Source organism: Marinitoga sp. 1138 (assembly GCF_013363265.1).
Taxonomy (GTDB): domain Bacteria; phylum Thermotogota; class Thermotogae; order Petrotogales; family Petrotogaceae; genus Marinitoga; species Marinitoga piezophila.
In genome coordinates this window covers 57672-106112 of record NZ_LBFA01000020.1, presented here as the reverse complement: position 1 = coordinate 106112, position 48441 = coordinate 57672, and the positions used below count along the sequence as shown (strand labels likewise).

General features: G+C 30.1%; 51 protein-coding genes, 1 other RNA gene and 1 pseudogene (1 of these 53 cut by a window edge). 26 read left to right on the top strand and 27 right to left on the bottom strand.

Annotated features, from left to right (window positions below; all coding sequences use genetic code 11):
* A pseudogene (locus XO11_RS07860) lies at window positions 1–307 on the top strand (hypothetical protein); the annotation flags it as partial.
* A gap of 42 nt (window positions 308–349) precedes the next feature.
* Here XO11_RS07860 and XO11_RS07855 read toward each other — a convergent pair.
* Entirely contained in the window at window positions 350–1876 is a 1527-nt protein-coding gene (locus tag XO11_RS07855) for an AAA-like domain-containing protein (RefSeq protein WP_175418458.1), read from the bottom strand.
* A 178-nt stretch (window positions 1877–2054) separates the two neighbouring features.
* Between XO11_RS07855 and XO11_RS07850 the strand changes: the two genes are divergently transcribed.
* Both XO11_RS07850 and XO11_RS07845 read left to right on the top strand, forming a co-directional pair.
* Window positions 2055–2792 (top strand): hypothetical protein, encoded by a 738-nt coding sequence (locus XO11_RS07850; protein WP_014297073.1) that lies wholly within the window; start codon window positions 2055–2057, stop codon window positions 2790–2792.
* A gap of 36 nt (window positions 2793–2828) precedes the next feature.
* On the top strand, window positions 2829–3440 hold the full coding sequence (locus XO11_RS07845; protein ID WP_175418457.1) for a hypothetical protein: 612 nt from the start codon (window positions 2829–2831) through the stop codon (window positions 3438–3440).
* 41 nt (window positions 3441–3481) lie between these two features.
* Here the strand turns inward: XO11_RS07845 and ssrA are convergent.
* The 4 genes from ssrA to XO11_RS07825 form a co-directional block, all read right to left on the bottom strand.
* Window positions 3482–3842, bottom strand: a transfer-messenger RNA (tmRNA) gene (gene ssrA / locus XO11_RS07840).
* A gap of 31 nt (window positions 3843–3873) precedes the next feature.
* Window positions 3874–4911, bottom strand: a complete 1038-nt coding sequence (gene mtnA, locus XO11_RS07835; RefSeq protein ID WP_014297071.1) for an S-methyl-5-thioribose-1-phosphate isomerase — start codon at window positions 4909–4911, stop codon at window positions 3874–3876.
* On the bottom strand, window positions 4908–5729 hold the full coding sequence (locus XO11_RS07830) for an Mrp/NBP35 family ATP-binding protein (protein ID WP_075780672.1): 822 nt from the start codon (window positions 5727–5729) through the stop codon (window positions 4908–4910). The genes mtnA and XO11_RS07830 overlap by 4 nt, the downstream gene beginning before the upstream one ends.
* Window position 5730: 1 nt before the next feature.
* Window positions 5731–6147, bottom strand: a complete 417-nt coding sequence (locus tag XO11_RS07825) for an OsmC family protein (RefSeq protein ID WP_014297069.1) — start codon at window positions 6145–6147, stop codon at window positions 5731–5733.
* A gap of 187 nt (window positions 6148–6334) precedes the next feature.
* On the opposite strand from XO11_RS07825, the gene XO11_RS07820 reads away from it, so the two are divergent.
* Window positions 6335–7381, top strand: a complete 1047-nt coding sequence (locus tag XO11_RS07820; protein ID WP_075780671.1) for a hypothetical protein — start codon at window positions 6335–6337, stop codon at window positions 7379–7381.
* On the opposite strand, the gene XO11_RS07815 is transcribed toward XO11_RS07820, so the two are convergent.
* Complete coding sequence (locus tag XO11_RS07815) at window positions 7365–8378, bottom strand: polysaccharide pyruvyl transferase family protein (RefSeq protein WP_014297067.1); 1014 nt, start codon at window positions 8376–8378, stop codon at window positions 7365–7367. The genes XO11_RS07820 and XO11_RS07815 overlap by 17 nt on opposite strands.
* Window positions 8379–8440: 62 nt before the next feature.
* On the opposite strand from XO11_RS07815, the gene flgB reads away from it, so the two are divergent.
* The 4 genes from flgB (at window position 8441) to XO11_RS10745 (ending at window position 10100) form a co-directional block, all read left to right on the top strand.
* On the top strand, window positions 8441–8845 hold the full coding sequence (gene flgB / locus XO11_RS07810) for a flagellar basal body rod protein FlgB (RefSeq protein ID WP_014297066.1): 405 nt from the start codon (window positions 8441–8443) through the stop codon (window positions 8843–8845).
* 5 nt (window positions 8846–8850) lie between these two features.
* Entirely contained in the window at window positions 8851–9276 is a 426-nt protein-coding gene (gene flgC, locus XO11_RS07805) for a flagellar basal body rod protein FlgC (RefSeq protein ID WP_041639029.1), read from the top strand.
* Between the two features lie 16 nt (window positions 9277–9292).
* Entirely contained in the window at window positions 9293–9601 is a 309-nt protein-coding gene (gene fliE, locus XO11_RS07800; protein WP_014297064.1) for a flagellar hook-basal body complex protein FliE, read from the top strand.
* A 220-nt stretch (window positions 9602–9821) separates the two neighbouring features.
* The gene (locus tag XO11_RS10745; RefSeq protein ID WP_041639028.1) at window positions 9822–10100 is read left to right on the top strand and encodes a cupin domain-containing protein; all 279 of its coding nucleotides are present in this window, start codon (window positions 9822–9824) and stop codon (window positions 10098–10100) included.
* Window positions 10101–10132: 32 nt separating this feature from the next.
* On the opposite strand, the gene XO11_RS07790 is transcribed toward XO11_RS10745, so the two are convergent.
* Both XO11_RS07790 and tig read right to left on the bottom strand, forming a co-directional pair.
* Window positions 10133–12286, bottom strand: coding sequence for a Tex family protein (locus XO11_RS07790; RefSeq protein ID WP_175418456.1), 2154 nt, complete (start codon window positions 12284–12286; stop codon window positions 10133–10135).
* Window positions 12287–12367: 81 nt separating this feature from the next.
* Window positions 12368–13654: a trigger factor gene (gene tig, locus XO11_RS07785; RefSeq protein WP_014297061.1), complete on the bottom strand. Its 1287-nt coding sequence runs from the start codon at window positions 13652–13654 to the stop codon at window positions 12368–12370.
* A gap of 308 nt (window positions 13655–13962) precedes the next feature.
* On the opposite strand from tig, the gene XO11_RS07780 reads away from it, so the two are divergent.
* From XO11_RS07780 to purB, 3 genes are read left to right on the top strand one after another with little or no spacing between them, the layout of a single operon-like run.
* Window positions 13963–15549 carry a GGDEF domain-containing protein gene (locus tag XO11_RS07780; protein WP_014297060.1) on the top strand — a complete coding sequence of 529 codons (1587 nt, stop codon included), beginning with the start codon at window positions 13963–13965 and terminating at the stop codon, window positions 15547–15549.
* Window positions 15550–15595: 46 nt separating this feature from the next.
* On the top strand, window positions 15596–16255 hold the full coding sequence (locus XO11_RS07775; RefSeq protein ID WP_014297059.1) for an MBL fold metallo-hydrolase: 660 nt from the start codon (window positions 15596–15598) through the stop codon (window positions 16253–16255).
* A 3-nt stretch (window positions 16256–16258) separates the two neighbouring features.
* Window positions 16259–17551, top strand: a complete 1293-nt coding sequence (gene purB, locus XO11_RS07770) for an adenylosuccinate lyase (protein ID WP_014297058.1) — start codon at window positions 16259–16261, stop codon at window positions 17549–17551.
* A gap of 35 nt (window positions 17552–17586) precedes the next feature.
* On the opposite strand, the gene atpC is transcribed toward purB, so the two are convergent.
* Genes atpC through XO11_RS07715 form a run of 11 tightly spaced genes read right to left on the bottom strand, consistent with a single transcriptional unit; the run spans window position 17587 to window position 25132 of the window.
* Complete coding sequence (gene atpC / locus XO11_RS07765; RefSeq protein WP_014297057.1) at window positions 17587–17982, bottom strand: ATP synthase F1 subunit epsilon; 396 nt, start codon at window positions 17980–17982, stop codon at window positions 17587–17589.
* Between the two features lie 12 nt (window positions 17983–17994).
* Window positions 17995–19404, bottom strand: a complete 1410-nt coding sequence (gene atpD / locus XO11_RS07760; protein WP_014297056.1) for a F0F1 ATP synthase subunit beta — start codon at window positions 19402–19404, stop codon at window positions 17995–17997.
* A gap of 24 nt (window positions 19405–19428) precedes the next feature.
* Complete coding sequence (gene atpG / locus XO11_RS07755; RefSeq protein WP_014297055.1) at window positions 19429–20265, bottom strand: ATP synthase F1 subunit gamma; 837 nt, start codon at window positions 20263–20265, stop codon at window positions 19429–19431.
* A gap of 14 nt (window positions 20266–20279) precedes the next feature.
* Window positions 20280–21797: a F0F1 ATP synthase subunit alpha gene (atpA, locus tag XO11_RS07750; RefSeq protein ID WP_014297054.1), complete on the bottom strand. Its 1518-nt coding sequence runs from the start codon at window positions 21795–21797 to the stop codon at window positions 20280–20282.
* Window positions 21798–21803: 6 nt separating this feature from the next.
* On the bottom strand, window positions 21804–22358 hold the full coding sequence (gene atpH / locus XO11_RS07745) for an ATP synthase F1 subunit delta (protein WP_014297053.1): 555 nt from the start codon (window positions 22356–22358) through the stop codon (window positions 21804–21806).
* Window positions 22355–22846 carry a F0F1 ATP synthase subunit B gene (gene atpF / locus XO11_RS07740; protein WP_014297052.1) on the bottom strand — a complete coding sequence of 164 codons (492 nt, stop codon included), beginning with the start codon at window positions 22844–22846 and terminating at the stop codon, window positions 22355–22357. Before atpF ends, atpH begins: the two co-directional genes overlap by 4 nt.
* A 44-nt stretch (window positions 22847–22890) precedes the next feature.
* The gene (locus XO11_RS07735) at window positions 22891–23187 is read right to left on the bottom strand and encodes a F0F1 ATP synthase subunit C (RefSeq protein WP_014297051.1); all 297 of its coding nucleotides are present in this window, start codon (window positions 23185–23187) and stop codon (window positions 22891–22893) included.
* Between the two features lie 42 nt (window positions 23188–23229).
* Window positions 23230–24054: a F0F1 ATP synthase subunit A gene (gene atpB / locus XO11_RS07730; protein WP_014297050.1), complete on the bottom strand. Its 825-nt coding sequence runs from the start codon at window positions 24052–24054 to the stop codon at window positions 23230–23232.
* A gap of 16 nt (window positions 24055–24070) precedes the next feature.
* Entirely contained in the window at window positions 24071–24430 is a 360-nt protein-coding gene (locus XO11_RS07725) for a hypothetical protein (RefSeq protein ID WP_148265164.1), read from the bottom strand.
* Complete coding sequence (locus XO11_RS07720; protein WP_014297048.1) at window positions 24366–24665, bottom strand: AtpZ/AtpI family protein; 300 nt, start codon at window positions 24663–24665, stop codon at window positions 24366–24368. The genes XO11_RS07725 and XO11_RS07720 overlap by 65 nt, the downstream gene beginning before the upstream one ends.
* Complete coding sequence (locus XO11_RS07715; RefSeq protein WP_014297047.1) at window positions 24662–25132, bottom strand: chemotaxis protein CheX; 471 nt, start codon at window positions 25130–25132, stop codon at window positions 24662–24664. Before XO11_RS07715 ends, XO11_RS07720 begins: the two co-directional genes overlap by 4 nt.
* A 209-nt stretch (window positions 25133–25341) precedes the next feature.
* On the opposite strand from XO11_RS07715, the gene XO11_RS07710 reads away from it, so the two are divergent.
* The 4 genes from XO11_RS07710 (at window position 25342) to XO11_RS07695 (ending at window position 29226) form a co-directional block, all read left to right on the top strand.
* A complete protein-coding gene (locus tag XO11_RS07710; protein ID WP_014297046.1) occupies window positions 25342–26364 on the top strand; it encodes a 6-phosphofructokinase in 1023 nt (340 codons plus the stop codon).
* Between the two features lie 31 nt (window positions 26365–26395).
* The gene (gene ribF / locus XO11_RS07705) at window positions 26396–27292 is read left to right on the top strand and encodes a riboflavin biosynthesis protein RibF (RefSeq protein WP_014297045.1); all 897 of its coding nucleotides are present in this window, start codon (window positions 26396–26398) and stop codon (window positions 27290–27292) included.
* A gap of 146 nt (window positions 27293–27438) precedes the next feature.
* Complete coding sequence (locus XO11_RS07700) at window positions 27439–28041, top strand: hypothetical protein (protein ID WP_014297044.1); 603 nt, start codon at window positions 27439–27441, stop codon at window positions 28039–28041.
* A gap of 21 nt (window positions 28042–28062) precedes the next feature.
* The gene (locus tag XO11_RS07695) at window positions 28063–29226 is read left to right on the top strand and encodes a S41 family peptidase (protein WP_175418455.1); all 1164 of its coding nucleotides are present in this window, start codon (window positions 28063–28065) and stop codon (window positions 29224–29226) included.
* Between the two features lie 11 nt (window positions 29227–29237).
* Here the strand turns inward: XO11_RS07695 and lepA are convergent, their stop codons facing one another.
* On the bottom strand, window positions 29238–31058 hold the full coding sequence (gene lepA, locus XO11_RS07690) for a translation elongation factor 4 (protein ID WP_014297042.1): 1821 nt from the start codon (window positions 31056–31058) through the stop codon (window positions 29238–29240).
* A 145-nt stretch (window positions 31059–31203) separates the two neighbouring features.
* Here lepA and XO11_RS07685 point away from each other — a divergent pair, with 145 nt between their 5' ends.
* From XO11_RS07685 to XO11_RS07645, 9 genes are read left to right on the top strand one after another with little or no spacing between them, the layout of a single operon-like run.
* Window positions 31204–32043 carry a hypothetical protein gene (locus XO11_RS07685; protein ID WP_014297041.1) on the top strand — a complete coding sequence of 280 codons (840 nt, stop codon included), beginning with the start codon at window positions 31204–31206 and terminating at the stop codon, window positions 32041–32043.
* Window positions 32033–33169: a radical SAM family heme chaperone HemW gene (gene hemW / locus XO11_RS07680; protein WP_171814213.1), complete on the top strand. Its 1137-nt coding sequence runs from the start codon at window positions 32033–32035 to the stop codon at window positions 33167–33169. Before XO11_RS07685 ends, hemW begins: the two co-directional genes overlap by 11 nt.
* Window positions 33166–33687, top strand: coding sequence for a dCMP deaminase family protein (locus XO11_RS07675; protein ID WP_175418454.1), 522 nt, complete (start codon window positions 33166–33168; stop codon window positions 33685–33687). The genes hemW and XO11_RS07675 overlap by 4 nt, the downstream gene beginning before the upstream one ends.
* A 14-nt stretch (window positions 33688–33701) precedes the next feature.
* Window positions 33702–34529, top strand: coding sequence for a 2-oxoacid:ferredoxin oxidoreductase subunit beta (locus XO11_RS07670; RefSeq protein WP_014297038.1), 828 nt, complete (start codon window positions 33702–33704; stop codon window positions 34527–34529).
* A complete protein-coding gene (locus tag XO11_RS07665) occupies window positions 34526–35122 on the top strand; it encodes a 2-oxoacid:acceptor oxidoreductase family protein (protein ID WP_014297037.1) in 597 nt (198 codons plus the stop codon). The genes XO11_RS07670 and XO11_RS07665 overlap by 4 nt, the downstream gene beginning before the upstream one ends.
* Entirely contained in the window at window positions 35122–35565 is a 444-nt protein-coding gene (locus tag XO11_RS07660) for a diacylglycerol kinase family protein (RefSeq protein WP_014297036.1), read from the top strand. The genes XO11_RS07665 and XO11_RS07660 overlap by 1 nt, the downstream gene beginning before the upstream one ends.
* On the top strand, window positions 35558–36604 hold the full coding sequence (locus XO11_RS07655) for a chemotaxis response regulator protein-glutamate methylesterase (RefSeq protein WP_014297035.1): 1047 nt from the start codon (window positions 35558–35560) through the stop codon (window positions 36602–36604). The genes XO11_RS07660 and XO11_RS07655 overlap by 8 nt, the downstream gene beginning before the upstream one ends.
* A complete protein-coding gene (locus XO11_RS07650) occupies window positions 36604–37428 on the top strand; it encodes a M23 family metallopeptidase (RefSeq protein ID WP_014297034.1) in 825 nt (274 codons plus the stop codon). Before XO11_RS07655 ends, XO11_RS07650 begins: the two co-directional genes overlap by 1 nt.
* 3 nt (window positions 37429–37431) lie before the next feature.
* Complete coding sequence (locus XO11_RS07645) at window positions 37432–38805, top strand: N-acetylmuramoyl-L-alanine amidase (protein ID WP_014297033.1); 1374 nt, start codon at window positions 37432–37434, stop codon at window positions 38803–38805.
* A 128-nt stretch (window positions 38806–38933) separates the two neighbouring features.
* Here XO11_RS07645 and pgl read toward each other — a convergent pair whose 3' ends face one another.
* Window positions 38934–39626, bottom strand: a complete 693-nt coding sequence (gene pgl / locus XO11_RS07640; RefSeq protein ID WP_175418453.1) for a 6-phosphogluconolactonase — start codon at window positions 39624–39626, stop codon at window positions 38934–38936.
* A 197-nt stretch (window positions 39627–39823) separates the two neighbouring features.
* Between pgl and XO11_RS07635 the strand changes: the two genes are divergently transcribed.
* Both XO11_RS07635 and XO11_RS07630 read left to right on the top strand, forming a co-directional pair.
* A complete protein-coding gene (locus XO11_RS07635; RefSeq protein ID WP_175418452.1) occupies window positions 39824–40393 on the top strand; it encodes a methionine synthase in 570 nt (189 codons plus the stop codon).
* A gap of 4 nt (window positions 40394–40397) precedes the next feature.
* The gene (locus tag XO11_RS07630) at window positions 40398–42746 is read left to right on the top strand and encodes a homocysteine S-methyltransferase family protein (RefSeq protein WP_175418451.1); all 2349 of its coding nucleotides are present in this window, start codon (window positions 40398–40400) and stop codon (window positions 42744–42746) included.
* A gap of 16 nt (window positions 42747–42762) precedes the next feature.
* Here the strand turns inward: XO11_RS07630 and XO11_RS07625 are convergent, their stop codons facing one another.
* The 6 genes from XO11_RS07625 to XO11_RS07600 all read right to left on the bottom strand — a co-directional run.
* Window positions 42763–44730 carry a peptidylprolyl isomerase gene (locus XO11_RS07625; protein WP_014297029.1) on the bottom strand — a complete coding sequence of 656 codons (1968 nt, stop codon included), beginning with the start codon at window positions 44728–44730 and terminating at the stop codon, window positions 42763–42765.
* 83 nt (window positions 44731–44813) lie between these two features.
* Window positions 44814–45788, bottom strand: coding sequence for a thiamine pyrophosphate-dependent enzyme (locus XO11_RS07620; RefSeq protein ID WP_014297028.1), 975 nt, complete (start codon window positions 45786–45788; stop codon window positions 44814–44816).
* A 15-nt stretch (window positions 45789–45803) separates the two neighbouring features.
* The gene (gene porA, locus XO11_RS07615; protein WP_014297027.1) at window positions 45804–46973 is read right to left on the bottom strand and encodes a 2-ketoisovalerate ferredoxin oxidoreductase subunit alpha; all 1170 of its coding nucleotides are present in this window, start codon (window positions 46971–46973) and stop codon (window positions 45804–45806) included.
* Between the two features lie 15 nt (window positions 46974–46988).
* The gene (locus tag XO11_RS07610; RefSeq protein WP_014297026.1) at window positions 46989–47297 is read right to left on the bottom strand and encodes a 4Fe-4S binding protein; all 309 of its coding nucleotides are present in this window, start codon (window positions 47295–47297) and stop codon (window positions 46989–46991) included.
* Complete coding sequence (locus XO11_RS07605; RefSeq protein WP_014297025.1) at window positions 47290–47865, bottom strand: 2-oxoacid:acceptor oxidoreductase family protein; 576 nt, start codon at window positions 47863–47865, stop codon at window positions 47290–47292. Before XO11_RS07605 ends, XO11_RS07610 begins: the two co-directional genes overlap by 8 nt.
* 24 nt (window positions 47866–47889) lie before the next feature.
* Window positions 47890–48441, bottom strand: partial view of a glycoside hydrolase family 57 protein gene (locus tag XO11_RS07600; RefSeq protein WP_014297024.1) — the 3' end only. Its footprint extends 1035 nt past the window's final position; the window shows 552 of its 1587 coding nt (coding positions 1036–1587); the start codon falls outside the window, past its right edge — the gene reads right to left on this strand; the stop codon is at window positions 47890–47892.

Below are 48441 nucleotides of genomic sequence, written 5' to 3'. Positions count from 1 at the left end.
TTCACCATTTTATTTAGCAAGAAAAAAACTCATCACTGAACTTTTTAAGAAACCAAAGAACTTTAAGGAGTTTGTTTTTAATTATTTTAAGCTCAGTGATGAGGAAATGAAAATCTTTGATGTGTTTTTAAGAAATTGCGTTCGATACGATATTAAATGGCCCATTACTCCTTATCCAAAAGGTAAGGTTCGTGATTTTGCTCTTAAATATGGTTTAGGCTATAAGCGTGTTGCTCTTGGTTATTACTCTTTTGAAGATGATGAAAGAGCTTTGATTGATGAGATTATTGAGAGGTTTTTAAAATAACCCTTCCAGAAATTCTGGAAGGATTATTTTTATTGAATTATCTTAATTCACTTTCGATGGACTTTCAAAGTTTGTTTTTATAAACCACACATTGATTTTTACTCCATCTATTTCTTCTATTTCATGTTTGAAATCTTCTATTGCTTCTGAATATATCACAAGCCAGCCTTCTTTTAAGCCACTTCTTTTTAAATATTCCACTAATTGCTTTTTCGATTTTTCATATTCATTTCCTGTTAGGTTTGTTTTTATTTCTATTAGATATTCCCTATTATTCAGATTTATTAATAAATCTATCCTTCCTCCTCCTACCTGTGTTTCTGGATATACCTTTCCTTCTGCTGCTTCTACATATAAGCTTAAGAATTGGTCTAAGTTATATTGATATACTCCTTCATAATAATTCCTTCCTTTGAACATTGTCGCTCCTCTTAATTTGATATATTCTGTATATCTTTCGAGTAATTTATTTAAATCAAGACTTCCGTCTTTTTTTATGTATGGCTTTATTGTATCATTTATTGTTGCCATATAGTTTTTTTCTCCGTTTATTTCCGGCATAAATCTTGTATATAATGCTTTGTAGTATAATGGTACTCTTACACAGCATTTACCTCCACAATTATCTATTACTCCGTGTTGATATAGAAAATTTATTCTTTTATCGTATATTGAAAATTTTACTTTTCCAGGCTCAAATAGTATTTTCATTATTAATTCCTTTTCTTTTTCTGCTTTATGCAATATATTGGCTATATTTTTATCAATATAGACATACATATAATCTTCAAGTGTCTTTTCAAAATGCTCCACTGTTATAATCTTTTCACCAGGAGCTTTTTTAGTAACTAAATCGTATGCAAGACCATTGGTTAGTCCAGGTTGCCCTGCTGCGTTATGCCATATTAATTCTTTTACTTTTTCATCGAATATTTGCCCTGTTTCTTTTTCATGTTGGCTTAATAAATCATATACCTGTTCTTTTGTAAAGTATGGTACTTCCATATGTTCTGCTATGTTAAATGGACTTGCATTGTCTTCCAATACTCCGCTTAAATAACTTACACTGATTAATATTACACTTCTGAGTTTATATCCATGTCTTGAATGATATATTTCTCTTATTACGTGTAGAAATTCATTCATTAATGTTTCGTTTAACCTTTCAAATTCATCTATCATTAAAATTACATCTTTTCCAAACTTTTTATTTATGTCCATTATATACTCATCTAATTCACTTATAGCTGATATTTTTTTTGGTTCAAAATCTATATCCATATTAAACTTAAAAAAATTCTTAACCTTTTTATTGAAGTTTTTTATAAACATCTCTTCTGTTTTTATTCTTCCAAAACTTTCAAATGATATAAATATTGGCAAATATTTCTCTTTTACTTTTTCTACAATATCCATCAACAATGTGGTTTTTCCACTCTGTCTTGGTGCAGATACTGTAAAATATCTCCAGTTTTCTATATGATCAAGCGCTTCTGCCATTATATCCGGTCTTTCAACATAATAACATGTTTTCTTATCAACTGGTCCTGACGTACAAAATGTTCTCATCGTTCCACCTCCGCTTCAATTATACCATATCAAAACAAAATGAGGCTTTCGGCTTATTTTGTTTGTATATAAATCTTTTTATATAATATGTTATGCTATAATTTACTTGAAGTTTATTCGACGAATATTTTTTATAAAAATTCTAAAATTAAATATTCTTCAGGAAGGGGAGAATAAAATGAAAAAAAAGTTTATTATCATTTTTATGATTTTAATATCTATCAACATTGTGGCTTTTTTTTCTAAAGTTCCATCTCCTTTTAGAGTTTCTTCATATAAAAAAAATACATATGTATTTATTCTCCTGGATAAATTTTCCTGGGAAAGCAATGATGATTATTATTTTCGATTTGGATTTTCAATTGAAGATTTTAATCTTCCAAATGAAAATGGCATCTATATAAAAAAAGACTTTCAAAATATATTTGAGTTACCTATTGACCTTTTAATAACACTGGGAGGTTATTTTGATTTTTCTGCTGATTTTGGTAATTTTATTGTAAGTTTAATGAGTTATAATGCATATACTTTTTTTCATCGCCATAATTCAAAATATATAAATATTAATATTGGAACAGAGCTTGAAAATACTATTTTTTCTCTTGGACTGGAAATAAGAAAAATTTATGATGTTAATTATAATACTTTAGAAATAATGAAAGAATATGAACCTATTTATACAGGTTATGGTACTTTTTCCTTTAAACTTAATTATGAAAATTATATTACTGTAGAATTTTCAAAACCTTTTTTTTATGAAGAAGATATACCGCTTTTTGATTTACATCCTATGATTTTTATTCATTTTAATAAAAAACTCTTTATAAATAATGAAAACAATGTTGAGATTTTAACAGGAGTTAAATGGATGGAAAATTCTTTCAAAGTTAGAACTGGTTTTTTAATTAATTTATAGGTGCTTTATACATAATATTAAAGCGAGTGTGATCCAATGAAAAGAATTATCTTATTTGTAATTATAATAAAATTGTTTTATATTATTTCATTTGGAATATTTATAGATTTTCACGAGCCATTTATTGAAGAATCTTCTTTTCGTTTGGCATATGGATTATCAACTCAATCAGCGCTTATAAAACTTTATTATGAATTTGATAAAAAAATAGAAGGCGGAATAATTCTTTCTAATAATGATAGCGATACTTATCAAATAACTTATTTTTTATATGGTAGCAAATATACTCTTTTTAATATTCCGCTTAATATTGCAATTGGTTATGAAGATTTTGTGGAGAACGATAATATTATGAATATGTTTTCTATTATAATTGGAAGAAAAGAAGATTTTTATTCATTATACGGAGGATTAAAAATAAGTCATTTTGATTTATTATATTCATATTCTGTATATTCTGTCAAACTCGTTGAAGATTTATTTTTAAATATTGGAATATCATTTGAAAATAAATTTGAAACTTTTAATTGTTTTGTTGGTTTTTCTATTTCTGAAGAAAACAAAAGTACACAAAAATTTCAGGCATTTTTTTCTACAAATAAAATAGATAAATTCCAATATGAATCAGATATTAATTTATTCAAATAAAAAAATCGTGCGGTTTTCCGCACGATTTTTTTATTTGATTTTGGTGGAGGCGGCGGGAGTCGAACCCGCGTCCGAAAGTAGAGTAAGCCGGACGTCTCCGAGCGCAGCCTGTGTTTTGCTTTCGCCTGGCGTTCGCCCACAGGCAGGCTAACGCCAGACTATCTCCCTGAATTGTCCCCGAAATCCCGGGAGAATGGATTTCAGGTAAGGGCCAATTTTATGACGCCCTTGCTAACCGCTCGGCCCCAACGGTTAGAAGGACGGCTGCGTTATATTATATTAAGCAGCTAATGCGTAATTTTCTTCGGCAATTCTCTTTTTGACCGATTGTTTTACGTGGTTACAGTCTTCCACGGCTCGCTTTCCGACTTACTCTACCCCCGTCGAAACCGTTTCGCCCCCGATACAACGCAATATTATATCATAAATTGTTTTATTTTTCAAAGAGTTTTTTCAAATTTTCGTTATATGGTGGTCTTACAACGCCTTTTTCTGTAATAATCGCTGTAATTAATTCGTTTGGTGTAACATCAAAAGCAGGATTATAAACTTTTATTTCTTCAGGAACCATTTTTGATTTATGACAATACCTAACTTCATCGTGTGATCTTTCTTCAATTGGAATTTCATTTCCTGTTGGTGTATCAAGGTCTATTGTAGATAATGGTGCTGCCACATAAAATGGGATTCCATGCTCTTTTGCAAGCACTGCAACTGAATATGTTCCTATTTTGTTTGCAGTATCTCCATTTGCAGCAATTCTATCTGCACCAACAATTACAGCATTTATTTTTCCCTGTTTCATTACCCAACCGGCCATATTATCGGAAATTAATGTTACATCAAATCCGTCTTTATATAACTCCCATACTGTAAGTCTTGCCCCCTGTAGATATGGTCTTGTTTCATCAGCATATACCTTTATATCTTTTCCCATATCCCTTGCGCCTCTGATTACTCCAAGTGCCGTTCCATAATCTACTGTAGCAAGGGAGCCTGTATTACAATGGGTTAAAACGGTATCTCCATCATTTAATAACTCGCCACCAAATCTCCCCATTGTTTTATTGGCTTCTATATCTTCAAATGCAATATCAAGAGCTTCTTTTTCAATTAATTCAACAATATTTTCTTCATTTTTTATTTCATTTAGTCTTTTTTCCATTCTTTCAAGAGCCCAGAAAAGGTTTACCGCTGTAGGTCGTGTGTTGGCAAGTGTTTTTTTAACCTCTTTCATTTTTTCTTCAAATTCTGGCTTACCTATAAATTCTTTTACGCCAAGAACATATCCAAAGGCTGCAGAGGCTCCTATTGCAGGAGCACCTCTAACAACCATATCTTTAATTGATTTTGCAACTTCTTCATATGTTTTACAGGTTACATATTTTTCTTCTAATGGTAAATATCTTTGATCTATTAATATGAATTCTTCACCAGTCCATTCCATGGACATAGTTTTTAACTTGCTCATTTTTCTTCATCCTTTTCCACTTCAGCAATTACCTTTTTAGCTAATTGAACATATGGAGCTACATGTTCTGGTTTTCCAAAGTATGCTGCAGGCTTTCCGTTATCCATATTTGTTCTTATTTCTTCACTAATTGGTATTTCTGCTAAAATTGGAAGATTATATTTTTCTGCCAGACTTTTTGCACCGTTTTTACCAAATATGTAGTGCTTTGTATGGCAATTTGGACATTCAAAGTATGCCATATTTTCAACAAGTCCCAATACTTTTTTGTTCATTACTGTAAAGAAATTAATTGCTCTTTCAACATCATCTTTTGATACTTCAGAAGGTGTTGTTACTATAATTGCACCATCAAATCTTTTTAACATCTGCATTACTGTTAATGGTTCATCACCTGTTCCGGGAGGTGCATCAATAACGAGATAATCTAAGTCTTCCCATTCAATATCGTTAAAGAATTGTTTTATAGTTCCTGTTTTTATCGGACCTCTCCATACTATTGGTTTTCCTGATTCCGGTACAAATTGAGAAACTGATATAACTTTTATTCCATTTACTTCTGGCGGTAAAATCTTTTCTCCAACCTGGTATGGATGATCTTTTTCTGTTCCACCAAGCATTCTCATTACGTTTGGACCATGCATGTCAATATCCATTAATCCAACCTTTCTTCCTTCGAGAGAAAGGGCTACAGCTAAATTTACAGCTATTGTAGATTTTCCAACTCCACCTTTACCACTCATTACCATTATTATGTGTTTGATATTTTTTAAATCATCCTGATTTGGTAAATTAAATTGAATTTTTTTATCTGCCATATTATTCCTCCTCAACAATTATCTCATATGTAACTTCTGCCACACCTTTTACAGTTGCAGAAGCAGAGCAATATTTTTCCTGAGATAATTTTACTGCTCTTTCTAATTTTTCCATTGGAAGATCTTTTCCTTTAAAATAATATTTGATATTTATTTTTGTAAATGCTTTTGGATGATCTTCTTTTCTTTCTGTTTCTAATTTTACTCTTAAATCTTTATAATTTACTTTCATTTTCTTTAAAATCAATGCTACATCTATTCCTGTACATCCACCAATTCCTGCTAAGAATAATTCAAGAGCTCTTGGCCCTGTATTTGCTCCTCCAACTTCAGGCGAGGCATCTATTATTACATCGTGTCCAGAAGGTGTCTTAGCTACAAATTGCATTCCACCCATATGTTTTAATTCTAATTCCATATTTAATACCTCCTGTTTTAAATATGATTTTTTCTGTCATATATATTTATATTATACATATATTGTGATTAATTTTAAATAACATAAAAATTAAGAGTTAAAAAAACTATAAAATATTATTTTGTTGGTAAATATAAAATTTTGATGTATAATTATAAGATGAATGTTATTATCCAGGAGGTTGAAGATGAAAAGATATTTATATATTTTTATAATAATTTTATTGGCAAGTATAAACATATTTGGTTCGCCTGATACATTTCAGGTTGTTGATAAGATCCCCGTTGGCGAAAGAACCTTTCATATAGACATTTATGGGAATTATGCTACAATTTGTAATTATAGTGGAACAGCTAAAGTAGTAGATTATGTAAATGGTGACACTGTATTGTATGTGGACAACGGAATACTTTCAATTCCAATGGCGGGATATTATATTAATAATTATCTATATGTTATAGACAACGGCGACCCTTCAATAAAGGTTATTAATAAATGGGGAAGTTTGAGCAGGAAATTAAAGCTTTACGCGAGACCTATTAATATGAAATATTCAAATGATAAATTTTATATTACTACAATTAATCCTTATGGTTTATATATAATAGACAAGCAAAAGCTTAAAATCGATAATTTTTATAAATTCCCTGTACGTGCTCCTTTTATTTCAATTATAGATGATGACATTATGGTTCCTATGTATGAAAACGAAAAGGATGACATTTTAAAAACTTATAAATTGCTTTTCGATCTTTCAAAAGAAGATTTTATAATAAACTTAAAACGTATTTTGTTCCCTATTGATATTGTAAAATACAATGATTATTATTATTTAGGTGAATATTTTGAAGGTGGAATTTTTGAATTTTCTGATAATTATCAAAAAAAGATCGCACAATTTGGAAAAAATCTTACGAATATAGGAATTTTCAATGATATGATTGTAGGTAATTCCCATTACGGCGGATTGTATTTTTATTCTTTTAAAGATAAAAAGATTAGACATATCCTAAAGGATATTCCTATTGTAGATTTTGCTTATAATAAATCAAATGACTTTTTATTTGCTATTTCTCATATTACAGGAGAATTTTTTGTAATTGATAAAAACCTCAAGGTGTATGAAAAACTAAAGATTGGAGATTATCTTATAGATATAGAGGTCCCAACAGATAATATAATACTGGTATTGGATACGGAAAATAAAACTCTTAATATTATAAGAAGGTTTTAATTAAATCCAGATGTTCGTGATGAGATGCGTTTAGCATTAATAAAAATTTACTTTGGAAAATCTCAAAATCAAAATCATTTAGCATTGCTATAGGATATAATATATCTTCCTCATTTGAAAAGAAGAGATTATATTTATAGTCTATAGATTTAAATACCCTGAAATTTTTCTTGTTTTTATATAAAATCACGGGAGTTCCCAGATATAATGATAATATCCCACCATGTAATCTATCAGAAATTACAAATTCGGATTTTAACATTTCATCTATTATTTTACTTTCATCTGTTATTGGAAAATTCATATTTATTTCTTTTTCAAATTGTTCAAAAAACTCATATGCATGTATGGAATCCTGAGATTTATTAAATACTATAGGGGTAAGTCTTTCAACTTTTAAATCTTTTAGTATTTTCACTATTTTAGACCAGTTTCTTTTGTTTTTTATTACTATAGAAACATGACCTTTTTGCGGATCACGCTTAAAGATTGTATTTTTATACTTCAAAACACCTATATCCACACCATATGCAAAGTTTCTAGAATATCTTTTTGCATATCTATAACTGGTTTTATCTCTTAAAATACCATAGAGATTTTTATATTTTAGAATTTTAGGTAATCTTCTTAATGCTGATTTGTGTTTAAAATGACCAAATCCCTGTGAAAAAAATACTATATTTTTTTTATAATGTTTTGCTATGTTTATTATAAATTCATAATACCAGAAACTTCTAAGAGAAGTCTCTGTTTGAAGAAGATTCCCTCCTCCAAATATAATTAAATTACTTTGATTTATTGTTTTTATTATACCTGGAATATCAAACTTTTCCACATTTGTAATTTTAAAATTTTCTTTTTCTAACGGTTTATCAGAAATAACATATATTTCTCCTATAAAACCTGATTCTTGAAGAAGATATAATGTTGATTCAAATAACATTTCATCTCCAAGATTCCCATGACCGTAATAACCTATAAGAAAAATTTTTTTCATATTTTTCTCTCCTTAGGGATTTTTTATGTATATATAGAATTATAATTCAGGAGGCGATTAAAATGTTTGTAAAAGACCTTGCATTAAATATTATACCAAAATCTCTCGATGCAGTTTCTGTTAGGCAGAGAGTTTATTCTCATAATATAGCTAATTATAACACACCCGGTTATAAAAGAAAAGACGTCTCCTTTGAAGAAGAGTTAAGAAAAGCTCTTGGAGATAGTAATGAAATAAAACTTAAAACTACAAATCAAAAACACTTAAAAAATATTCCAGATTTAAATGAAGTGAGTTATAATATAATCGAGGACAAATCAAGAAGCAATAGAGAAGATGGAAACAATGTTGATATTGACGTTGAAATGGTAAAAATGATGGAAAATACTTTACAATACAACGCTTTAACAAGGTTAATAAATTATAGATTTAATGATTACAAGACAGTTATAGGAGGCATTAGATAATGAATATAAACGCATTTAAAATAATGGATATTGCAGCAAGCGGGATGACTGCAGAAAGATTTAGATCAGAAGTTATATCAAATAATCTTGCTAATGCCAACACCACAAGAACAGAAAATGGTGGACCATATCGAAGAAAGATTGTAACCTTTAAAGAGGTTTTAAATAAAGAAAAAGCAACAAAGGATGAGCAATTATCTGGCGTAAAAGTCGGGAAATTGGCTGAGGATAAAAGCCCTTTTAGACTTGTTTACGATCCCGGACATCCTGACGCTGACGAAAACGGATATGTAAAGTATCCAAATGTTAATGTTTTACGTGAAATGGTCGATTTAATTACAGCACAGAGAGCTTATGAAGCAAATGTGGCTGTGGTGAATTCGGCAAAATCAATGTTTAATTCTGCATTATCTATTGGTCGTGGAGCATAGTTAGGAGGTGCAATAAATGATTGAAAAGGTACCAGGTATTTCAGGAATAAATGGAATTAATAATATAGCACGGACGCAAAAAAAGGATCAAACAAAACAGGGAAATCTCAATTTTGCAGATATCCTTAAAAACGCTATTGAAGATGTTAACAAAACGCAAAAGGTGGCTCAACAAATGAGTGCTGATTATGCAGCTGGTAAGATTGATAACATTCACAATGTTATTATTTCTGCCGAAAAGGCTTCTTTATCTTTAAAACTCACAACCGAAGTTACTAACAAGATAGTTCAGGCTTACAAAGAAATTATGAGAATGCAGATTTAATAAGTGAGGTTATTCGATGGAAAGATTGGAAAAAATTATTTCAATGGTTGATACTTTTTTTGAAGAGAATCCAGATGCATCATTTGATGATCTGGAGGATTTTCTTGTCAAAAATTTTGACAAAGAATCCATAGAAGAATATTTTCAACTACTTGGTGAAACAATGGTTAATCTTGAAAAAAAATTAAAGGATCCGGTGGTGAAAATGATGGATAATGAAATGGAAGTAAAAATAATTAAAAATCCTGATGAAGACTTATTAAAAAAACTGGATGTAGAAAAATGGCCAATTTGGACAAAGGAAGCTTCAAAATTTGATTGGTATTATGATGATTCTGAAGTTTGCTATATCCTCGAAGGTAAGGTAAAAGTATATACTGAAAACGGCGAGTATTTAATTGAAAAAGGTGACCTTGTACGATTTAAAAAGGGATTATCCTGCACCTGGGAGATTTTAGAAGATATTAAAAAACATTATAATTTCGGAATAAATATATAAGGCTCGAAAAATTCGAGCCTTATTTTATTATTTTAGCCACGTAATTTTAAATTTATTCTTTTTAATTCTTTATCCATATCAAGTATTTCTACATTTACTATTTGGTTTATGCTCACAACTTCTGAAGGATGTTTTATGTATTTTTCAGACATATTTGATTTGTGTATTAAACCATTTTCTTTTATTCCCAAATCTACAAATGCTCCAAAATCTGTTATATTTGTAACTCTTCCCTGTAAAATCATTCCAACCTTTAAATCATCAAAGGTTAAAACATCTTCATACAATAATGGTTGAGGTAATTCATCTCTTAAATCCCTGCCTGGTTTTTGTAATTCTGTTATTATGTCTTTGAGCGTATATTCCCCTATTTCAAGTTGTTCGGCTAATTTTTTTAATTCATTTTCACCATAATATTTTTTTAACTTTTCTCTTAATGTTTCTAATTTTTCTGAATTTAATATATCTTCTGGTTTAAAACCTAAATATTCTAATAATTGTATTGTTTTTTCATAACTTTCAGGATGAATACCTGTAACTTCAAGCGGATTATTCCCATCAAAAATTCTTAAAAACCCTGCTGCCTGTTCAAAAGCTTTAGGACCAAATCCTTTTACTTTTAATAATTCCTTTCTTTCTTTGAAAAATCCATTTTCTTCCCTGTATTTTACAATATTTTCCGCAAGTTTTGGTGTAATACCTGAAATATATTGTAATAATGCTGCTGAAGCTGTATTTAAATTTACCCCAACAAGATTCACAACATGTTCCACTGTATTTTCTAACTTTTCTTTTAGCAACTTTTGATTCATATCGTGCTGATATTGACCTACGCCCAATGATTTTGGATCTATTTTTACAAATTCTGCAAGAGGATCCTGAATACGTCTTCCTATACTTATGGCTCCCCTAACTGTGACATCTAAATCTGGAAATTCCTTAGCTGCTAATTTTGATGCTGAATATACAGAAGCTCCGGATTCATCTGCAAATATATATTTAAGACCAAGATTATGTTTTTTTACAACATCTACTATAAAACTCTGTGTTTCTCTTGAGGCTGTTCCGTTTCCAATTACTATAAGGTTTAGATTATATTTTTTTATAAAATCCAATACTATCTTTTCTGATTTTTCAAATTCATTTTGCGGCGGAACGGGATATATTGTTGCATTTTCCAGAAATTTGCCAGATTCATCAAGAGCTACTACTTTACATCCTGTTCTATATCCAGGGTCTATAGCAAGAACTCTTTTGTTTTTCAACGGTGGGGTTAATAATAGTTCCTTTAAATTCTTGGAAAACAATTCTATTGAAGATTCTTCAGCTCTTTGTGTAAGTAAATTTCTTACTTCATTTGAAATAGACGGAAAGAGCATATTTTTAAAACCATAGTCAAGTCCTTCTTTTATTATTTTATTGTTTTCCTCGTATTTTGTAAGATAGAATTTGTAGAGTTTTTCTATATATTTTTCTTCCAATGAGAGTTTTACGCTTAAAACACCTTCTTTTTCCCCACGATTTATAGATAAAACCCTATAATTTGGTATTTTTCTTATTTCTTGAGAAAATTCATGATACATATCGTATTTTGTCTTTTCTTCTATGAACTTTTTCTTTTTATTTGATTCAATTCTTCCATATTTTAATAAGTCATCTCTTAAAATTTTTCTTATTTTTTCATTATGAGCAAAATATTGACCTATAATATATTTTACTCCTTCAAAAACTTCTTCAACGCTTTTTACTTTATCATTTATGTATTTTTGAGCTTCCTGCTCAATATTTTCAATTTCCTCGGAAAGTAATTTCTTTGCAAATGGTTCTAAACCATTTTCTATTGCAATATCAGCCTTTGTTTTCTTTCTCTTTTTATATGGCAAATATAGATCTTCTACTTCACTGAGTTTTTTAGCCTGTAATATTTTATTTTTTAATTCTTCTGTTAATTTTCCCTGCTCTTCTATTGATTTTAAAACACTTTCTTTTCTTTTTTCAAGATCTGTATAGTATTGGAATAATTCAGAAATTTTTCTTATGATTTCTTCATTTAAATTTCCTGTTGCTTCTTTTCTATAACGACTTATAAACGGTATTGTGTTTCCATCATTTAAAAGATTTACCGTATTTTTTACCTGCCAATCCTTTATTTTTAATTCTTCGGAAATATTTTTCAATATATCCATTCTATCACTCCCTTAAATTAATACCATGTAATTAAAACAGGGGATTTCTCCCCTGTTTTATTTAATTATACAATTATAAAATTAATTTTCTTCTGTATTTTCTTCTTTTTCTTTTTGCTTTTCTTCGAAGTTTTCAACTTCAACTATTTCTACTTTTTCCTTTAAGAAATCTGCAACCTTTTTGCTTAAGATATCCCACATAAGATTTCCTAAAATTTCTGCATTTGAATAAACAATTTCTCTTGCCTTGTCATGAGGAATTCTCCACATATGAGCAAATGAATGTATAGCTTCGCTTAATTCTTTTTCTTCAACCTTTAAATTATTATCTTCTGAAATTTTGTTAATTACTGTCATTTCCTTAATTGATCTTATAGCCTGTTCTTTTAATTCATCAAGATATTTTTCTTCTCCACCGTATTTTTCCACTTCTTCATCGTATTTTCCGCTATTTTTAACTCTTTCAAGAGTTTTTTCAACAAAATCTTCTATTGTTTCCTCTGATACATCTATATCAACATACTTGTGTAATTCTGCTAATATGTAATTTCTTACATAATCTTCCTTCCATACTTTAAATGATTCTGCTCCTTCTTTTGAGAGCTTTTCTTTTAATTCAAGAACTGAATTTACTTCGCTGTCTAATGTTTTTGCTATTTCATCTGTTAATTCAGGTACTATTCTTTTATAAACTCCTTCAACATTGATTTTATACACGTATTTTTTGTCTTCAAATTCTCTGTTTATTTCAACGTAATCTCCCTTTTTCTTTCCAACAAGATCCTGAACCATAGGTCTTTTATCTTCTTCGTATAATACATATTCGCTTTCTTTATCTTTATATAATTCTTTTCCGTCTTCTGTAACTACTGTATATTTTACTTTTACAAGATCATTGATCTCTGCTGGCTCTTCTTTTTCTTCAAGAATAGGATTTTCTTCTAATAAATCCTTTATTCTTTCTTCTACAAATTTTTCTACAACTTCTTTTTCTGTTGGGACCTCTACTTTCATTTCCTCAAATTTCATTGATGTAATTTCAGGATGCTCGTGAACTAATACTTCAACTTCTGCAAAATCATTATCAAGAGCAAATGATTCAATATATGGACCAAATAAAATCTTATCATCTCTAAATTCTTCTTCAACCTGATCTAATAATATTTCTCTAACCATTTCAACAAAATCTTCACCAAATTTGATTTTCATAACTTTCTTAGGCACTTTACCTTTTCTGAAACCATGAAATGTATATCTCTGGTTTAATTCTCTAACAATCTGGTCTTCTGCTTTTGTAATATCGCTTTTGTCAAATTTTACAAGATATCTTTTTACGTTTTTGTCTGTAGATAATACTTCTTTCTGCATTTTCAACACTCCTTTTTCTTATTTTGATTTATATATACTGATTATATTATACTTGCAAAATACTTTAATACTGTTAAAATTAAGTCAAATTAGGATTTCAGATAAGTAATAAATTTAATAAGAAGAAATATATTTTCTTTTGATTTTTTATAGAAAAAAAGGTATAATATGTATATAAAAAATTATTTCTGGTAGGGGGAAAAATTCATGGGGTAAATAATAAAAGTATCCGGGATATTTTATTTAAACAAAATCTGTTTATTATTATATCTATTGTTCTTGTTGTAGTAATCTTATTGCTATTTTCAATGAACATTATCTTTAAAAAATTATATACTTCAACAGTAACCAAAACATTAAATTCAATCACTTCTTTTTATAATTCTCAAATCCCGTTGCTAGATGTTTATAGTTTAAAAGCCGAAGAAATGACAGAAGTTATACTAAAAGAAGTTTTAGATGTATTTATAAATAATCCTGAAAATTTTAAAAACTTTTTTCAGGAATATAAATTTAACAAATTCAAAAACAATCCTTTTGTAAAGGACATAAACTATTATATTATCAATAAAAATGGAGAAATAATCGAGACTGATTATGAACCTGATCTTGGATTAAATTTGGCAAAAAGAATTCCTTCATACTGGAAGTTTATTCAAAAAAAGCTAAGTAAAACAGATCCATATATTAGTATGCTTTCTTTTGAAGTAAAAACAAACTTTCCAAGAATGTATGCTTATAAGACTTTAGATAACGGAAATATTTTCGAGCTGGGAATATTGTTAAATGAAAATTCTGTCCCTATATTCTTTAAAACAATTTCTGTTTTGAACTTTAATTTTATACAAAACATATATACTTATAATATAAACTATACACCTTTCTCAAGCAAGTTTCCTTTATTAAGCAAAGAAGAGAAAAATATTTTTGAAAATTCTCCTGTTAATACTGGAAAAGTTAATGATTACACTATAAGAGAATTATCAAACTGGAAAAAAGCTTATATCTACTTCAAATGGTCTCCACCAACTATAAATAATAGAAAGTTTAATTTTGTTGTTTTAACAAAAGTTGTAATGGATTTTTCTGAAATAATTTCTTTAAAAAATATCGTAGAAATTTTATTTATTATAATAACCTTTTCTGTTGCTATTATTGTTCTGATATTTAGTTACAGAAATGCTTTACGCGTAGAAAAACCTATTACAAATTTAATAAAAAATATTGAGGATGGCAATATTGGTAAAATCGATGATCATACCGGTGTTAGAGAAATAGATACTCTTATAAAATATTATTCGCATATAACAAAAACATTGGCGCAGAAATTAAGTGAAGAAGAAAGGGAATTTTCAAATCTTAAAAGAAAACTTGAATCAATGGAAAAAGAAAAAAACTTACTATACGATATGGCTTTAAAAGATACTTTAACAAAGCTATTTAATAAAAAAGGTGCAATGAATATAATTACTAAAATAATTAAAAATCAGGAAAGTTTCTGTGTTATTTATCTTGAAGTCGACAATTATTACCTTGTAAAAGATTCATTAGGAATAGAAGAAGCTAATGATATGATTTTAAATCTTGTGGATATCATGAAACAAACATTTAGAGATAGAGATTTTGTTTTCAGATTTACAGACTCTGAATTTGTAGTAGTTTTAAGATTTGTTAATCTGGAAATTTCTCAACGGGTTTTAAAAAGATTTGTTGATGCCATAAAGAAATTTAATATTACTACTGATGCCAAATACAAAATTTCAATAAGCTACGGTTTAATTGAATACAAAAATCAGAATATTGATAATTTATTTAAAGATGCACAGAAAAAAATGAAAGAAATGAAAGAATTAAAAAAGAGCCTGTTAAGAAAGATGAAATCTTCTAAACAATAAAAAATATTATCACCTAAATTAATTTTAAATTGAGGGTTGGTGTAAAATGGATTTAATACCTTTTTACGAAAAAGGGAATACAAAAGTATTTTTATTTATTCTTCCTCCTTTTGGCGTAAACACTTATGTTATTGACGATGATAATACATTGATTATAATTGATCCAGGAAAAGGAAATGATATAATATTTCAATTTTTTAATCCTGAAAATTATCCAGAAAAATATATTCTGATAACTCATGGCCATTATGACCATATTGCTGGTCTGGAAATACTAAAAGATAAAGGATTTAAAATTTTGGTTCCACATAAAGAAATAAGTTACTTAAACGATAGTTCTAAAAATCTAAGTTATATGTTTGGTGTTGATTTTAAATTAAACATTAATGTTGAAACACTTTATGAAGGTTATTATAAAATTGGCAATTTAAAATTTCTTGCAAAATATTTTCCGGGACATACTCCTGGTTCAATGATTTATGACTTTGGTAATTTTATATTTACCGGAGATTTTATGTTTAGTGATTCAATTGGCAGAACTGACCTTCCATATGGCGATGAGAAAATGATGAAAAGATCCATTTCCATATTTAAAGAATTTATAAAATCAAAAAAAGATACCACTATAATAATGCCCGGCCATATGAATATCTGTTATCTTGAAGAATTAAAAAATGACAATATCTTTTTAAAATATGGAGGTTAGAAAATGATTGAAAGGTATTCCCTATCCCCCTTAAAGGAATTATGGTCAGAAGAAGAAAAATACAAAAGATGGCTGGAAATCGAATTAGCAGTTATTGAAGCTTTTGAGGAAAAAAATATTGCACCAAAAGGTACTGCTGAAAAAATTAGAAAAAAAGCTGTTATTGATGTCGAAAAAATTCTTGAAATTGAAAGTGTAGTAGATCATGATGTCATTGCCTTTATTAAATCTATAACAGATGAAATGGGTGATGAAGCAAGATTCTTTCATAAAGGATTAACCTCTTCAGACATAGTAGATACAGCCTGGTCTTTGGGATTAAAAAGAGCTGGAGAAATAATTTTAAAAGAAATGTATACATTAGCTGATATTTTAAAAGATAATGCTGTTAAATATAAATATCTTTACACTGTAGGAAGGTCTCATGGTGTTCATGCAGAACCAACTTCTTTTGGTTTAAAGATGCTTTCCTATCTTGCTGAATTAAATAGAAATATTGATCGTTTAAAAAATTCTATAGATAATATTTCATTTGGAAAATTAAGTGGTGCAGTGGGAAATTACGCAAATATTGATCCGGAAATTGAAGAAATTGCTCTTAATAAATTAGGATTAAAGCCAGAAACTGTTGCTACACAGGTTGTTCCAAGAGATAGACATGCTGAATTTCTTTCAACACTTGCTTTAATTGGTGCCGGAATTGAAAGAATTGCAATAGAGATAAGGCATTTACAAAAAACTGAAGTACTTGAAGCTCAGGAACCTTTCAAAAAAGGACAAAGAGGTTCATCAGCAATGCCGCACAAAAAGAATCCTATACTCTGTGAAAGACTGACCGGTATGGCAAGAATGCTCAGAAGTTATACTGTTGGAGGATACGAAAACATTGCACTATGGCATGAAAGGGATATTTCTCATTCATCTGTGGAAAGAGTATTTCTTCCTGATGCAACATTAATTGCATATTATATGGTGAAAAAAACACAATATTTAATGGAAAACTTAATTGTTTACGAGGATAGAATAAAGGAAACCTTTCAAAGATCATATAATCTTGTTTATTCGCAAAGAGTGTTATTAGCTTTGATTGATAAAGGTTTAAGCCGTGAAGAAGGTTATAAATTCGTTCAAAAATATGCTCTTGAAGCATGGGATAACAGAAATGATTTTAAAGAAATATTATGGAATGACGAAAAAATACGTTCCTTATTTTCAAAGGAAGAGTTTGATAAATTATTTACTCCTGACTATTATCTTAGAAATATTGACGCCATATATAAACGTTTTGGGTTATAATAAATAAAAGCGCGGATTAATCCGCGCTTTTATTATTATTTTTTCGCAATTGATATTCTTACCATGTTCTTCTCAATTTCTGCCTGGACTTTTGCTTTTTCAACAGAACTTTCTGCATGATTTAATTTTTCTTTTGCAGCTTCAATTGCTTTCATTGCAGTCTCTACATCTATTTCATCAGGCCTTTCGGCTGCTGTGGTAAGAACTATCATCTCTTTACCGTCCATTTCAAGAATTCCGCCATGAACAGCAAATACTTCTTCTTTTCCATCTTTGTGTCTTACCTTTAAAGGAGCTACTTTTAATTTGGCAACAATGGGCAATCTATTTGTTAAAACACCCATGCCACCTTCTATTGTTGTAAATTCGGCATATTCTGCTTCAATTGTTGTTTTTACTCCTTTGGGGGTTACTATTTTTAAATCAAACATTTTACCCCCTCCTTAAACTTTTATTCCCATATTCTTTGCCTTTTCCAATGCCTGTTCTATTGTACCAACCATATAGAATGCCTGTTCAGGAATATGGTCGTATTTTCCTTCTAAAATTTCTTTAAATCCTTTTACTGTGTCTTCAACTTTTACATATTGACCTTCAATTCCAGAGAACTTTTCTGCAACAAAGAATGGTTGAGTTAAGAATCTCTGTATTTTTCTTGCTCTTTGAACTGTAAGTTTATCTTCTTCTGATAATTCTTCAATACCAAGAATAGCAATAATATCCTGTAAATCTTTATATCTCTGCAATACCTGTTGAACACCACGAGCAACACTATAATGTTCATCACCAAGAACTGCCGGATCAAGAACCTTTGATGTTGAATCAAGTGGATCAACTGCAGGATATAAACCTAATTCTGCAATTTGCCTTGATAAAACAATTGTTGCTTCAAGATGTGTAAATGTTGTTGCTGGAGCAGGGTCTGTAATATCATCTGCAGGAACATAAACAGCCTGAACAGATGTAATAGAACCATCTTTTGTAGATGTAATTCTTTCCTGTAACTGACCAACGTCAGTTGCAAGTGTTGGTTGATAACCAACAGCTGATGGCATACGTCCTAAAAGAGCAGAAACCTCCGAACCAGCCTGAACAAATCTGAAGATATTATCTATAAATAATAATACATCTTTTTTCTGAACATCCCTAAAGTATTCAGCCATTGTCAATGCTGTTAAAGCTATTCTAAACCTTGCTCCTGGTGGTTCGTTCATCTGACCGAATACAAGAGCTGTATTTGGTAAAACTCCTGATTCTTGCATTTCAAGCCATAAGTCATTACCTTCCCTGGTTCTTTCTCCAACACCAGCAAAAAGTGAAAGACCTTTATGTTCAATAGCGATATTTCTTATAAGTTCCATAACAAGAACTGTTTTACCAACACCTGCACCACCGAAGAAACCTATCTTACCACCTTTTGGGAATGGTGCAAGAAGGTCAATAACCTTAATACCTGTTTCAAGTATTTCAATTTCTGTTGATTGTTCTTTTAATGTTGGTGGTTCCCTATGAATTGGCCAATATTCTTTTGCATTAACATCGCCTCTTTCATCAATTGGATCACCAAGAAGATTGAACATTCTACCAAGTGTAGCATCACCTACAGGTACCTTAATAGGTTCTCCTGTATCTACAACTTCAAGCCCTCTTTTTAAACCGTCTGTAGAATCAAGTGCAACACATCTAACTGTATTATCACCAATTAATTGTTCAACCTCTAAAACAAGTTTATGATTAGTATATGGATTTATAACTTCAAGTGCATTATAAACTTCTGGAAGTTTACCTGTATCAAATTTAACATCCACAACGGGGCCTATGATACTAACTACTTTTCCTATATTTTTTTCCACTTATTACACCCCCAAAAATTCTTATTATTCTTCTTGCAATGCCTGTGCTCCGTTTACTATTTCGATTAATTCCTGTGTAATTGAAGCCTGTCTTGCTTTATTATAAGCTAATGTGAGCTTTTCGATTAAGTTCTTTGCATTATCTGTAGCATTATGCATTGCATTTTTCCTTGCATATAATTCACTAATCTTTGTTTCATACAAAATCATATACATTTTTGATAAAAGATATAAATATGCAGCTTCTTCAAATAGTTCTTTTGAATCTGGTTCATATTCATATCTTGATTCATTTTTACCTTCAAAAGATACAGGAAGCAAATCAACTATTTCAGGTTTTTGGACAAGGGCATTTTTAAATGCACCATATACTACTTTAACCTTTCCTATACCTTTTTCTTCAATAATATCAATTATATCATCAAGAACATATTCTGCATTTTCCTGCGTAGGAACATCGTATAGTTTGGTTCTGGATAATATTAATTTGCCTGTTTTTTTAAGTTCTATTTCACCTTTTGTTCCAATATTTACAAAACCAACAAAATCTTCTGTTTTATTTGCTAAGTTCATAGCTTCCTTCGCTAATTCCATAGGGAATGCTCCGCACAACCCCATATCTGGTGTAACTGTTACTATTAAAGTGCCAGGCTTTTTTGATGTATATATACTATCTTCAACAGGAGATAATTTCTTTATAACCTTTTCTGCATAATATGCATAATCTTTTAATGCCTGAATATCTTTTACAATCTTGTTGGCTTTTGCCGCAGCAACCATTTCCATTGCTTTTGTAATTTTCATAGTTGACTGCGTTGAAGCACGCCTTTGTTTTAATATTCTAAGTTTTCCACGACTCATGGCCTTTCACCGCCTTAAGCCTGAAAACCCTGTTTAAAGTCTTCAATAGCTTTTCTTAAGTCTTTTTCAAGTTCATCATCAATTTTCTTTTTAGTTTTTATTGCTTCTAAAATAGAAGGTCTATTTGATTTTAAGAATTGTAAGAATTCTTTTTCAAATTTTGATATGCTTGATGTTGGTATATCATCAAGATATCCATTTACACCAGCAAATACGACTGCAATCTGATCTTCAACATCCATAGGCATATATTGCCCCTGTTTTAACAGTTCAGAAAGCTTTTCACCTCTGATTAACTGTTTCCTTGTTGATTCATCAAGTTCTGTTGCAAATTGCGCAAATGCTTCAAGTTCACGGTACTGTGCAAGATCAAGCCTCAAACTACCAGCAACCTGTTTCATAGCTTTAATCTGTGCAGCACCACCAACCCTTGAAACTGATAAACCAACATTAACAGCTGGTCTTTGTCCTGCATAGAACAATGATGGTTCAAGATAAATCTGTCCATCTGTAATAGAAATAACATTTGTAGGAATATATGCAGAAACATCATTTGCCTGTGTTTCGATTATAGGTAATGCGGTTAATGAACCTCCGCCATATTTTTCATTTAATCTTGCTGCCCTTTCCAATAATCTGGAATGCAAGTAAAATACATCACCTGGATATGCTTCACGTCCTGGTGGTCTTCTCAAGAGCAATGAAAGTTCCCTATAAGCTGCTGCGTGTTTTGAAAGGTCATCATATACAACAAGTGCATCTTTTCCATTAAACATGAAATATTCGCCCATTGCACAACCTGCATATGGAGCAAGATACAATAATGATGCTGGATCACTTGCACTTGCTACAACAACTGTTGTATATTCCATTGCACCATGTTGCTCAAGTTTTGCAACTGTTCTTGCAACAGATGATGATTTCTGACCTACTGCAACATAAATACAGTGAACGCCTTTACCTTTTTGGTTAATGATTGTATCTATAGCTATTGCTGTTTTACCTGTTTGTCTATCTCCAATAATTAATTCCCTTTGACCTCTTCCAATAGGAATCATTGTATCAATAGCTTTTAAACCTGTCTGTAATGGTGTATCAACAGGCTTTCTTAATACAACACCTGGAGCTTTAAATTCTATTGGTCTTGTATTTTTAGCATTAATTGGACCTTTTCCATCTAAAGGCTGTCCCAATGGATTAACAACTCTTCCTAATAATTCTTCTCCAACAGGAACTTCTGCAATTCTTCCTGTTCTAACAACTTTGTTTCCTTCCTTAATAACCTTATAATCACCAAGTATAATAATACCAACATTATCTTCTTCAAGGTTTAAGGCTATACCATCTATTACTTCACCTTCATCTGTATGGATTTCCACAAGCTCACTTGCCATTGCATCTCTTAACCCATATGCTCTGGCAATACCGTCACCAACCTGGATAATCCATCCAACTTCTTTTATTTCACCTGATTCATATGATTTAATACGTTCCTCAATTACCTTTTCAAGTTCATCAGGATTTATTCTCAAAACAAATCACCCCCGCTTGGAAGCGTACTCGCGTCCGATTTTTTCCAGTATTCCTTTTACTGAATAGTCAAATACTTTGTCTTCAAGTTGTAATTGCATACCACCTATTAATGATTCGTCTATTTCAGAATCTAACTCTGCTGTTCTACCGGTTTTTTTATGTATTAATCCTCTTAATTCTTCTATATTTTCTTTATTTAAGGCATAAGGTGTTATAACCTTTACCTTTACTACTTTTTTTAGTTCATTGTTTTTTTGTTCTAATAAAGTAAAAATCATTGGCAACATTAATTGCCTCTTCTTATAAACAATAGCTCTAATAAACTTATTAAAATCAACATCATCTATCTCTGCTGTTTTTGCTATCTCCATAGCAATATAATCCTTTGGAAGCAAAGGATTACCTATCATATCAGCAAACATATGATCATTTTCAATTTTTTCAACTATTTTCTTTATAGCATTAACATATTCTTCTAACTTATCCAATTTATTATTTTTTGATAAATATTCAAAAAAAGCATCTACATATCTTGTTGCAACTGAAATTGAAGCTTTCATAACTTTTCACCCTTATCCAAAGCTTCAAATGCTCTTTTAATTATTTCTTCGTTCACTTTTTCATCGATATTTTTCTTTAAAATCATTGATGCAATTGCAATTGATAATGAAACAACTTTATTTTGTATATCTTTATATGCTTCTTCTTTAATTTCAGCTGCTTCTTTTTCTGCTGCAGAAATTATTCTGCTTTTCTCATTCATTGCATCTTCTTTAGCTTTGGCAATTATATCTTTTGCAAGATTTTCTGCATCTTTTATAATATCTTCTTTCTTTGCTCTTATCTCTTCAAGCTCTTTATTTGCCTGAGCTAATTTCTCTTCAGCTTCTTTTCTGAGTTTTTCAGATTGATTTAACTCACTTTCAACTATTTGCCTTCTTTTCTCTGCAATATCAAAAAATGGTTTGTATAATGATACCCAGAGAAAATATAATAAAACAAAAAATCCTGCTAAATTAACCAATGACGTAAAATTTATATCTAACATTTACTTGCACCCCCTTTTATGGGGATTACTACCCCGAATATATATTATGGTAAAACGATTAACATCAATAATGCGATAACCAATGAATATAAACCTGTTGATTCTGTAACAGCCATAGCAAGCAACATTCTTGTTGTTAATGTACCAGCCATTTCAGGTTGTCTTGCCATAGCATCCATAGCATGAGCACCAACATTACCTTCTCCAACACCTGGACCTACAGCACCAATACCCATAGCTAAACCTGCACCAATAAATTTACCCATGTAGTATAAACCTGTACCTAATGCAGCTTCACTTCCTGATTTTACAATTTCCTGTGCTACCTGTTCAACAGCCATTTAAATCTACCTCCTTAAAAAGATTTATTGTTGATACAAAAATTATTCTTCAAGCAATGATCCCATATATGCTATTGCAAGCAACGAAAACACAAAAGCCTGTATAAATCCAACAAATATTCCAAAAAATCCCCATAAAAATACAGGTAATACAAAATATTTAATCATATAACTGATGATTAATACAAGAATACCTCCACCAAATATATTACCAAACAACCTTAATGAATGCGAAACTGGTTTTGCTATTTCTCCAATAAGATTCAAAGGAAATAACAAAGGTGTTGGTTCAAAAAACATCTTTATCCAGCTACCAATACCTTTAGCTTTAATTGCAAAGATATGACTTATTACCAAAACCATTACAGCAAATGTTCCATTTGTATTTAAATCTGATGTTGGAGTATACCATGTGTCTGTCAAAATTCCAAATTTTATACCTTCTTCCGTAGGAGCTACATTTATACCCGGAAAACCTGAAAGTAAATTAGCAACAAGAATAAATAAAAATAGTGTTGTTGAAATAGCAAATATTGCTTTTCTATATCTTTGATTTGGAACAGCGTCTTCCACTAATTCCCAAAAGTATTCCAGCAAAGCCTCCACTATCGATTGTTTCTTGTTTGGAATTAATTCAAATTTTACACCCGCAGCAAAAACTATCAATAATAAAATAATAAGTCCGGACATAATTAATGTCATTGGATTAATAGTATTCCAAAAAGAGGGTGTATCTCCAAACGTATAAGTCCATCTTAATCCTACACCTTCCAAATTAGCTGAAGGAAAAAAGATGAAATTTACAAGCCCTAATCCTAAATAGATCAGGAATAAAACAAGAAGTGTTTTTTTCTGACTTTCAGACATAATATATTCCTCCCCGTTATTTTGGTGAAAGTAGTGCAGCTATTTTCATATTTAATAATCCTAAAAATGTTAAAAACAATCCTACCTCAGAAAAAAGTGCTCCAACAAGTAATATTATACCAAAAAAAATATATCGTATAATATACCCTTTTGGAAATTTCTGTTTGCCGTTGGTTACTATTTTTTTAATATCTTCAACTATCATTAAAATTCCAATTACGGCTCCAAAGCTCCCCCAAAAAATCCATAATGATTTCAAACCAAAAAAAACAAACAAAATTACGACTTCTCCCAGAGAAAGGATTCCTATTTTAATCGCTATTTCCTTCATTTTTTCCAGTAGTTGTTTGTCTATTTCTTTGTTGTTTAAATTCATTATCCTGTTTTTCTGCCTCCTTCATTAATTCCATTATCCCTTGATATAAACCAGAAATAATACCTAAAAACAAAAAGATTATCTTCCACACCTCTGCATGTGTTATGGAAGATAATATATATCCTATTATGTAGCCAACAAATATATTTGCCAATACAGTTAAAGCAAAAAAATATACCAGATTAAGTTGCGCAAATATTTTAATATCTACTCCAAATTTATCTCGCCTTCTCATATCGCGCTTTTTAATACTACAAAAAACTCTTCAGAATACTTTCCTTCTATTGTTAACGGGAATCTCAAAGAAACACCATCTTTAATAAAGATAATGTTATTTCCATGCATAATCGAAGGAGGAGTAATATTTATCTTATAACCAAGCTGTTCAAGATTCACTGCTATCGCTCCGGATATCATATTTCCAAGTTCTCCTAAAGCACTTAAACTCATTTCATCAAGTTTTTCAACAGGCATTCCCATCATCATCTTAGAAACAACCGCTCTTGCTGATTCTTCAGAAAGACCTATATGAATATTCCCGTGTAAATCCCCTATAAAACCTATGGTAACAACAACTTCATAGGATCTTCCCTCTCCTTTATCAACAACAGGTTTCTGGATAGCAATATCCATATCATTTGTTGCCATCTTAAATGTTTTTGAGAAAGCATCGAGAATAGAATTAATTACTTTTACATTCATAGTATTCCTCCTTTAACTTATTCATACATATTATACTATAATTTTAATAAAATTACAATAATATCAAAAATAAATTTTATTAATTATAATTAGCCATTCTAACTATACAATATCTCCTGCATATGATATAATACTGTTAAGACGATTTGAATATTAAATATGAATTATAAATATTTTCTTTCATTTTAATATTTCAGGGAGGGAGAATTATGCGAATAGGAATTTTAACTGGTGGTGGAGATTGTCCCGGTTTAAATGCTGTTATTAGAGGTATTGTTAGATCTTCAGGCGAAGGTTATGAAATTTATGGAGTTTTAAACGGATGGAAAGGTATGTTATCAAAAGATGTTATGAAACTTGATAATGAAGATGTAGAAGGTATTCATATTTTAGGCGGAACTATTCTCGGAACTGCAAGAGTAAACCCATTTAAAAGAGAAGAAGATAGAATGCTTTTAGAAAAAAATTTTAAAGAACTTGGGTTTGACGCTTTAATAGCCATTGGCGGTGATGATACCTTATCAGTTGCTGCTAAACTTTCAAGTTTAGGATATCCTGTAGTTGGTGTTCCTAAAACTATAGATAATGATGTTTCAAATACAGATTATACTTTTGGTTTTCATACCGCTGTAAACGTTGGCGCAGATGCCATTGATAGATTGCATTCTACTGCGAAATCACATCAACGTGTAATGATTGTTGAACTTATGGGAAGAGAAGCTGGCTGGATAACCATTGAAGCTGGACTTGCGGCAGGAGCTCATTTAATTTTGATTCCAGAATTTCCAATGACTATAAATGAAATTGTAACATATGTCAATAGAAGAATGAAAAAAAATAGATATATGATAATAGCTGTAGCAGAAGGATTTAAACCAACAGAATTAGAAGAAGTGGTTGCAGATAAATCAACAATAGATGCCTTTGGACATATTAGATTGGGTGGTGTAGCTCATTATCTTGCAGAAATAATAGAACAAAAAACAGGTTATGAAACACGTTCTGTAGTTCTCGGTCATCTATTAAGAGGCGGAACCCCAACTGCATTTGACAGAATACTTGGAACAAGATATGGCGTAGAAGCTATGAATTTAGTCAAAAAAAGAGATTTTGGAAGAATGGTTGCATTAAAGGGAAATGAAATTATCTCCATCCCATTGGAATATGGTGTAGCAACCAAAAAACTTGTCCCTTTTGAATATTATAAACTTGCTCAAATTTTCTTTGATTAAAGATGTTAAATTATCAATATGAGGTGGAACTATGAATTATGCGGTAACAATTGGTACTTTCGACGGCGTACATAAAGGTCATCAGGTAATTTTAAAAAAAACTCTGGATTATGCGGAAAAACATCAATTAAAACCCAAAGCATATATAATGAAATATCCGGCTTTACATCATTTTTCCAATGATTTTGTTGGATTAATTTACCCATCATATAAAAGAGAAGAAATTTTGCAATCTATGGGTTTTGAAACAGAAGTATTTGAACTTCCAGATGTCATCAACATTACTCATGGAGAATACCTGGATTTTCTTTTAAATAATGGAATGAAATGTATAGTATGCGGAGAAGATTTTACATTTGGTAAAGGTAAAAAAGGAGATATAAATTTCCTTCTCGCAGAAAGACATAAGAAAGATTTTATAGTGGAAATAATAAACGATATAAAAACTTCAGAAACACGTATTAGTTCAACATTTATAAGAAGGTCTATACAAAATGGAAGAATTGAAGAAGCAAATAAGTTACTCGGAAGAAACTGGACATTGGAAGGCCCCGTATATGAAGATAGGCATGTTGGATTTAAACTGGGATTTCCAACAGCAAACATTGATATTAGATATAAAGAAAAAATTATTTACCCTAAATTTGGAGTATATCTTGTATATGGCGGGGTAAAAAATTCACCATACAAGTATTTCGGTCTTATGAGCGTTGGAATGAGACCAACCTTTAATCTGGATATAAAAGAACCAAAGGTTGAAATATATTTCCTTGATTATTTTGGTGATTTATATAATAAAGTCATTGAAGTTGAAGTTTTAAAATTCATGAGAGAAGAAATGAAATTTTCATCTGAAAAAGAATTAATCAGTCAAATGATAAAAGATGAAGACAATGCAAGAAAGTTATTGTCACAATTCCAAAACTAAAATTTCTTAACTATTGATTATTATAAAAAATCCTGAGAGAATTAACAACTCTCAGGATTTTTTTATTGAAAAAGATATTTTTTTTTGATATAATATTGTACAAGTTTGTTAAAAATATAATTTATTAACAAAAAAGGAGGGAAAATGTGGAATTTTATGATTCAAATGAAAAAAAAGATATTTTTTACTTCTTTGCTATTTTTCTTATGGTTTTGTATTCAAATATTGCATTATATATGCGTCTTCCTTATGGAAATGGCATTTTGAATTTTATTACAATATATATACTCTTTAAAAGCATAATCTCATTTACTAAAGAAGATGATTTATATTTTCTTAGAATAGATATCAACAGCGTACTAGAAAATTTTAAGGATACGAAATTGCTTTTGCTGATATTGGCATTAACGCTAATTCATGTTTTACATAATATTAAATATAACATATATGTTTTTTATAACAAATCCTCTATTATTTTTGCAATTATCCTAATTTATTTTCTATGTATAAAATTACGTGATGATATGGAACATGCATATCCAGACAGTATTATATCACCATTCTTAATAGCTTTCTTTGCATCATTATTTGTAAATGGGTTGAAACTTACAAACAGTTCATTTTATTTTTCATTTAATAATGTTTTATTCACAGGATATATATATTCCTTTGTATTTTTTCTTTTGATGTATTATATTATAAAAAGATCCGATCATATTTATTGGGCACTTATTATTTATTTACTATAATCTTTTACAAGGAGGAATACTATGGGAAAAACAAAATTTATTTTAAATCTTTTAATCGTTGCTGCAATATTCTACCTTATATGGCTAAATACAGAATATAAACTTAAACTACATGAATCTAATATATTTGGAAAAATGTACAGTTGCATAAAAAACAACTACTATCCAGAATTAACAGATGAAGAAATTGATGATATGTTATATAATGCTATACAGGGACTTCATACAAAATATAGCGATTTTATAAAATCCAATAAAGATTATGTTGATCTCGCATCAGATTATGCATATAAACTGGGTTTTACAGGAAAATATAATTTTAAAAAACAGGCAGTAGAGGTATCAGAGGTCTTTTTCGGTTCAAAGGTTTATAAAGAAGGTTTGCGTTCAGGGGATTATATAATAGCAATTAACGGCAAAGATGTTAGAAGAGATGATATTCCCTCATTTGAAAACACGGAAAATTTTACAATAACTGTTTTAAACAAAAATCGAGAAACATTTAACATTTCCTTTTCAAAAAGGACGGGTTTTTATAAAATGATGGATACAAAGGTCATTAAAGAAAAAGAAAAAAAATTTTTGATAATAAAAATCAATTATTTTGGTGAAGGATTATTTGAAGGATTTAATGATTATATTAATCTTGCAATTGAAAGAAAAATCGACAATATAATTATTGACTTAAGAAATAATCATGGTGGTTCTTTAAATGAAGCTCAAAAAGTCCTTTCGCTTTTATCTCCTCAAAATGTATTTTATAATATAAAACTTAAAAATAATTATTATATGCTCAGTCGAATTCAAAATATCAAATACAGAAAAGAATTAAATAATAAAAAAATAGTTGTAATTGTAAACAGATTTAGCGCTTCAGCTTCTGAATTGGTTGGATTATATCTCAGGGATAATAACCTTGCAACTGTTATTGGCGAAAGAACTTATGGAAAATCTGAAATTTTAAATACATTTTCTCTTGATGAAAATAGAAAAATAATAATACCTGTAGGACAATATATATCTTTAAATGGCGAAAATATTTCAGGAAAAGGTTTTGAACCAAACATAAAAATCGAAGATCCTGATTTTGGTATAATATATGAAAATATCAGAGAACCAGAAGAAGATCTTTTATTAGAAAAAGCTATTGATATTTGTTTAAAAAATCCCCCTTCATTATCCTGAAGGGGGAAAATTTATTTTTCTTCCTCATTTATTTTCAAAATTGCAAGAAATGCATTTTGAGGTATTGTTACCCTACCAATTTGGCGCATTCTTTTCTTACCTTCTTTTTGTTTTTCAAGCAATTTCATCTTTCTTGTTATATCTCCACCATAACACTTTGCAAGAACATCTTTCCTATATGCTTTAATTGTGGATCTTGCAATAATTCTTCCATCTGCTTTTGCCTGTATTGGAATTTCAAACTGATGTTTTGGGATGAGATCCTTTAATTTTTCTACCATTTTCTTCGACATTTCATATAATTTACTTCTATGTGCAATAAACGACAACGCTTCAACTGGCTCTCTATTAACAAGTATTGTAACCTTTAATAAATCAGATTTTCTAAATCCTATTAATTCATAATCCATTGAAGCATATCCGCGGCTAATCGCTTTCATTCTATCAAAGAAATCAAAGATTATTTCGCCAAGTGGAACTTCAAAATGCATAACTACCCTATCTTTACCAGCATTTGATACAGAAACAAATTCTCCTCGTTTTTCATTTTGAACTACACCCATTAAACCGCCCATATATTCTGTTGGTGTAATAATATCAAGTTTTACATATGGTTCATATACTTCTTCCAATAAATCCTGATCAGGAAATTGTGTTGGATCATGAATTTCTATTTCTTCGCCATTTTTCAATTTAGCCTTATAAACAACATTTGGAGCTGTTAATATAATGGCTAATTCAAATTCTCTTTCTATTCTTTCTCTTACAACATCCATATGTAATAATCCAAGAAAACCACATCTAAAACCAAATCCAAGCGCAGGTGAATGTTCAGGATTAAAGGTTAAAGCAGCGTCATTTAATTTTAGTTTATCAAGCGCTTTTCTTAATTCTTCATAATAATCTGGAACACCAGGATATATACCGGCATATACCATAGGTTTCACTTCTTTATATCCTGGCAATGGTTCATCTATTGGATCTGTTGCACTTGTTATGGTATCACCTACACGTGCAAGCTCAACCTCTTTGATTCCTGCGATTATATATCCAACTTCACCAGCAGATAATGAATCTGTTTTTTGCATTTCGGGATGGAATATTCCAACTTCAACAACTTCATATGTTTCTTTATTTGACATAGTCATTATTTTATCGCCAGTTTTAACTGTTCCTCCATATATTCTCGTATATATGATTACTCCTCTATATTTATCATACTTTGCATCAAATATCAAAGCCTTTAACTTATCTTCACTTGTTCCTTTGGAGGTAGGAGCTGGAATTCTCTTTATAATCTCTTCAAGTAGCTCTTCAACACCTTCACCTGTTTTTCCGGACACCTTTAACGCGTCATCTGCTGAAATACCTATTAAATCTTCTATTTCAGCCAATGTCTCTTCAACATTGGCATTTGGCAAATCGATTTTATTGACCGCAGGAATAATTTCAAGATCATTTTCTATTGCAAGATATGTATTTGCAACTGTTTGTGCTTCTACCCCCTGAGATGCATCAACGAGCAACACTGCTCCTTCACATGCTGCAAGACTTCTTGAAACCTCATATGTAAAATCAACATGCCCCGGTGTATCTATAATATTTATTTCATAGGTATTTCCATCTTTAGCTGGATACATAATTTTAACAGGTTGTGCTTTTATTGTAATACCTCTTTCCTGTTCAATATCCATCATATCAAGATATTGGTCATGCATTTTACGATTATCAATGCTTTTTGTTATTTCAAGTATTCTATCAACCAATGTTGTTTTACCATGATCTATATGCGCTATAATACTGATATTTCTTATCAATTCAGGATTATACATAACTTCACCTCCGTCTATTACAACAATGAAAATTTTCTATATTATATCAGAAAAGTTTTTCAAATTTGCTAATATGAAAATTAAAATTGTGATATAATTCTTCTTGGTGGAGAATTTTAAAATTTATTATATCAGGAGGTGCCTCATGAAAAAAAATATTTTAATCTCTCTTTTACTATTGTTATTTATCACTTCATTTTCCATTAATTATGAAATAACCAATAATTATCTCGAATTAAAAATACCGTTTTGGAGTACTAAAAATCAAAATCTTGGAATATCAGGAAAATATCCATTCTCTTACGATTTACACTTTCCAACACTTGGAACATATTATACTGGCTCCAAAGAATTTTATACATATCAAAAAATATTCTTTAAAAAAATAAAATTAAAAATCGGCGAAAGAATTTTTGATTTTGGAATAAAATACGATATAGAAAACAATTCTCCAGAAATTTTTTATTCTATAAAAAAATACTCCAATCAACTGGCAATGAAAAGCTTCTCATATTCATACAATTCAGTATTTAAAAACGGAAGTGAAACACGTAATCTTTCTTCTTCTAACATATTAGCAGCTACTATATTAAAGCTCACCACATATTCAAATAGTTTCAAATATAAAAATACAGATTTTTCTGTGTCAAATTACTCAGTATATGCACAAAGATACATGAAAATACCTTTTATTCTAGGTGAATCCTCTTTAGGTATTTCGCTGAGTTTACCTGTTGGAATATTAGAAAACAAGTATTTTTCTGGATTTTGGGGATACGGAGTTTTATATTCTGAAAATAATTATTATCCTTATTTCACATTTCAATCACCATTTAAAATAGATAAAAGCGAATATTATATTGGCATGCAGATGAAGATGTCCGAAGATGCTGGGTTCTTATTGTATCTAAGCAAAAACGATATTAAAAATCCTTTAAGCATAATAATAACCAATAATGGATGGTGTTTCTTCATTGAATACTAATAAAATTGGATTATATATACATATTCCATTTTGCAAATCAAAATGTTTATATTGTGATTATCCCATGACAACAAATTTAAATATTCAGGATAGATATTTTGAATCGCTTTTTAAGGAAATAGATTTATATAAGGACAAAAATCTGAAAATCGAAACTCTTTTTTTAGGCGGTGGAACACCTACTTATGTTGATATAAAAAATATAGAAAAATTATTTAAAAAATTATCAGATTCTTTCAATTTTCAACCTGACGAAATAACTATTGAAAGCAATCCTGAAATTCTTACTGAAGAATTATTACATACATATTTCTCACTTGGTATAAATAGACTGAGTATTGGTGTGCAAACTTTTGATAATGAAATCTTAAAAAGAATGAATAGAAAATACAACAACGAAGTTATACAGGAAAAGTATTATCTTGCTAGAAGGTATTTTTCAAATATAAATTTTGATTTTATCTTAGGATTACCAGGAGATAACTGGAAAAGTTTAGAAGAAAATATTAAATATATAGAAAAAATGCAGCCTGATCATGTCTCATATTATATTTTTGATAGCGATCATGAAACTCCACTTCGGAGTTTACTAAACAAAGGAAAACTTTCATTACCTGATGATGCATTTATAGAAGAAGGTTATGATTTTGTTATTTCTGAACTTTCAAAAGTAGGTTATCAACGTTACGAAATTTCCAATTGGGCAAAAAATAATTTTGAATGTAAACATAATCTAAAATACTGGAATAACGAAAATTATCATGGTTTTGGAATTTCTGCCGGTGGTCATATTGGCAATATAAGATATACAAAAACATGGATATTGAAAGACTATATGGAAAAATTAGCAAACAATGAAATTCCATATGATTATTATGTTCAAAATGAACCTTTAAATGAATTAACAGAAGAATTATTTATGGGATTAAGACTTATAAAAGGAATAAGCGTTAAAAATTTAGAAAAAAAATACGGAGATTTATTTTTAAAATTCATCAAAAATTTGAGTACTGAGGTATCTGATATGATTATTGTTGATGATTACGTCAGATTAAACGAAAAAGGCCTGGATTTATCTAAAATGGTATTTGAAAAAATACTGGAAGTGAGGGAAAATATATTATGAGTTTAAGGGATAGGGTAGATGAATATATAAAAAAAAATAAATTATTGGAAATAAGTTTTCCTGAAAAGAAAAATATTGAAGATTGGGACAATTATTTTATGAAAATAGCTTTTCTTGTTAGTGAGAGATCATCGTGTACCCATAGAAAGGTTGGAGCTGTAATAGTAAAGGATAAACGCGTATTGGCAACAGGCTACAACCAGCCACCATCAGGTTTTCCTCACTGTGATCAAATTACCTGTATCAGAGATGAATTAAATATAAAAAGCGGTGAACATCAGGAAATATGTTATGGATTACACGCTGAACAAAATGCTTTAATGCAGGCAGCAAAATTCGGAATTTCAACTGACGGTGCAACAATATATGTAACTCATCAACCATGTTCTGTTTGCGCAAGGCTTATAATAAACGCCGGTATTAAGCGTGTAATATATGGTGGAGATTATCCAGATTCATTAACAAAATTATTTTTTAAACTTTCAAATATTGAATACAGGCTATTCCAATTAAAATAAATCGGAGGTGCGGCATGCCTACTCAAAAGTATTTTCAGTATCTCAGAAAAGATAGACTTCCAAATGTATGGTGTCCAGGCTGCGGAAATGGTATAATTATGAAATCTTTTATTGAAGCAGCTGCTAATTTAAACCTTGATAAAAATAAGGTTGCTGTTGTTTCTGGTATTGGTTGTTCTTCAAGAGTTACAGGATATTTAGATTTTAATACTCTTCACACATTACACGGAAGAGCTATTCCATTTGCTACAGGTGTAAAGCTTGCAAGGCCTGATCTCGAAGTTGTTGTAATGGGTGGAGATGGTGATATGCTCGCTATTGGTGGAAATCATTTTATACACGCCTGTAGAAGAAATATGAATCTAACAGTAATACTATTTAATAATACAATATACGGCATGACAGGTGGTCAATATTCACCAACCACTCCTCATGAAGCAACTGCTTCAACAGCACCATATGGAAATGTTGAGCGCTCTTTTGATCCTGTTCAAATGGCTATTGCTTCTGGTGCTACCTATGTTGCAAGAAGTACAGTATATCATTACATGCAAAGCGTTAAATATATAGAAAATGCTATAAAACACAAAGGTATGTCTGTTGTTGAAATAGTATCAAATTGTCATACTTACTATGGAAGATATAATGGAATGTCAAAACCAACACAGTTTATGGACTACTTTAAAAATAATGCTATTACAATAAACAAAGCAAAAGATATGTCAAAAGAAGAATTGGAAGGAAAAATAGTAATTGGAGAATTCCATAAAGATGATGCTAAAAAAACCTATTTAGACTTATACGCAGAAATCTCTGCTAAATTAGGTGGTGTTGCTAAATGAAATTAAGAGAACCTTCAAGCATAAGAATTAGCGGTATGGGCGGTCAGGGTAATATTTTAATGGGATTAATACTTGCTGAATCATTGGTAAAAGAAGGGTATTGGGTTGTTCAATCTCAACACTATGGTGCTCAGGTTAGGGGAGGTTTATCATTTTGTGACGTTCTTTTTTCTGAAGAAACCATAGATTACCCTAAAGCTGAAACATTTGATGTATTATACTTAATGCATGATATTGCATTCTCTCATCTTTCAAAAGTTAAAAATAATGGTATCATATTCTACGACAGCTCATATATAAAAGCATTACCTCAAACTGTTGCAAGGGTAACAAAAAAGATTATCCCAATTCCTGCTTCAAAATTAGCTTATGAAAAATTAGGCAATTCAAATGTTGCTAATATGATAGGTTTAGGGGCAATTGCTAAAAATTGTGGCATTGTTAGCCTTGATACATTAGTAGAAGTAATGAAAAAGAGAGTTAATGAGAGATTTTATGAAATAGATGAAAAAGCATTAAAGATTGGATATGAATTCGTCGAAAAGAAATATGAAATAAAAAATAACGGACATTCAGTAGGAAGAGGTTTTTAATGAGAAAATTTTCAAAAAGTTTAAAATTTGCTATCCAGGGATTATTTGAAGTTTTTACAACCCAAAGAAATTTCAAAATACAAACTACATTTGCATTATTGGCTTTTATATTGGCTATTATATTAAATCTTGATGAAAGTCAGATACTATGGATATCTCTGGCAATATTCATGGTACTTATCCTTGAAACAATTAATACACTTGTAGAAAAAATGATGGATTTAATGCATCCAGAATATAATGCAATTGTTGGTATTATAAAAGATTTAGGAGCAGCTGCGGTATTAATCGCAGCTACTTTTTCTATTGTTGTTGCAGCTGTAATATTCGGTGGCAAAATGTTTAATTGGCCTCCCAAATATGGTATAATTATAGGTATACTATTCATTTTATTTATAATTATCGGCAGCATCCTGAAAAAAGGGAGGGATAACAATGGATGATAAAGTAATTAAAATATTAATAGTAGACGATTCTGGATTCATGAGAATGGTTTTAAAAGACATTATTGAAAAACAAAAGGATATGAAGGTCGTTGGAATAGCCAAAACAGGTCTTGAAGGTGTTGAAAAGGCTATTCAATTAAAACCAGATGTAATTACAATGGATGTCGAAATGCCGGAATTAAACGGTCTTGAAGCTGTAAAAATAATTATGAAAAAAAGACCTACACCTATTATAATGGTTAGTAGTTTAACTTCAAAGGATTCTGAAATTACAATTGAAGCACTGGAAAATGGCGCTGTAGATTTTATACAAAAACCTGCCGGAAGCGTTTCATGGACATTCAGGACTGTTGCTGACGAATTATTGGAAAAAATAAGAAATGCTGCAAAGGTTGATGTGACTAAAATGACTATGAGAAGGATCAAACCTAAAAAACCAAGAATATCAACAATGTTAAGAGGACAAAAGATTGTTTTAATTGCTTCTTCTACTGGTGGCCCAAGATCATTAGATACAATTATTCCTAACTTACCAAAAGGGATAAATGTTCCGGTGGTTGTTGTTCAGCACATGCCTCCAGGATTTACCAATTCTCTCGCAAAAAGATTGGATAAGATTTCCGAATTGCATGTAAAAGAAGCTGAAGACAATGAAGAATTAAAACCAGATACTGTATATATTGCACCTGGAAATTACCATCTTGGTTTAAAAGCTTCCGGAAGCAAGGTATATACATTCCTTGATCAATCAGATAAAATAAATAATGTTAGACCTGCTGCAGATTTTACATTTGATCTTGCCGCAGAAATTTATAAATCAAATATAATTGCCGCAGTATTAACAGGAATGGGTAAAGATGGTGCAAAAGGTGCATTTAAAATTAAACATTATGGCGGAAAAATAATTGCTGAATCAAAAGAAACCTGCGTAGTATATGGAATGCCTAAAGCTGTTGTCGAAGAAAATTATGCAGATTTTGTTCTTCCAAATTATGAAATAGCAGATAAAATCGTAGAGTTGTTGGGAGGAAAATAATGAAAAATCGGATTTTTTTAATTATTTTAACATTATTAATTACAACTATATTTTCTGTTAATACATACACATACACAGTAAAATCTGGCGATTCTCTAGAACTAATTGCATATAAACATAATATTCCCTTATCATTAATTGTTGATTATAATCCCGAACTCGCTTATAAGAAATATATATATCCAGGACAAAAAATTAAAATCCCGGAAGAACCTGTTTTTATATATACAGTAAAATCTGGTGATAATCTTTCATATATTGCCAAATCGATGTTTACAGACTTAAATCTCTTAATAAAATACAATCATATAACAAATCCAGAAAAAATATATGTAGGTCAGAAATTATTAATACCTTACAATTATCTTGGATTATCCTACAATAAAAAGGTTACTGTTTCATGGCCTGTATGGGGAGAATTAACCTCACCTTACGGTTGGAGAATACATCCAATTTACCACGAAAAAAGATTTCATAGTGGAATAGATATAGCTTTAAGCGAAGGATTACCTATATTTTCTTCTATAACCGGAAAGGTTGTAGAAGTAAAAAAAGATAAAGGTTATGGAATATATGTAAAAATAAAGGCTGGAAAACATTATTATATATTTGCACACATGTCCAGAGCGGATGTTGTTCCTGGAATAATTGTTAAAAAGGGTGAATTAATTGGAAGAGTTGGAAGTACAGGAATATCCACAGGTCCTCATGTTCATTTTGAAGTAAGAACACTTGATGAAAAGAGCGTAAATCCTATGATCTTTTTGCCAGGAATGAAGTTTGCACATGTTGAAATAGATAAAAACTATATGGGTGGCGAGTAATGCATGAATTATAATAAAAAATTACCTCTTTTAATTTTCCTAATAATTATATTTTCAATACAATTATTTTCAAAAGACTTGTTTTTACAATGGAAAAAAGTAGATAGACTTAATTACATTGAGGAAAATGGAAAGATTTTCCTCAATGTTTCTTATTTAAAACATCTTGAATACGACGTAATTTCTACATCTGAAAATCTATTAATAATAAAATTTCAGGATACATGGTCAGCAGTTGTATTTCCAAATGCACAAATTGCCATATTGAATTCTTCTGAATCACTAACACTAGACAAAAATAATTTTAAATATATAAATAAAAATTATTATGTTGAATTAAGCACATTAGCCCAAATTGCAAATCTTGAATATTTTACTAATTCAAAGGGTTATTATTTAAATTACAACCTTGCAAAATTAAAAAGTATAGACGGCTTTTTAATGAATGAAAGATTGCGTGTTATTATGGAATTTTCAATGAAACCGGAAAAATATGAAGTATATTCGCTCACATCTGCACCGGGATATTTAATAAAAATATATGGTGCTGAGATTCCTGAAGTTTCCTTTTCAAAAACATATAACAATAAATTCCTAAAACAGATAAAAGCCATGCAACATTCTAAAAAAGAAATATGGGTAACCATAATACTTGGTGCCGAAGCAAAAAAATATACCAAAATCACAGAAAACGGAAGAATTATTCTTGATATAGAATTAACAGAAAAATTCACTGCACCTATAGTGGTTTTAGATCCCGGACATGGAGACTTTGATCCTGGTGCTCTTGGATATCTTGGAACGAAAGAAAAAGATGTCGCTTTAAAGGTTGCATTAAAAACACAGGAATTATTAAAAAATAAAAATATAAGGGTTTATCTCACAAGAAGCTATGATAAATTTGTAGAATTATATAATCGTGCAAAATTTGCAAATGATGTTGGGGCAGATTTATTTGTAAGTATACATCTCAATTCATATCTTGAAAATCGAAGTGTTCGAGGTTCAGAAATTTATTATTTCTCATTTTCAAACGATAAATACGCCAGAAAAATCGCAAGGAAAGAAAACCTCGACATGAAAAAAAATAAGGATATAATAGAATCAAGAGTTATAGAAAAGAAAAATTCAATTCCAGAAAGCAAAAAATTTGCAGAATTATTAAAAAAACGCATCAAAGAAAATAACATTCCTTTTAGATCCATACATGCAGCTGAATTTGCAGTACTGGCATATACTAAATGCCCGGCAGTATTATTTGAACTTGAATTTCTTTCAAATCCAACAGTAGAAATAAGCTTTAAATCCGGTGTATATATAGATTTGTTCGCTAAAATAATATCAGACAGTATTCTGGAATATTTTGGATTAAAATAATGAGGCTGTTAAAGCCTCATTATTTTATTAATTGCAGGAATTTTTCTTCATTTTTTCGCCAATATACTGAGGTTAGATTGATATTTTGATAGAAATTTAATAATACACCTTCAAATCACTAATAAAGATTACTTAGATATAAAATATATCAAATTCTCACATGGTTTTATATTTCCCACCGGATATTCTTTCCCTCTAAAAACTTCATTTAATACTTTTATTTTTTCTTTTCCAGAAATTAAAAAAACAACGTTTTTACTATTATTTATAGTATTATATGTAAAGGTTATTCTTGGAACTAATGGATTTGCATTTTTTGGTATAACATAATCAATATACTTATTATTTGAAATTTCAATATCTGGAAAAATTGAGGCAACATGTCCATCATTCCCCATTCCCAAAAGAATTAAATCAAATGAAACATCTTTATCTTTCTTCTCAAAAAATTTCAATATTTGGTTTTCATAATCTTCTACACATTTTTCAATAGGTTCGATTTCTGTTCTTATTCTAAAAATATTTTTTGGGGGAATATCTATTTTTGAAATCAACGTTTCAAAAGCCATTTTATAATTGCTATATTCATTTTCTTTATCCACATATCTTTCATCACCAAAAAATATATATACATCATTCCAGTTTATTTTTAAATTATATTCAGATGCCAGAATTTGATACAGTAATTTTGGAGTATTGCCCCCCGCTAAGACCAGAGAAAAATACCCCTGTTTTCTTATATAATAATCATAAAAGTTAAAAACAGTTTTTGCAGTTTCAAAACTCATTTCATTTATATTTTCGTATTCAAATATTCTCATTAAAACCTCCAAATCCTCTTCTAAGAGTAGTAATTACCTTATACTTCTATTAAATTATATCATATCATCTCAAAATAAATAAATAGTTTTTATATAACTCGCAATACGTTATTTTATCTTTAAAAATATATATGCTATAATAAATAAAAACTTTAATACAAGCATTGATTTTATTATTTATTAGTAGAGGTGATACGATGAATTTTTCTGAAATAGAAGAATATATTCCACAAAAAAGCGAATACATGCCTTCAAAACAAATATATCTGGCGCGTGCTGGAAGTATATATAAAAAAATTATTGATGATGAAAATCTAAATAAAATTGCTACCGAAATATATCTTAAAGGTCTTGAACTTGCAAGTCCACAATTGTGGCATAATCTATATGAAATAAATAAAGTTCCCAAAGAAATAATTCCTTCAAAGTTCGTTGGTTCAAAAAAATTATCTATATTTCTTTCAACATTAGGTGAGAGAATTGATAAAGAAATTGAAAGCTTAATGGAAAGAAATAAAGTTCTTGAAGGAACGTTACTTGACGCATGGGCTTCTGAAGCTCTTGAAAAATTAAATAATACATTTGACCAAAAATTACGAACTAAATATGGAAAAGGTACTATGCGTTTTTCACCTGGATATGGGGATATCGATATTAGAGTAAATAAAATTATAGTTGAAATGCTAAATTTAACAGATAAAATTATGGTTCGTGAAAGTGGTATAATGATTCCAGGAAAAACAACAACCTGTTTAATAGGCTGGTGATAAGATGAATAGAAAAGAATTTTCTGAATTGTTAAATCAAAGAGTTCTTTTTTTAGATGGTGCTTATGGCACAGAATTTTTCAAAATGGGTATTAGAGGTAGAATGCCTATTGAATTGTTGAATATAACAAATCCAGATGCAGTATACACATTACAAAAAGCTTATGTAAATGCTGGTGTTGATTTTTTATTAACAAATACTTTTAGTGCAAATAGATTAAAAATGCAATCATTAAAGGTTAAAGAGAATATTAAAGATATTAATTTTCATGCTGTAAAAATAGCGAAAGATGCTGCTAAAAATTCTAACGTAAAAATTCTTGGAGATATATCCTCAACAGGAATATTATTAACTCCCCTCGGCGAATTATCATTTGATGAAGCATATGAGGTATTTAAAGAGCAGGGAGAAATTCTCTTAAACGCAGGTATTGACGGTTTTATAATAGAAACAATGTCTGATTTAAAAGAATTAAAAGCTGCATTTTTAGCATTAAGGGATCTGGATAATAATATTCCTATAATTGCACATCTTACATTTGAAGAAAATGGACGAACAGTAACAGGAACAAGTGTTGAAATATTTGCCACATTATTTAATGATCTTGATGTAGACGTTATAGGAATGAATTGTACTTTAACTCCTGAAGAAATGATTAAGGTATTTCAAACACTTTCAAAATACTCAAAAAAGCCCATAAGCGTTGAACCAAATGCTGGAAAACCTAAACTTCAGCCAGACGGAAGTGTAATTTACAATACAACACCTGAAAAATTTTCTGTATATATGGAAGATTTTGTTCATCTTGGTGCAAATATTATTGGCGGTTGTTGTGGCACAGGCCCAGAACATATCAAACTTATGAGAGAATTTATTGGCAAGACAAGAGTTAGAAAAAGAGAGACTATAAAAAAACAGTTTCTCTCAAGTAGAACTATATTAAGAGAAACAGAACCATTTCTTATAATAGGCGAAAGGATAAATGCTTCAGGAAAGAAAAATTTCCAAAATGCTATAAGGGAATATAATTTTGATAGAATGGTAAATCTTGCAACAGCTCAGGAAAAAGAAGGGTCACATGTATTAGATATAAATCTTGGTATTGAAAAATTGCTTGATAAAAAACATTTTGAAAAAAGTATAATAATTCTTGATAAAATAGGTTCAATTCCTTTATCTCTGGACATACAACAACCCGAATTTATGGAAGTTGCTTTAAAGGAGTATGTTGGAAGACCTTTAATAAATTCTTCAACTGTTGAGAAAGAAAAATTGGATACAGCTATAAGATGGTTAAAAAGATATGGCGGAATGCTGATTTTGCTTACAATGAAAAATAAAATACCAGAAACTGCTCAGGAAAGATTTGAAATTGCTATGGAAGGTATTAAATACCTTGAAGAAAATGGTATTTCAAAAGATAGAATCTTTGTTGATCCATTGGTATTGCCAGTTGGAGCAAAAAAAGATCCTTTTGTTACTCTTGAAACTATAAAATTACTTTCAGAAAAAGGTATTAAAACATCTATAGGATTATCAAACTTAAGTTTTGGACTTCCAAGCAGAGAAGGCATTAATGCTTCGTTTTTATCCCTTGCAATACACAATGGTCTTAGTGGAGCAATACTTAACTCAAAAGAAAGCAGCACCATGAATATTGTTTTTGGTTCATTGATATTGCATGGAATGGAAGTTTCAAGAGATACATCTACCTCAACAGGAGATGAATTAGCTGACTTAATATTAAAGAAAAAATCCAGGGAATTAAAGGAAAAGATTAATTTGTTGCTTAAAGATTATACCCCTCTTCAGGTGAGTCAAAACATTCTTGCCAAAACAATGGAATATATCGGTGAATTATATTCAAAAGGAGAAATTTATTTGCCACAATTAATTTTAGCTGCTGAAACGGTAACTCCTATTTTTGAATATCTAAATAATATGCTTAAAAAAGAAGAAAGTTCATCAAAGGGTACAATTCTTGTAGCTACTGTTGAAGGTGATGTTCATGATATTGGTAAAAAGATAGTAGCTACAGTATTAAAAAGCTCAGGATATGAAGTAATAGATATAGGAAAGGATATTCCAGGAAAGATTATTTTAGAAAAGGTAAAAGAATTAAAGCCAGATCTTTTAGGACTTTCTGCAATGATGACAACAACAGTTGGAAAAATAAAGGAGGTTAAAGATTTATTACTGGAAAATGGTGTTGAAATACCTATAATTGCTGGTGGGGCTTCTATGAACAAAGAACTTGCTTCAAAGTTCGGTGTATTTTATGCCAAAAATGCAAATGAAGCTTTAAAATATGCAAAAAGGTTTATAAATAATAAAAAAATCAGAGAGCTTTAGATGCTCTCTGATTTTTTTATTTATTAGTTGATGTTGCATTTTTCGTTGCTTCATATTCTTTTTCTGTTTCTTCAATCATTTTGTCTATTCCAGGATATTTTGGATCAAGTTTTTTGATTTCTTCCAGGTATCCCAATTTTGTGAATGGATCTGGACTAAATGTATCTGTGAAATCTAATAATGTTTCAAGTGCTTCTAATCTTGTATCTGTCGATGCTTTAGAGAATGCAACTCTATTTAAATTGAAACTAATTTCTCTAAGCTGCTGACCAAAATACTGGAACATTGAATTTGCATCTATATACTGTAAGTATTGTTTATACATGTTAAATTTATTTTCTGAATATTTTAAAGCAACTTCTGGATTTTGTGGTTCTTCTTTATAATAGAAATCAACTGTTTTTGTTGAGCTTGGATATTCTGCAAATAATTCATCTAATACTTTTATCCTTTTTGCTTTTAAATTATCTAATTCTTTTTGTAGTTCTACTTTTCCATTTGCTATTTCTTCATCAGTATAATCTTTTAATTCTGCCTTTAATTCAAGAAAATCTTTTGCATCTTCATATTTAAATCTTTCTTTTAATAATTTTGTATATTCTTCACCTGATACATTTTTCATTTTAGCTGTTAATTCTTCTATTTTCTTTGTAATTTCATCATGGCTGAGTTTTATTATTTCCGGATCAACTGAATCTTTTAAGGTTAAGTATTTTGTAAATTTATCCAACCTTGTTTCGTATATATCTTTTAATAATCCAGTTGCATAAACGTATATAGCCATTTCATTAACTGATACGTTTATTGCCAATTCACCTTTATCATCAAATACATAATTTTCCATCTCTGAAATAAATTCTTTTATTTTATTTTCATCTTTATCCTGTGAAAGTTTTGTATATTCATCATATAATTTTAAATCTTCCTCGAGATATGATAAAGCCAATTTTTCGCTTTCTTTATAGTTTTTCAACCATTCTATAAATTTATCGTTTTTAAGTGTTTTTTCTATTTCAGAATATATTTCTGGATATTTATCCATTATATCTTCTGGTTTATTAAAGATTTTTTTATCCTGTACTCTTATAATATGATATCCATAATTTGTTTTTACAGGTCCTACTAAATCTCCTACTGTTGCGTTAAATGATGCATCTTCAAATTCTTTTACCATTGCTCCATGTTTAAACCATCCTAATTCTCCGCCACTTGTTGCATTTGATGTGTCTTTTGAATATTTTGCTGCTGCATCTTCAAATGTAATTTCTTTGTCTTCTATCATTTTCTTAATCTTTAATGCTGTAGCTTCATCACTAACAAGAATATGTTGAGCTTTTACTTCTTCGTATTTCTTTTTTAAATCGTCAAAATTATCTTTTAGATATTTTAACCCTTCATCTTTTGAAACTGCTGATACATGATCTTTTACTTTATCGATAATTAACTGGATTCTATACATATTTTTATAGTTTGATTTAATTAAATTTCTAAGATTATCTTCACTTTTATAATAATCTAAATATTTCTTCCATGTATCCTCATTTTCTTTTAATTTTGCAATTTGATCATCTATATATTTGTTAAACGCTTTTTCAAGTTCTTTATCTGATGGTGTTAATCCATTTTGATCAGCATAATATTCTATTACCTTTATATCGAATAATTGTTTTACAGCATTGTAATTTAATGCTAATTCATCAAATACAGGATCAATTTTTTGACCATATGCCGCATATTGTTGTCTCATCTGTGAAACTTCATCACTTACTTCATTATTCATAATCCAATAAGGATAATCAAGTTCAGTTCCATCTTTTGTTAACACTGCTACAGCATTATCTTTAGATGGTTTAGCATTTGCTGCTGCATTCTGTTTTGATGCCCCCATATATGCTGCAACAGACCACCATACTATACCTGCTGTAAATAATACAACGATTATTATAACTATAACCTTTTCCCATTTGACAAACCAATCTCTCATCTAATAACCCCCTCTGTTACTGCATTTTTAGTGTTGTTATTATAGCCTAAAAACCGGGGGCAAGCCCCGGTTTTTAAGTTTTATTATCTTAAGTACATATCTTTTGTAACTTCTTCAAGTTTTAATAATCTTTCCCATCTTGTATCTACATATTTTTGCATTTCTGCGATCATATCCTGATATTCAGGATGTTGTAATGCTTTTCTAAATCTTCCAATTGATCTGATATATTCTTCAATTGGTTTGAAGTTTCTTGGTTTTCTTGTAATTTTATATACTCCTCTATCAATTTCGTATAATGGCCAGTATTTTGTTTCTACTGCTAATTTTGTAATTTTTGGACCATCACTTTCAGGAATTCTCCAGAATCTTACACATGGTGCCAATACTGCAATAAATGCTGGACCTTCGTGTTTTAAACCTTTTTCAACTTTTGCCATAAAATCAAATGGATCTGAAGTTGAAGCTGTTGCAGCATATACGTTTTCATGAGCACCAATTATTTCAACAATGTTTTTCTTAAATTGTACTTTACCGTTTTTAACTTTACCAACAGGTTCTGTTGTTGCGTCTGCACCTGGAGGTGTTGATCCTGATCTCTGGTTACCTGTGTTCATATAACCTTCATTATCATAAAGGATGTATAAGAAATCATGTCCTCTTTCAATTGCACCTGATAATGATTGAAGACCTATATCGTATGTTCCACCGTCTCCACCAAATGCTATAAACTTTATTGGTTTATCTGTCTTTAATCTTCCTCTGTTTTTTAATGATCTATATGCAGCTTCTGCACCAGAAATTGTTGCTGCTACATTTTCAAATGCGTTATGGATGTATGGAATATTCCATGATGTAAATGGATATATTGTTGATGAAACTTCTAAACATCCTGTAGCTGCACCTACTACTGGTTCATATCCTAAAGCTTTTGCTGTCATTGTTGCCCATTTTGCTACCATTGGTGCGTTACATCCTGGACATAATCTATGTCCCTGTGTAAATGGCCAATCTTCTTTATCTACCAAATTAATTAATTGCTTTAAATTTACAGGCACTATTATTCACCTCCATTATTCTTTTAAACCGAGATATCTTTCTTCGTTTGGATCAAGGTCGCCTTTCATTGCGTCTTCAAATGGAATGTGTAACATGTGTGGTGTTACATCTCTTCCACCTAAACCATATACATATGAACCTATCATTGGTTTTTCTTTTGCTTCATATAATGCTGATTTTATCAATGAATATAATGGTGCTTCTTTACCAAATGACATAGCTCTATCAAGTACCATAACTGCTTTTCTACCGTCAAGAGCTTCTAAAATTTCTTTCTTTGGGAATGGTGTGAATACCCATGGTTTTACTAATCCAGCTTTTATTCCTTTTTCTCTTAATTCATCAACAACATATTTAGCTGTTGATGCAGCTGAGTTCATAACAACCATTACGTATTCAGCATCTTCCATTCTATATAAATCTAAGAAGTCATATTTTCTTCCTGAAATCTTTTCATATTCTGCAAATACTTCAGGTAATGCTTTGTAAGCATTTTTTAAACCTTCTTGTTGTTGTCTATGATGTTCGAAATAGTAATCAAATAAGTCTAATGGCCCATGTGTAATTGGGTTATCAATATCTAATAATGGATATTTTGGTTCCCAAATTCCAACAAAGTCTCTTACAACTTCGTCATCTAAAATTTCTACACCTTCAACACCATGTGATGTAATGAAACCATCAAGGTTAACCATTGCAGGTGTTAATACTTCTTCTCTTTCTGCTAATTTTGTAGCAATAATTGTCATATCATATGCTTCCTGTGAATTTTCTGAGAATAACTGAATCCATCCAGCATCTCTTACAGCGTAAGCATCTGAATGATCTCCGTGTATATTAATAGGACCTGATAAAGCCCTGTTAACTATTGGCATTACAATTGGTAATCTCATTGATGCTGCTATATATACAATTTCAAACATTAATGCTAAACCGTTTGCTGCTGTTGCTGTCATTGTTCTTGCACCTGCTGCAGCTGAACCAACAACAGCACTCATTGCTGAGTGTTCTGATTCAACAGGTACCATTACTGTATCAACAGCTCCATCTGCAACAAATTGTGCAAAATATTCAACTATTGGAGTCTGTGGTGTTATTGGATATGCAGCTACAACATCTGGATTTATCTGTCTCATTGCATGAGCAACTGCAGCTGCACCAGTAATTGCTAATGTTTTAGGCATCTATATTCAACCTCCTTATTTTAAAAATTCCGTTTCAGGCTTCATTGTAATTGCATTTACAGGACATACTTCTGCACATGTTCCACAACCTTTACAATATGTGTAGTTGAAGCCTATCATTTCTGTTTTTCCATCTTCTTTTACTTTTCCATCTATTGCCATGTCTGGACAGTATAACCAACATTGCATACAATTTATACATGCATCTTTATCTACAATTGGTCTCATTACTCTCCATGTACCTGTATTGTATTCTCTTGCTGTTGCTGGTTTATCTATTACACCAGCAATTGGCATTTCTTTCCAGCTATCGTATTTAGGCATCGCCTTTCACCTCCTGATAACCGCGGTCAACAGCTCTTAAGTTTGCTTGAACTACTTCTTCGGAGAATTTCTTTTCAAATGTTTTTCTAACCTTTTCCTTTACAACTTCCATTGGAACAACATTTGTCAATTTAACAAGAGCTCCAATCATAACTGTATTTGGAATACCTCTTTTTATTTCTTCTAATGCTATATCTGTTGCTGGAATTGTATATATTTTTCCCTTGAATCCTGTTTTTTCTCTTACTTCTTCTGGTGACATAACTGTGTTAACCAACATAATCTTATCTTCACCGAGACCAGCTGTAATATCTGGCAATCCTAACATAGTATCATCGAATACAACAACAACATCTGGATTTTCAATACCGCTTCTTATTCTAATTGGAACATCAGCAATTCTGTTAAATGCTTTCATTGGTGCTCCTGATCTTTCTGCACCGTATTCTGGGAATGCTGTTGAGTATTTTCCTGCTTCTACTGCAGCTTCTGTTAAAAACTGAGAAGCACTTTTTGCACCCTGACCAGCTCTTCCATGCCATCTGATTTCAAAGTATTTTTCTGGCACTTTATGCCCTCCTTTCAAAATTGATCACATTATTTTACTATAATCAATGTTCTCAAAAATCTTATCTACCCACATATAATATTTTAACTTATTTTTTTCAATTTTTCCACTGTCAAGCATTTCATTAAGTTCAAAAAAACGTTTCACGTGTGTTTTGATTCTGTTAACGGCATATTCTACTGTCGTCCCTGAACTTATAATAAACGCCCAATCACTTGATTGCGTAAGCATTAGCTCTGTTATCATTTGTTGCAAAACACGTTTTTCCTGCTCTGTAAATTTATTGTTAATTTTCTTTTTCAAAACTTCAACCATTTCATATATTGCCGGATATATCCAATCATTATTGCCATTTATCCACTCTTCAAAATATCCGTTTATTCCCCACGTTGATTTTGAAGGTGAAAGCATTTGAATTTCTTCTATATCATTTAAAATTTCCATTGGCGTTTTTGCATTTAAGTTTTCTACTGCATCAAGATTTTCAAAAACTTTTTGTAAAAAAATAATTCCTTCATACCACCAATGCCCAAAAAAATCTGTATTAAATGCATAAACCATTGTTGGTTCTATTTC

Bases quoted from the DNA above. Each gene is read 5' to 3' on its own strand.
- XO11_RS07855 (WP_175418458.1), bottom strand. From the start codon at position 1,876: ATGAGAACATTTTGTACGTCAGGACCAGTTGATAAGAAAACATGTTAT.
- XO11_RS07850 (WP_014297073.1), top strand. From the start codon at position 2,055: ATGAAAAAAAAGTTTATTATCATTTTTATGATTTTAATATCTATCAAC.
- XO11_RS07845 (WP_175418457.1), top strand. From the start codon at position 2,829: ATGAAAAGAATTATCTTATTTGTAATTATAATAAAATTGTTTTATATT.
- mtnA (WP_014297071.1), bottom strand. From the start codon at position 4,911: ATGAGCAAGTTAAAAACTATGTCCATGGAATGGACTGGTGAAGAATTC.
- XO11_RS07830 (WP_075780672.1), bottom strand. From the start codon at position 5,729: ATGGCAGATAAAAAAATTCAATTTAATTTACCAAATCAGGATGATTTA.
- XO11_RS07825 (WP_014297069.1), bottom strand. From the start codon at position 6,147: ATGGAATTAGAATTAAAACATATGGGTGGAATGCAATTTGTAGCTAAG.
- XO11_RS07820 (WP_075780671.1), top strand. From the start codon at position 6,335: ATGAAAAGATATTTATATATTTTTATAATAATTTTATTGGCAAGTATA.
- XO11_RS07815 (WP_014297067.1), bottom strand. From the start codon at position 8,378: ATGAAAAAAATTTTTCTTATAGGTTATTACGGTCATGGGAATCTTGGA.
- flgB (WP_014297066.1), top strand. From the start codon at position 8,441: ATGTTTGTAAAAGACCTTGCATTAAATATTATACCAAAATCTCTCGAT.
- fliE (WP_014297064.1), top strand. From the start codon at position 9,293: ATGATTGAAAAGGTACCAGGTATTTCAGGAATAAATGGAATTAATAAT.
- XO11_RS10745 (WP_041639028.1), top strand. From the start codon at position 9,822: ATGGAAGTAAAAATAATTAAAAATCCTGATGAAGACTTATTAAAAAAA.
- XO11_RS07790 (WP_175418456.1), bottom strand. From the start codon at position 12,286: ATGGATATATTGAAAAATATTTCCGAAGAATTAAAAATAAAGGATTGG.
- tig (WP_014297061.1), bottom strand. From the start codon at position 13,654: ATGCAGAAAGAAGTATTATCTACAGACAAAAACGTAAAAAGATATCTT.
- XO11_RS07780 (WP_014297060.1), top strand. From the start codon at position 13,963: ATGAACATTATCTTTAAAAAATTATATACTTCAACAGTAACCAAAACA.
- XO11_RS07775 (WP_014297059.1), top strand. From the start codon at position 15,596: ATGGATTTAATACCTTTTTACGAAAAAGGGAATACAAAAGTATTTTTA.
- purB (WP_014297058.1), top strand. From the start codon at position 16,259: ATGATTGAAAGGTATTCCCTATCCCCCTTAAAGGAATTATGGTCAGAA.
- atpC (WP_014297057.1), bottom strand. From the start codon at position 17,982: ATGTTTGATTTAAAAATAGTAACCCCCAAAGGAGTAAAAACAACAATT.
- atpG (WP_014297055.1), bottom strand. From the start codon at position 20,265: ATGAGTCGTGGAAAACTTAGAATATTAAAACAAAGGCGTGCTTCAACG.
- atpH (WP_014297053.1), bottom strand. From the start codon at position 22,358: ATGAAAGCTTCAATTTCAGTTGCAACAAGATATGTAGATGCTTTTTTT.
- atpF (WP_014297052.1), bottom strand. From the start codon at position 22,846: ATGTTAGATATAAATTTTACGTCATTGGTTAATTTAGCAGGATTTTTT.
- XO11_RS07735 (WP_014297051.1), bottom strand. From the start codon at position 23,187: ATGGCTGTTGAACAGGTAGCACAGGAAATTGTAAAATCAGGAAGTGAA.
- atpB (WP_014297050.1), bottom strand. From the start codon at position 24,054: ATGTCTGAAAGTCAGAAAAAAACACTTCTTGTTTTATTCCTGATCTAT.
- XO11_RS07725 (WP_148265164.1), bottom strand. From the start codon at position 24,430: ATGAATTTAAACAACAAAGAAATAGACAAACAACTACTGGAAAAAATG.
- XO11_RS07720 (WP_014297048.1), bottom strand. From the start codon at position 24,665: ATGAGAAGGCGAGATAAATTTGGAGTAGATATTAAAATATTTGCGCAA.
- XO11_RS07715 (WP_014297047.1), bottom strand. From the start codon at position 25,132: ATGAATGTAAAAGTAATTAATTCTATTCTCGATGCTTTCTCAAAAACA.
- XO11_RS07710 (WP_014297046.1), top strand. From the start codon at position 25,342: ATGCGAATAGGAATTTTAACTGGTGGTGGAGATTGTCCCGGTTTAAAT.
- ribF (WP_014297045.1), top strand. From the start codon at position 26,396: ATGAATTATGCGGTAACAATTGGTACTTTCGACGGCGTACATAAAGGT.
- XO11_RS07695 (WP_175418455.1), top strand. From the start codon at position 28,063: ATGGGAAAAACAAAATTTATTTTAAATCTTTTAATCGTTGCTGCAATA.
- lepA (WP_014297042.1), bottom strand. From the start codon at position 31,058: ATGTATAATCCTGAATTGATAAGAAATATCAGTATTATAGCGCATATA.
- XO11_RS07685 (WP_014297041.1), top strand. From the start codon at position 31,204: ATGAAAAAAAATATTTTAATCTCTCTTTTACTATTGTTATTTATCACT.
- XO11_RS07675 (WP_175418454.1), top strand. From the start codon at position 33,166: ATGAGTTTAAGGGATAGGGTAGATGAATATATAAAAAAAAATAAATTA.
- XO11_RS07670 (WP_014297038.1), top strand. From the start codon at position 33,702: ATGCCTACTCAAAAGTATTTTCAGTATCTCAGAAAAGATAGACTTCCA.
- XO11_RS07665 (WP_014297037.1), top strand. From the start codon at position 34,526: ATGAAATTAAGAGAACCTTCAAGCATAAGAATTAGCGGTATGGGCGGT.
- XO11_RS07660 (WP_014297036.1), top strand. From the start codon at position 35,122: ATGAGAAAATTTTCAAAAAGTTTAAAATTTGCTATCCAGGGATTATTT.
- XO11_RS07655 (WP_014297035.1), top strand. From the start codon at position 35,558: ATGGATGATAAAGTAATTAAAATATTAATAGTAGACGATTCTGGATTC.
- XO11_RS07650 (WP_014297034.1), top strand. From the start codon at position 36,604: ATGAAAAATCGGATTTTTTTAATTATTTTAACATTATTAATTACAACT.
- XO11_RS07645 (WP_014297033.1), top strand. From the start codon at position 37,432: ATGAATTATAATAAAAAATTACCTCTTTTAATTTTCCTAATAATTATA.
- pgl (WP_175418453.1), bottom strand. From the start codon at position 39,626: ATGAGAATATTTGAATACGAAAATATAAATGAAATGAGTTTTGAAACT.
- XO11_RS07635 (WP_175418452.1), top strand. From the start codon at position 39,824: ATGAATTTTTCTGAAATAGAAGAATATATTCCACAAAAAAGCGAATAC.
- XO11_RS07630 (WP_175418451.1), top strand. From the start codon at position 40,398: ATGAATAGAAAAGAATTTTCTGAATTGTTAAATCAAAGAGTTCTTTTT.
- XO11_RS07625 (WP_014297029.1), bottom strand. From the start codon at position 44,730: ATGAGAGATTGGTTTGTCAAATGGGAAAAGGTTATAGTTATAATAATC.
- porA (WP_014297027.1), bottom strand. From the start codon at position 46,973: ATGCCTAAAACATTAGCAATTACTGGTGCAGCTGCAGTTGCTCATGCA.
- XO11_RS07610 (WP_014297026.1), bottom strand. From the start codon at position 47,297: ATGCCTAAATACGATAGCTGGAAAGAAATGCCAATTGCTGGTGTAATA.